The sequence below is a fragment of the Anaerovorax sp. IOR16 genome, assembly GCF_017168145.1.
Classification (GTDB): Bacteria; Bacillota; Clostridia; order Peptostreptococcales; family Anaerovoracaceae; genus IOR16.
Window position 1 is genome coordinate 461,372 of sequence record NZ_JADQTL010000010.1, and the last position, 57,671, is coordinate 519,042.

Below are 57,671 nucleotides of genomic sequence, written 5' to 3' on the forward strand. Positions count from 1 at the left end.
GATTGTATTTGTAAATACTCTTTTGCGATAAAGCAATATTCTTTTAATAGTATTATTCGCTTTGCAGTGAGTTTTTCATAAGACAATGATCCATCTTGGCGACTGGATGATTGCTTCTGATGCTCTAAAATCTTAGAGACTGCTTTCTGCATCGTTTTGAAAACTCGGATTGATGTTTTGCCAACTCCCTTCATTTTTATGAAGAAAGCATCAATCGCTGCATCCAAACGTAAGCTTTCTGATTCCGCTTTTTCTACTTTTTCCTCTAAACCTATTTTAAATATTTCTTCAATTTGTTGGTCAAGTTCGTCATAATTTTGGTGATCTTTCTCTTTAAATTCTGCACCGCCTTCATGATTTGCTTTGAATTGTTTCTCTTTAATATCTCTATCTATTTCAATGTCTGTTACTTCATTTTTTTCTAAAGTCATAGCAGCAGGAATCGTTTCCTGCTCTTCTTTCATAACGTGGTCTTTATTCTTATTTAGGTCTTCCACGAATCCTGTGTTCGTCTTCTTCTGTTTTGATTTTCTTTTTCTTTTATTGCTTGTGGAAGGATGTTTTTCTTGCTCAAAAAGCATCTTTTCTTGTTTTCTTGCTTCTTCTATTTTTTTTAATTGGTCTTCTACTTCATCCCAATAGTCATTACGATTCTCTGACATAGGTCCCTCCCTTCTACGTTTCAATGATTGCCCGATGCTTTTTTTAATTTTTCTGCAAAACAACTGCAACGTTCACCTGTGTCTAATATACCGGTATCCTTACAAAGAGAACAAGTATATTTCAGATCAATGTAATCAATCGTATAATTATGTTCTGTTAATAGAAATGCTTTCTCTCCATTTAAATGATTGACTTTATTTCTTAATGCATTCATTTGAATCTTGGCATCGTCTCTTCCGGAAAGCATAACCTTAGAAATTTCCATTCCAATCTTTCGAATCTCTTTTTCAATTTCCTTAATTCTCGGTATCGTTTTATATACCTCTTGACGATTTTTGTGAGCAATTGCCTCATTTTTTGCGCGGTCCTCATCGTAGGAACGCATTACGATATTAATTGGATTGCTTGGATTATTTGGACTAATGGCTTGTGTTTGGCTGCCTTTTGTTGTACTACTTTCTCCTGCATTCCACGATTTTAAAATGCTGTTTATGTAATTAATATTTGGATTTGAAATACCTGTGGTCTTTTTACAAGCCTCAAGAACCTTGTCAATATCAAAATGCATTTGATCAAACCAAGTATCCATAATACGCTTTTCTTCTTCCGTTGCATTTCGTAAAAAACCTAATGCCTTTAACACTCGTTTATATAGGTAATGGCGGTTATCATTTTCCGCTAAATATTTTTCAACGTGACCTATGGTTGTTAAACCTTTACCAGCCCACTCTTTTACAACCGCACCAACATATTTACACTTATTATTCTTTCTATGACTGGTACAATAAGAATAGGCATATACAGCAAGCTCAGGTGTAATATTATAATCACGAATCCAAGCCAGAATCTCGGCAGGCTCTTTCCCCTCAAAAAGTCTACCGATAATCCGTTCAATTTCACTATACATATTTCGGATGGTATCATCATCCATAAGATTCTTTAAATGATCCGGTATCTTCTCTGCTTTCTTCTGTTTGTTTTTCTTTCCATATGCCAATTCTCTTAAATTTAGAAATTCGACTTGATAATGGAACTTATCCGCAGGATCTTTATAATGTTTGCGAATGATACCCTGATTCTCCCAATAACTCCAAGCTTTTAAAACATCCTCATCTGCAATGGAAAGCTGTTTCGCAATAATACCATTTTCAAGAGGTACATTAATATCCGCATACATCAAGGCAAAAAGATATACCTTTACATAATCTCCGGGCGCTTGTGCCATATATTCATTAATAAACATATTTTCCACACGGGTATCGTGTAAATAATAATCCTTGATGATTTGTCGCTTAAAGTTCATATTTTATTTCAGTCCTATCTATCTTTTTCTGTTTTACTATCTTTAAAAAATTTCATCTCGAAGAATGGTTTGGTCTCTCTTTGGACCTACTGATATGCTTTTTACCGGTACACCAATAGTCTCCTCAATGGCTTTAATGTATTCCTTTGTTTCTTCCGGAAGCTCTTCGTAAGTCTTACATCCTGTAATGTCCTTGTTCCATCCCTTAATTTCTCGATAAACAGGTTTGCATTCTTCCAATGCATCTAATCTTGCCGGAAAATCAACAATTTGTTCACCTTTATAATCATAAGCATAGCAAAGCTTAATCGTATCAAAGCTACTTAAAACGTCTAGCAACATCAACGCAATACCCGTCAATCCATTGATGCGTGCAGAATATTTTACAACAACACCATCAAACCATCCACAACGTCTTGGTCTGCCTGTTGTTACTCCAAATTCGTGACCAATTTCTCGAATCTTATCACCAATTTCATCGTCAAGCTCAGTTACAAAAGGCCCTTTTCCTACACGAGTTGTATATGCTTTGGTAATACCAAGCACTTCAGAAATAGAACCTGCGCCAATTCCACACCCTGCGGTAAATCCACCGGATGTCGGATGAGAGCTTGTTACATACGGATACGTACCCAAATCAATGTCAAGCATGGAGCCTTGCGCCCCTTCAAACAATACATTTTTACCTTGCTTGATGGCATCATATACTAAAATACTTGTATCTTTAATGTATGGTAATAAGCGCTTTGCATAATCCACATACTCATCTATAATTGCTTGCTTATCCAAAGGTTCTTCCTCGAACAATTTTACAATCATATCATTTTTTCGATCAATTTCATAGGATAACTTTTCTATAAAACTAGCTTCATCAAACATATCACATGTACGAAGACCGCTTCGTTCAATTTTATCCATATAGCAAGGACCAATGCCTTTTTTGGTTGTTCCAATGTCAGCCTTCCCTCTTGCTCTTTCAAATAGCTCGTCCATTTTTCTATGATAAGGAAAAACGATGTGTGCACGGTCACTTACAAAAATTTTCGTTGTATCCACTCCATCTTTTTCAAGCATTTCTAATTCTTCAAAAAAACCACGTGGATCAAATACAACCCCATTACCGATTATATTTATGGCGTTTTGATTCAATACCCCAGAAGGAATTAAATGAAGCGCATATTTTTTATCTTCAATAACTACAGTATGGCCGGCGTTGTTTCCGCCTTGCCCTCTAACAACCATATCCGCCTTTTTTGCAAGATAGTCAATCATCTTGCCTTTTCCTTCATCTCCCCACTGGGATCCTACAACTGCTAAACCTGACAATGCAATCACTCCTTTTTTCTTATCCTATGTTTAGTATCTATCTAGAGTTTATCTAAATAATCATTCAAATCTGCCATAAGTGCTTCCAAATTCACACCATGACCCTCGGCTGCTTCGCAAAGCTTTTCCGTTGCAGCACCTGGGCATCCAAGACAGTTCAGACCATTCCGTAAAAAAATTTCAGTAACGTCGGGACCCATATCCATAATTTCGCTCACCAGCATTGATTCGTTGATTTTGCTCATAATAACCTCCCTAACATTAAAACATTTGTATTATCGAATTTTTTATTCGGAAATATGACTTTTATCTACAAATCTTGTATATTTACCCAACCAAGTTAGTTCTATGCTACCCGTAGGTCCACTTCTCTGCTTGGCAATGTTCACTTCACAAATATTTGGTTTTTCTGTTGTATCTGGATTATAATATTCATCTCGGTACAAAAACATTACAATATCTGCATCTTGCTCAATGGAACCGGACTCTCTTAAATCCGATAAAATTGGTCGATGGTCGGTTCTTTGCTCTGGGGCACGAGACAACTGGGAAAGTACAATAACAGGGCAATCCATTTCACGTGCAAGAAGTTTTAAGAAACGAGAAATTACGGAAACCTCTTGTTGACGACTTTCGGAACGGCCTTCATAACTCATAAGCTGTAAATAGTCAATGACAACTAAATCCAAACCTTTTTCCGCTTTTAATCTTCGGCATTTATTTTTCATTTCCATCACGGTAATACCCGGGGTATCATCAATAAAAACCTCGGTCTGTGATAATTGATCCAAAGCTAAATGAATGTTATCCCAATCTTGCGGCTCTAGATTTCCTGTTTTCAATTTTTGCATTTCGACCCTGGATTCCATACTTAATAGTCGTTGTCCCAATTGATCCTTTGACATTTCAAGACTAAAAACCAGTACCGTCGCCTTTGCTTTAATCGCTGCTTGTTGTGCAATGTTTAAAGCAAATGCAGTTTTTCCCATTGCAGGTCTTGCAGCAAGCATAATTAAATCGGAACGCTGAAGACCAGAGGTACGCTCATCCAAATCGATAAATCCTGTTGTCAACCCGGTAAGATTGCCCTCCATTTTAGACATTTCATCAATTCTTGCAATGTTCGACCAAAGAACGTCCTTTAATGGCTCAAAGTCTTTTTTCTGTCTAGTTTGTGCAATTTCAAAAATACTACGCTCTGCATAATCTAAAACTTCTTCTGGCTGCATCTTTTCTTGATATGCTTTTTCAATAATATCCGAAGCCGAAGAAATCAAACGACGCAGCACTGCTTTTTCTGCAACAATTTTTCCATACTGTGCTGCGTTAGACGTCGTAGGTACTACAGTGGAAAGTAAAGCGATATATGCTCTGCCTCCAACCATTTCCAAACTTTTTCTCTTTTTTAACTCCTCGGAAACCGTTAAGGTATCCACTGGTTCATTTTTTCGGTACAACTCAACAACGGCATTATAAATTTCTTTATGCATTGCATTATAGAAATCATCAGCCTTTAAGAACTCTAAGACTTCAAACAAAGCATCTTTATCTAAGAGTATGGACCCTAATACTGATTTTTCTGCATCATCATTATGCGGCGGAATGCGTTCCATCTGGTTCATATGTAACCCTCTACACAACCTTTACTTTACAATTTGCGGTAACATCAGTGTAAAGCTTTATTTCTACAGTAAATTCACCAATATGTTTAATTGGTGTATTTAATACAAATTTTCGTTTGTCTATTTCAATGTTTTGCTGTTCCTTTAAGGCATTTGCAATATCTTGATTTGTTATGGAACCAAATAATCTTCCGCCTTCTCCAGATTTAGTTTTTATACTTAAAGTAATGGATTCAATTTTCTTTGCAATTTTTTGTGCCGCTTCCAGCTCTTCTTTTCTTTTTGCTTCATTCAATGCAGCTTGCGCTTCCAATTCCTTTAAATTTGCAGGAGTCGCTTCCTTTGCCATTCCTTTCGGCAAAAGTAAATTTCTTGCATAACCATCGCTTACCTTAGCAACGGTCCCAGCTTTTCCAATTCCTTTTACATCCTTCAATAATATTACTTGCATGATGTACCTCCTTCATTTTCACTGTATATCTGCTTCTGATATAAGCTGTTTTAATTTCTCAATTGCTTCTTTTGGAGTCATTTCCAACTGTGCCCCAGCCGTAGTCAAATGACCACCGCCACCTATTTTTTCTAATATGGTCTGCACGTTAATTTCTCCTAAAGAGCGTCCACTGACTGCAGTGTACCCTTCATTAGTCGGTCCGGCAGCAAAGCTTGCCCGAATGCCATTAATATCTAAGAGTTGATCCGCTGCCTGTGATGCTAAAATTTGCATATTTGATGCAGGTTCCTCTGTATATGTCAAAGCAATGCCGTTCTCCAAAACCTGTGCGTCAGAAATTAATACAGATTTACGTTTAAAAAACTGCAAATCCGTTTTGAAAAATTGTCTTACACTTGCAGTATCTGCACCCGATCTTCGCAGCCAAGAAGCAGCTTCGAAGGTACGAACGCCTGTCTTAACGGAAAAGCTCTTTGTATCAACGGTAATTCCTGCCAGCAAAGCCTCTGCTTCCAATTTATCAACTTCCTTTTTATCTCCAATGTATTGCAATATTTCAGTAATCAGTTCAGAAGTAGAGGATGCATAAGATTCCATATAGGTCAACGTAGGATTTTCAATGCTTTCTTCAGCCTTCCTATGATGATCAATGACAACAATTTTATCCGTCTTATATAATAATTCAGGACACTCTACTAAACTTGGCTTGTGTGTATCCAACACGATTAATAGGGTATCTTTTTCCACTAGACCCAATACTGTTTCACTGTTTTCAAATCGGTAATTTTCCGATTCCTTTGCTCTATTATAAATATTTTCTAAAGACTCATGATAATCATTGATAACTATGATTGCCTCTTTATTTCGATTTTTAGCAATACGGAAAACGCCAAGCGCTGCTCCAAAGCAATCCATATCCGGCTTTTTATGCCCCATAATTACAACATTTGGAGATTGATCAATCAACTGTCGTAAAGCATGTGCCATAATTTTTGATTTTCCTTTATTGCGTTTTTCCACAGCTTGTAAACGACCACCATAGTATTCTACCTTGCTCATCTTTTTTACAACAGCTTGATCTCCGCCCCGTCCTAAAGCTAAATCTAAAGCTGCGGCAGCATATTCATCCAACTGATGTGGAGTTTTTGCACCAACACCGATTCCTATGCTTAAAGAAGCCGGAAAGTCTGCATCTGTTTCAATTTCTCGTACTTCGTCTAAAATAGAAAATTTATTTATTTCCAATTTTTCAAAATGCTTATATTCCAACGCAATATGATATTGTCCTGCTCGGTATCGAGTCACCGAAGCATTGATTTTTGCAGCCCATTGCCGTATCGTTTTTTCAATCTGTGCTGCAATTACTGCCTTTCTTTCATCTGGTGAACTTGCAATTAAATCGTCATAATTATCTACATTTACATACGCTGTACAAAGCTTCTCATCCTTGTAAAGATTCTTTAATGTTTCTAAATTAGTTATATCCAACCAGTAAAGCATTGTCGTATTATTTTCTTCGTGTTGTTCGCCTTCTTTGCTTCTCATACTGGATGCCATGACGCGATAGGTTTTGCCCCCATGAGAAACCAGCATATATTTGTCTTCGTCTTCATTGTTTAAAAATTCTGTATGTTTTACATTTGTAATCTGATGAATGTTGGTATGAAACATTTCCACATCTTCATAAATCTCAGAAAACTTTTTATTAATCCATAAAATTTCCCCTGCATAGTCAATCATGCAAAGCGGTAATGGATTTTTTGAAATGAAGTGGCGTGTTGTCTCTTCCATATCATCTGTAATTGCTTTGGCATATTCTACAAGCAATTCTTTCTTACTAACAGACAATCTTTGATAATACCAAAACAAAATCATTACAATAAGAAATGCAAAAATCCCTACTGTAATATTAAAATAAAACAGTACGGCTGCAAACAAAATTAATATAATGGTATTTACTTTTAAATACGGTTGAATCAAACTTTTTAAAATTTTAATACCCATTTTATTTTCCTTAACATCTTAATGTTTCAATCGTCTATCATTATACCATAAAACCATTCTCAATTCGCACTCTTTTTTTGCTTATCAAAATTGGAAACTTCATACTTTCAAGTATTTTGTAGATGAATGTTTTTTAAGTGACTGTATGCCACTAAATATAGCTATTCAAAAAAAATTATTTTATTTTTTACTTTTTTTTATACAAAAAAAAGAGGATTGAATAAAAAAACTGTAAACAAATTTACATTACATTGTCTACAGTAAAAAAGTGGCTATGCCACTCCTCTAATATTAAAAGAGGCGAAAACCGCCTCTTTTCTATTTTTATTCTGCTGTGTAAGGCAATAAAGCAACAATTCTTGCTCTCTTAATTGCCTTTGTTACTTCTCTTTGGTGTACAGCACATGTACCAGTGATTCTCTTAGGAAGAATCTTCCCTCTGTCAGTAACATATTTTCTTAGCTTGTCAACATCTTTATAGTCAATTGTTTCTGTTTTATCTGCACAGAACTGGCATACTTTCTTTCTTCTTACGCCACGTCTTTTGTCCATCATATTCTTTCTCTCTCCCTTCTTGGAAATTCTAATCTGCGAAAAGTAAAGATTTAAAATGGAATATCGTCATCGTCGTCAAGTGCCTGGAAACCTTCCGGAACACCAAACCCACCAGCCGGAGTTTCACGCTCAAAACCGTTTCCATTTGCAGAACCACTCTTGTCGCCCCATTCTAAAAATTCGACTCTATCAGCAACAACATCGGTAGTATATCTGGTTTCGCCAGACTGGGTTTTATAACTACCAGTTTGCAGTCTTCCCTGAACGCCTACCAAACGACCCTTTTTTAAATATCTTTCGCAATTTTCTGCTTGTTTTCCAAAAACCGTAATACGAGGAAAATCCGTTTTCTTTTCTCCTCCGGCTCTTACTGGTCGGTCAATTGCAATCGAAAAGGTCGCAACAGCGTTCTGACTCTCCGGGATATAACGAATCTCGGGATCTCTCGTCAATCTGCCGATTAAAACTACTGAATTCATCTTTGTCACCAACCTTTATTTTTCGTCTTTGTTGATAATGATATGTCTGATTACATTATCGGAAATCCTAAGTCTTCTATCAAGTTCTTTTGGAAGCTCAGTGCTGCCTGTGAATTCGATTACAACATAGTATCCGTCATTTTTCTTATTGATCGGATAAGCAAGCTTTCTCATTCCCCAAACATCTACTTTTCCAACTTCGCCGTCTGCCGCAATGATTCCTTTTACTGTTTCAATGCTAGCTTCTTTTTTATCATCTTCCAAGATAGAATCGATGATGAACATAATTTCATAATTACTCATTCTTTTCACCTCCCTGTGGACTAAATGGCTCCAACCCTATGCCGGAGCAGAGAGCATATTTTTGTCATCCATTGCATGTACAAAAATTAATGCCTATTAAGTATATCACAAACAATATAAATTGCAAGTTTTTTTAAAAACCTATATTATAACGCCTGCATTCCTTTTAATGCCTGAATCAATGCAAGAATGACACCTACCACACCTTCTCCCCCTAAAAGACCGGAAGCAATAATCATCCCATTTCCAGATTTTTCAAATTTTGGTGCAGCTTTTTCAACAACGAATTTTAAGGCGCCTCCTACCATTGCGGTAAAGGAGAGATAAAACGGCAAATAGATTCCAAGACCCAAGGTCATAACCGGAAAACGCAAAACATATAAAATCGTCCCAATAAATAATCCCACAACAAACGAAGTCATATGAGGTATCCCTCCAACCATAGCAGCTACAACACCGGCTTGTGGTGCAGGAAACAAATCAGGATTCCCAAATGCTTCAGGTCCATATGCCTTTACGATAACAAAGAGTACACCCACGGATACAAATGCACCAATGATTCCGCCGATTACCTCGCCAAGCCACTGTGCTTTTGGATTACTCTTAAGAATATGTCCAGCTTTAAAATCGTTCATTACATCTCCAACTAACCCGCAAGCTACTGCTACTATTGCAGCTACAAAAAACGCTTGAACATTCCCAAGATTTGCAGCAAATTTTGCAGCGAGAAGTACAATGATTCCGAATATTTCCATAGGATTAATTCCTGATTGACCAACAACTTGCGCAGACATAGATGTAGCAAGCCAAACACCCAAAATAGTGATCACACTGGCAATCATCCCTAAATCCAAAACAAACGTAAATATAAATGCAAGAATTACCATAAGAATTGGTGCCCAACGAAGATTTACAATTGCATCCCCACGAGAGCCTTTTGAAAACATCGGTCCAAAAATTTCTTTTGCTTTGGGTAGAATTCCTTTTACAATAATTCCGATACCAGTTCCAACCATGACCCCAATTCCCAAAGAAGATTTAATAGCCATTGCAGTATCTAAATTAACAATACCAAGGCTTGGCATCCCAATGACAACTCCAAAGTCACCAATAATGGCACCCAAAAACCATACACCAACTGCAAGTGGTCCAACAAGATAACCAACTGCGATTAACATCGGCGATAAATAAATATAAAAAGCTACGCCCTTTGCAGCGATGGCTTCATTTAAAACAATAATTTGTGGAATTTTTGCAAACCAATCTCGAATCAACGTAAATAAAGAGGCTAGTCCCAAAGAAGAGAATAAAACAATGGATTTTTTACCACCCTCATCTCCAATCATTAAAGTTTCTGCAGCTGCAATCCCCATCGGATACGGCAAATCCTGTGTGACTACAAAATATTTACGAATCAGCGCGGTAAAAATCAGCCCTAGCAAAACGCCGCCTAATGTGACGACCATCAACGCGACTAAATCCACCTCTGCTTTTGGTTCAAGCATCCAAATTCCGGGGATGGTAAACGCGATTCCACCTGCTACCATTGCACCTGCTGACATAACGGTATGCGTGACATTTATCTCATGGATATTTGTCCGACCGAATGCTTTTAGGGCAAACATAGATACAAGGGCTACAAAAATGATTGGCCACGGAAGTGCGCCTAGCTTTAAAGCAACATACATAGAGCTCATAGTCAAAACTACCGATCCGATGGAACCGATTACCATTCCTCGAAGGGTAAATTGCTCTTTGAATGAAGCCTGCCTTACGCCTTTTGGTGTGTTAGACATTTTTCTTTCTCCATTTCTTTTATTAAATTTTAAGATTAGTGTGTAAATGATACACATCTTAAAAAATAATAGTATAAAAAAAAGGGTTTCGCAACCCTTTTCCTTTAAATTATTCCCAAAGATCTTGAGGATATACTCCCTTATCCTTTAGCAACTGCAACGCTAAAACTACATTTTGCTTGTCTTCTTTATATGTTACACCCTGCCATTTATCGGATGATTTCAATACCTTAACTGTTGCTTTTCCTTCTTCAATAAGCTCATCCACAACAAAAGGTAAAAAATATTCTCCCTTTAATGGATTATTCTTTAATGCCGTTTCTAAAAAGGCTGGAAATCGATTCTCTAGCTCTTTCATCATACTAAGAGTGAAACCCCATAGATTCATAGACACTAAAGTTCCCTCTGCAATGTCAATCCAATCCTGATCATCTTCCGTATATTGAATGACTCCATTGTTTCTTTGGATCTTTGTACGCTCTGTAATATCTTGTAAATATCCTTGGTTATCTGCTTGACAAATACCTCTTGCCACATGGCCGTTTTCTGTTAATGTATTTTCCACCAAATAACCTACCATACAATAACGATATTTATCATCATCTTGTACATTTCTCAGAAAATCATACATGCTCTGAAATGCTTGCGCCCCATAATAATCATCGGCATTGATAACCGCAAATGGTGCATCTACTTCTTTCCTAGCTGCAAGCACTGCATGACCGGTTCCCCATGGTTTAATACGATTCTGTGGAACATTATATCCTTGTGGAAGATCTGTTAATTCCTGAAATGCAAAAGAAACGTCTAATTTTTTACCTGCTTTTGGCTCAATCATAGCACGAAACTCTTCTTCCATTTCTCTTTTAATTATAAAAATAACCTTACGAAATCCAGCTTTCCAAGCATCGTAAAGGGAAAAATCTATAATCAGCTCTCCGTTTGATCCAACCGGGTCCATTTGCTTTAGTCCACCATAACGACTTCCCATTCCGGCAGCCATTACGACTAAAATTGGTTCTTTCATCGTTAATCTCCATTTCCTAACTAATCTTAAGTGTAAAATATTATTATCTGAATGCTGTTTTATAAATTTGTTATTAGCCTCTCCTATTTTAGCTCAGTCCATTCTTGCTTTCAAGGCGTTTCCTATTTTACATTCAAACTTTATGGTGTTATGATAGTAAACAGGATAAAAAACTGAAAAAATAATTCGCGTTGCAAAGGAGTCTAAAATGACAGAACAAAAAAGCAAAGAAATAAGAAGCCGTGAAGATGTTCGAAAAAGAATCGACACCATCGATGATGCACTTATGGAGCTGCTTACAAAACGTATGTCCATCTCCTTGGAAATGGCAGAAGCAAAAAAACAAAAAGGTCTTCCTTTATTTGATGCTGCCCGGGAAAATGAAATTTTAGAAAAAATTTCTAACTTTAGTAAAGAATTTAACCCCAAAAATGCGATGCAAATTCACTCGGCTACTGAAAAAGTGTATGCACAAATTATGACACAAAGCCGAAGAATCCAATCCAATATATTATTACCGAATGTCATTTATTTAATTGGATATATGGGGAGCGGAAAAACGACTGTAGGAAAAGAATTAAGCCAAGTAACCGGATTTTCGTTTATTGATATGGATACAAAAATTCAACTTTCCGAACACAATTCTATCCGAACTATTTTTAATGAAAAAGGTGAACCGTATTTTCGAGAAAAGGAAACTGCTTTACTTGAAACACTCTCACACAAAAAAGAAATCATTGTTTCCTGCGGCGGAGGCATTGTATTAAATGAAAATAACCGAAAACTTTTAAAAGATTCCGGTGGTTGTATATTTTTAGATGGGTTTCCAAGAGATATGTTCGAACGCATTAAGGCAGATCCAAATCGACCAAATGCCTACTTTGAAACAGAAAACGAAGAGCAGCGTCTGACTCAATTTAATCGCCGATACCAAAAGAGAAAAGACTTTTATTTAGAAGCAGCAAATCGTACCATTTTTATTGACAAAGAAACACCAGAGCAAATTGCGAAAGGCATTACTTTTTTATTATCAAATGAATAAAAAAAAGCAGACTTGAAATGATATGCTCCTCCTTATAAAAAATCGTTATTTTTTAACTGTCGATGTAAGGGGAGTATATTAAATACAGACTGCTTTTTTATATTTATCCTTGTAATTCCGCTAATTTTTCTTTTATTATTTTCGCTACCCGCTCTGCAAGTTCTGATGCTTCTTTTTTATCCATGTCCTTGGTTTCTATCGCAGGATGAATATATACATTTACCTCTGCAGGAGATGCATAACCTTTTTCTTCAAATAACTTATACGTACCACTAATCGTAATCGGCACAACCGGAATGCCAGGTTTTGTCGCAAGACGCAAACTCCCCCTTTTGAATTCTCCCATCTTTGGCCCTTTGCTTCTTGTCCCTTCCGGGAAAATACCCATAGAAAAACCTTGTCCCAAATATTCAATGCCTTTTTCAATCGCACGCAAGGATGCTCTTGGATCCTCTCGTTTGATAAATACACTTCTTACGTCATAAATCCATTCACCAAAAGCCGGTAGTTTTCTGAGATTTTCTTTTGCAATAAAACCAAATTGCTTAAAATCAATCACAGAAGTAAGGACTGCAATATCAGCATAGCTCTGATGATTTGCAACAAAAACAACCGCCCCTTCAGGTATATTCTCCTGTCCTTCTGCATGTACAGTTACACCGACCTTACGAATCAAATTTTTACCCCAAGTAGATTCTCCGATAGAAATTTCTTTCCGTTCAGCTTCGAAGTTACCTTGTGCTCTATATTTATGGATGTTTACTTTATTACGATGTATATGAATTAAATCCCAATACATCCACATGCCCATCAACACATTCTTTAATAGCTTCATTCACGCTCTCCTTTTTCTGTAAGATGTTAATTTGATTACAATTGCATAACGGTTCTGCTATTTTGTTGCAAAACTATTTTTGTAGTAATAAAATTGAGGCAAATACATTGAAAATTTACGAAGGACATTGATTCATGAAACATTCAAATCGCCTCGTGGTAAGCCTATGTTTGCTTGGCTTTTCCGTGATTGCTTATTTTGTAACTTTAGATGCTTCTTTAGCATTTGATGCCTTGCTTCAAAAGGCAATATTTTCTATGCGAAACGAAACTTTAACTGTTTTCTTTTCTGCGCTCACTCATACCGGTGATTGGCAAGCAGTTTTGACCATATGCATCGTTCTTTTGGCATTGCCAAAAACAAGAATTCATTTTGGTATACCGTTATCATTTGCAGCCAGCACTTCATTGATATTTTATTCTATCATAAAATATATCTTCCAACGGCCACGACCTAACATTGCTCTGCATTTAATTGAACAGGGCGGTTTTAGTTTTCCAAGTGGTCATACAATGACAAGTCTAATTTTTTATGGTACTCTTATCCTATTATTAAGTCAATACTATGGATTTAAAAATAAGGCAGTCCGTGTTACTCATGCTATTTGTGCCGCATATATATTCTTAATTGGATTTTCACGAATTTATTTAGGAGTACACTATCCAACGGATGTACTGGCAAGTTGGTTGTTAGGCATCCTTATCCTGACATTTTTTCATACACATTTTATCTCACATTTTTCATTACCAAATGAAAAAGTGGATGAAGAGCTCCTTTAAAACAACCTTGAACTTCTATCTATCTTTTTTCTCTTTTTACCGCTTCGTTATCCGTCGTCCCCCGATCAAAAAATGGACTTTTAGAAGATACAGATAGTGGAATGCCGTAGGCAACTCTAACATCGTTCGGAAAAAGTCCAATCTCCATAGCTATTTTTCCTGCAGTATAAATCACCCGGTTATCAATGCGATGATTTGCAGCAACAGAGACAGCCGAACCAATAGCGATGCCCAAATCACCTGTATTAAAGCTGCAGATTCCATTATTTTTTATATTTTCAGCACAATTTTTGTATCCACAATAACCACAATGATCCAGTAAAATCGGATGAATCTTTGCACCCATAAGTAACAATGCATCAGAAGCTTCTACATTGTACCCATCTCGTACCATGAAATCCATCTGCCATTCTGCCCCATATTTTTTTATCGATTGCGCCAAATTATCTTTTTCTTCTCCATCTAAGATAAGAACTTCTAAGTTATCGATTCCACAACCCTTGGGAGCCGTTCTTGCAGCTGCAGCCATTAATTCTGCAACCTGTATCACAGCGTTTTTTTCTACATCCTTCCCATTGCAAATCATGATTTCCTCCTTTATTCTTTAATCATTTAAAAATGATTTTTTACTTTTACATTATCCTTTATTTTATCATAAGTGCAAACCGTTGCTCCGGTTTGCTTCACAAGAATCAATAAATACATTTGGGACAAAATTGTTTGATATTATTTGATTTTGTTACATAAATTCGTATTTATTATATCAGAAAATTTGTTTTTATGCTTTCTTTCATTTTCCAGTTTACAAATCAGTTTGCTATTTTCCAATCTCATTTTTAAATACACCATTTTCGTATAATTATTCCAAAATGTATCATACTATTAAAAAGCTTCATTAGACATGGGAGGTATTTTATGGAACATGATGAAAATTATTTAATTGAAAAAAGTGTAAATGACGTTAATAATGAATGTCCAGAAAAAGATAAGGATGGAAATTGCTTAACACCAGGTGTTTTTAGTGATTCCGACCCAATAGGTGGCGGCTGATTATACGAATTTATAATGATAAATAATTTAATACTACAGAGAACATAAAAATGTTCTCTGTTTTTTATTATTTTTTTACGTAATATAAATGATTCTATTAGATTATTAAAGAATTTACTATAAATATTTTCAAATTGTTAAATACTCCCATGAAAACTTGATAATTAAATATAAGTCTATATAATTATTATTAGTGATATTAAAAGGATGGTAAATATTATGAAAAGAATAGGTGCATTGATATTTGGAATTATAATAACTTTATTAATCGCAGTTCCGGTCTTTGGAGATACAAAAGTAAGTGTTAATCTAAATGGAGAGCTCATTGAATTTAATGACAGCACAGGTTATCCATTCGTAGATAAAAACTATCGGACATTGGTACCCTTAAGACATACTATGGAATCAGCAGGTTTCACGGTAACATGGAATGAAACCTCAAAAGTTGCTAGTGTTGCAGATGGTAAAGGAACAAAAGTTGATATAAAAATTGGTGATAATTATATTACGAAAGAAACAAACGATAATGGTATATTAGAAACATCAAGAATAAAAAATGATACTTTTGCAAGGATGGTTAATAATAGAACGTATCTTCCTATTCGAATCGTCCTTGAGTCTTTTGGCTCTTCCGTTGGCTGGGATGAAATTAATAACAGTGTCATTGTAAACACGAACGGTAATAGCATTACCATAAGTAATACCAATAGTTTAAATGCTGAGCAAATTTATGATAAGTATTCACCAGCGGTTTTTTATATTGAAATCTATGATTCTAATAGTAACGCTATAGGTAGCGGAAGTGGATTTTTTATTGATTCAAAGGGTATTGCACTTACAAACTTTCATGTTATTGAGGACGCTTACTCCGCAAAGATAAAAACTCAAGATGGAAAAACTTATACTATTGAAGGTGTATATGACTTTAATAAAACTCTAGATATTGCAAAGATAAAGATAAATGGAAGCGGTTTTCCATATTTACCAATTGGTGATTCAAGTAAGGTTATAGCAGGTAGTGAAACTTTTGCAATTGGAAGCCCTTTAGGACTTGATAATACCATTTCACAAGGAATTGTGTCAAATGCAAATCGAGTGTTAGATGGTATCTCTTATATTCAAACAACCGCTCCTATTTCTCAAGTAAGCAGCGGAGGTGCTTTATTTGATAAAAATGGGAAAGTAATAGGAATTACCTCGGGATATTTTTTAGAAGGTCAAAATTTAAACATTGCCATTCCAATTAATAATACTAAACAATTAAAAAACACAGCTTTAAAAAAATTAAAAGATTTACCAAAATCAGCAAAAGATACTACTTCATTTGATGCAAAGATAGTATCATCAGATAGTTATTTTTTAAATGCAGATAAAGAATTGACGGTACTAATCAGTTATATAAATTATAATGAATACGTTGATATTGAATACGTTATAGAGGATATCTCTATTGTTAGCGCATATTGGGGCAAATGGTATGAAAACACGATTCCATTGACATTTTTCGGTGAAAAACCAGGAACTACTGATATTAAAATAAATTTGTACGATTCTGAAACTGAAAATTTATTAGTATCAAAAACAGTACAAGTAAAATGTATTAAAGACTTTTCAGATTTATATTATCCTGAATATTATCCAGTTCCTGATTTAGGAACTATATTCCCAGCCCCTATCATTGATAAATATTATGGTGATAATGCTACAAATTACTATTATTTAACCAATGATTTAATCAAAGCGAATAGTAATTTTGCTGAATTATATAGCAATGATTTATTAAGTAGTGGATTTTATTATTCTGGTAAATTTTATGATGATGCAGGTGATTTAGTAATGACCTATAAAAATAATTTTTACGGGCTTATAGTATTTATCTCACAATATAAATTAGAAGGAGATTCCTATTATGCAGTAATGCTATATAGAGAATAGCTATATATATCTTATAATAATGGCTTTCTATGATGATTAAAGTCAACATAGAAAGCCATATAATTTTAAATTCATCTCTTCAATCATTATTTCTTAGGCTCATTAGGCTACGAAATCTCTATCCCTAGTTCTTTTGCAACATCCTTCAAATAAATCGTCTCCGTTTTATCTTTATAGTGTAATGTAATGGTTTCCTCTTTCATAAATGGTTTTAAATTTCCATCTTCATCAAGGCAGTTTATTCCGTAAGAAAATTGATTTGGGTATTTCCCTCGGTCATCTAAAATACTTTCAAAACATTCTCTCACGACCATTTCTGGTCCCGTATAATCCTCATGATTACGCCTTATGTGCCACATAGTCAGCACTTTATCGTCTGTTAGCTCAAAATCAAAAATTATCGCATCCTCTTCACAAGAATATGTAATTTCCATATTGTTGGAATTTACTTTCCAACCTATTCCAAAGAAGTAGAAATAAGACCCAACCAGTAATGCGTACACAGTTAAAGTTATAATAACAGATTGCAAAATTTTTCTATTTAGCTTTTTAAAAGGATTAATTTTTTTCTTATCATACAAAGGCTCTTCCACCGAAACCTCTTCTTTCATTTGCGCTAACGTTTCTCTACACTGAGAACAATTCTGTAAATGCTCTTCAATTTCAAGGTTGCTTTCAGGACTGGTTAAATGATCGATATAGCTTGGAAACAAATCCTTAATAATTTCACACTTCATTTTACTCTTCCTTTCATAATTTTTTGTTTTGACCGATAAAAGGTGACTCTTGCCCAGTTTTCATTTTTATTAAATACCTCTCCAATTTCTTTAAAAGAAAAAGCCCCTGTAATACGCAACAGAACCACCTCCTTTGCGGTTTCCTCAAGAACATGCACTGCTTTAATTAATTCCATTTTTTCTTCTGTTCGGCAGAATTTATCCTCTGGACTTAATTGATTGGAAACAATATTGTCGTCAAGAACAGACGTCTGTTTGCGCTTCCTTTTATCAATTTCTTGATACCATACATATTTTGCAATTTGGCAAAGCCACGTAGATACTTTGCATGTTCCGTTATATCGATTTGCTGATTTCATTGCACGATAAAAAGTTTCCTGCGTGAGCTCTTCTGCTGTGTTCACATCATTGCAAAGACTCAATAAAAACTTAAAAACAATCTCGGCATATTCATGATAAATATCCTCTGTATCAAGCAAACAACATCACCTCCTTCACAACATATATCCTAAAAAACTCATTTTCGTTACATATTAATTTTAAAAAAGACATCTGTAAAAAACAGATGCCACAAGAAATCTTATTTCCTATTTCAATAAACTAATATTTCAAATAAAATGAAACGCTTATAGCCGTTTCTTAAAAGCTATGACAACTCTTTTTCAGAGAATTCTATCGTCACTGCATATACAAATTCATACCCTTGTTCTTGGTATACTTGTGGTTCATTAAAATAAGTAACGCCATAAGAAGAAATCTCATCTTTTGATGTAAAAATTTGTATTGCTACGGGAATTTCTTTTCCACACTCTATTGTTTCCATTGAAAAATTTTCTGTTGAGGCAAAAAATGTTGAATTAGCCATTCCCTTTGTATTTATTTTCTGATTCGTGTGATGTTCTACACCAGAAATAGTATCACCATTTTGAATGGCTACATGAAATCCCTCACCAAGGTGATTAAATTCAATCGCAATCCTACCTGCTTTGTTTTCAATTACATGGTTTCCGCCGGTTTCATGAATCCATGTACCCTTATCATCAAGCTTATAGCATTTGATTGAAATACTTTTTATATTTTCACCAACCGTATAATCAAAAAACGCACTGAAATTATCATTTTGAAGTAATTTAGCTATTCCATTCTCTTGTTCTGTGAGATCAGCCACATTTAATTGCATTGAAACTTCTTGATTTTCACCACAAGCTGTCATGCAAAGTATAAAAAGCAGTAATAAAATCATTGAGATGATCTTTTTCATATTTTTCTTACCTCTCTAATACAAATAAACGATTCTTGATATTGCTATTATTTCTGCAATGTTCTGCTTATTAATATTGTAATTAACGATCCATTTACTCTAAATCTTGAATGTTCATTTTCCCTAGTTCCTTTTTTTGTTTGTATTTCTCTCTACAAGCAAAATAAATAATCAGATACACTAATGTAGGAATATTTGATAAGATAAAGGTTGATGCCATTAAGCCGAAAATATCCCAATGACTCATACCATCAAAAATTGCCAAAGAAACAATCATCAACAAAGAATAAGCAAAAAATATAAGTGGCAACACCAAGCCAAACCATTTATTCTCTCTTTTTGATAAAAAAATCTGCAGGCATATACTGCCTGCTACTAGAAACATAAAAATAATAATGTTAATACTTAAAAACACTTACACATCCTCCTTTTTCATTTTCTTATACTCATTTATTAGAATTTTTGCCGCTTCAAAATCAACTTTATCATTAACTGCAAGTCGCTTTATTAAAGCGATATATGGTTCATTTGCAGAATCCTCACTGATTTGAATTTTTTGAATCAGTTTATCCAATCTAAGTCGAACCGTGGGATAGGTTACACCATATTGATTCGCAATTTCTTTTAATGAACCGGATGCCAAAATAAATTTTTTTATAAACGAAATATCTTCATTATCAAGATTTATCATCCATTCAGGAACAATTTCTATTGCCATAAGAACCTCCATTTTAATAATATTAAGGTTATACTATAATATTATTAAAGTCAATACTTAGTATTGACTTTATCTAAATTATTGATTCTTTACTGTCATATTTGCATGTATAACTCCAATATCATCTCTTATTTTCCATCTATCATCATAATATAGAACAAATATTATTCTTCCAGAAAAGAGATACTGATTGTAATAATTTTTCAAGATTTATTAACAATGTTGATTATTTTCTATATAAATAATGAGCTGACATCATTTGAGTTATGACATCAGCTCATTATTAGAATTTAAGTATTACCTTTTTATTAATCTGCTTTCGGCTTTTCAAAAGTCCCAAATACGATTGGTTTCCCTTCTTTAACCATTACCTTTCCTTTTGCAATCACCGTATCGATGATTAAGTCCTCTGCATTTAATAGGCAAAGGTCTGCATCGTAGCCTTCTTCAATACGGCCTTTTCCCTTAAGCTTCAAGATTCGAGCTGGATTTGAAGTGATGGCTTTTATTGCAATTTCAAGAGGAATTTCTGCCTTTTTCACACATTCCCGAACTTCCTTTAAAAGGCAGCTGCCCTTTCCGATCCCGATTCCAACAAACTCTTGCTTTTCATTGAAAATCGGAAGGCTTCCCTGACCGTCGGATGAAATTGTAAACTGATCGCTGCTTACACCTTCGTCCAACATACGTTTTATACCTGTACATACCCGAACTTCATCACAGATGGTTTCCCAATAATCGATATCTTCATTTCCGGTAAAATCCACAAAGCCTCCATCTTTGGCATATGCTAAACATCGTTCAAAAAGCATTGCATTTCGATTGATGTGTGTCGGTAAAAATTGAGATTTCGGAATTTCTGTTTCCTCCACAGTACGCTCAATCAGATCAATGCATCGAGGGCTATCACCCAAATGTATATTCAAAATACCCGCTTTTCCCGACAACATGCCACCCACTCTGCTGTCTGCGGCAATTCGAATAAATTCTTCAAAGGTAGGCTGAGAAGAGCGATGATCTGAAATAGCAATCTCTCCGACTCCGATAACCTTATCAAGCATCATAATATCTTTCATCAGGCTATCGGTTAATGTATGCACCGGTACTTGATAAGATCCAGTATACACAAAAGTGCTAATACCTTCTTCTTCCAACCCTTTTGCCTTTGCTAAAAGTGCAGTCATATCTCTGCCAATACCGTCCGTACCAATGCAACCAACGACCGTTGTGATTCCAAAGGTAGTAAGGTCCGTTAACGTAGCTTCCGGCGTTCTTGTCGCAAAACCACCTTCGCCGCCTCCACCCATAATGTGTTCATGAGAATCAATGAAACCCGGTACTAAGCACTTTCCTGTACCATCAATGATTTCTACTCCTACATTTTGTCCAAGCTCTAAGTCTTTACCGATCTGACAGATTTTACCTCCAGCAATTAAAACATCCATCGTGCCTAAGCATTCTGGTGCATATACTGTTACATTTTTTATTTGCTTTATCATGGTTTACCTCTTTTTTGTGTCTATCCGTTAAAACTGATTTTAGAAACCACTCATACTTGCAATGATTATGGTTACAACTGCCATAACATAGAGTATTCCTAAGAATTTGATCATAAATTTAACCCATTTTGCCCAATCAAGTCTTGCAATCGCCAAAGCACCCATAAGACAACCAGAAGTTGGAACAATTAAATTAGTTAAAGCATCACCAAGCTGGAACGCTAAAACAGCAGTCTGACGCGTTACTCCTAAAAGATCTGCTAAAGGTGCCATAATTGGCATTGTCAATGCAGCTTGACCGGAACCAGATACAACAAAGAAATTGAAAACAGACTGGAAAATATACATAAGTACTGCTGCAGCTGTCGCAGATAATCCTACAAATGCGCCACTTAATCCATTTAAAATTGTATTCAATACGGTTCCGTCCGTAGGCTCGGCTCCACCAAGCACAAGCATAATACCCTGCGCCATACCTACAATCATTGCAGCTCCAACTAAATCAGATACACCCGTTTTAAAAGATTGCGCCATATCATTTACGGTCATATTGTTTAATTTAAATATAACACCGATAATACCAGCAACAATACCCATAATGAAAAACTGTGTTGCCAATTCCGGGATGTAGTATCCATTTTTCATAACACCCCAAACGACCCAAATCATTCCAGCTACAATCGTCAAAAGTACCAAAGCGTGCCCAATTCCAAATTTCTGCACTTCACCGGATTGTTCTTCAAATTCTTTTCTAAAGTATTCATCCGATTCATGCGCAACGGATTTCATAGGATCTTTTTTAATTTTAGCCGCATAAATCATTGTTAAAACAACGCCAACTCCGGTAAAAATAAACCACATTATAATACGGAAATTTGCACCTGAAAAAACAGGCACACCAGCGATTCCTTGTGCAATTGCAACAGAAAACGGATTCATCCAAGAAGTACCAAATCCAATTTGCGTAGCGACATAAGTAATTAAAATTCCAACAACAGAATCATAACCCATTGCAATAACAAGTGGAATTAAAATCATTGCAAATGGCAAAGCTTCCTCCCCCATGCCAAATACTGCTCCGCCAAGAGAAAAGAGTATAAAAAGCAATGGAAGCAATAGCTTTTCTCTGCCTTGCGTTTTCCCAATCATATTCAGAATTCCGGTTTCTACCGCACCAGTACGCAAGATAATTCCAAATGCACCTCCGATGACTAAAATGAACGCAATAACACCAACTGCAGATCCCCATTTGTCACCCTTTACCATACCTTCAAATACATAATTGAATAAACCAACTTCACCATATGGTTCAAATAAAGAAATACCTTCTTTTAACGGTTCTCCATTATCATCCAATACATACTGAAAGCTTCCATCTTCAATGACCGTTCTGGTTTTCTCTACCCCATTTACCATGTATGTAACTTCTTCCGTTGAATACATGCCCTGAGGAATAAGGTAGGTTAGCAATGCAGCTAAAACTACTACAAGAAAAATAATGACGTAAGTATCCGGCATTTGAAAGCCTTTGTTTAGAGTTTCTAAACCTTTTTTCTTATCCTTACTCATTTCACACCTCCAAAAATAAATATAAATAACTTCTAACCAAATAATATAAGCAAAAATGATGCCATTTCTAAATATTTTCCTCTTTTTAGATAAAAATATATAAAAAAAGCAAGGATATTTCCTGATTTTTACTTTATTATAGGAAACTCTTGCTTTATCTCTATCACTTTATTAAATTTTGTCGTTGAAACAATCGAATTAAAATGGTCTTATGGCTTTATTTGGTTACCATTAATTTTATTTGGTTGCCATTTATCCAGAACCATTTCTCCCTTTTTCGTTAAACTAGCTCCACTTCGGCCCCTTTTTTGAACTAAATAATCTTCGCTTTCCAATTGTTTAAGACGCGTTCTAACTTGGCCTTCCGTACAATATTTTCCGCAATTAGTTAAATATTGTGCTATATTTACTCTTCCGGCAATACGATTTTGTTTATGCAAATTTGATACAGCTTGCAATATATCATAAAGTTCTACACTCATTGATTCAAAAAAATTAGGAAATGATTGTGCTCTTTGAATATGATTTTCCGTATCATCCGTTGCAAACTCAAAAAAATGTGTATCCGGCAAATCACATATTGAAAGATGATTTCCTTTTTGCCTAACGGCTAACATATATTTAATCGTATTGTATAATTCTCTCACATTCCCATTCCATCTAAGTTTTTGAAATACATCAAAAACCTCATCTTCAACCTCTATGGAATGACCAAGTTCTTTTTTTATAAAATACTCTACTAAAGGTTTTATTTCTTCCGGCATTTCTCGCAAAGTCGGCAAATGTATGCACCCCATTTTCAAACGAAAATAAAGATCGGCACGAAATTGCCCATTATGAACCATTTCTTTTAAATTTTTATTCGTAGCGGCAATCACCCGAATATCTACTTTTTTTATATTATTTCCTCCAAGAGGCATAATTTCTTTTTCTTGTAAAACACGTAGCAGTTTTGTTTGCATTCTTGCAGAAATGTCACCGATTTCATCCAAAAATATACTTCCGCCGTCTGCTTGCTCAAAAAGTCCTCGTTTTCCTCCTTTTCGGGCACCTGTAAATGCACCTTCTTCATATCCGAACAATTCGCTTTCCATCAATTCCTCTGGAAAAGCGCTGAAATTTGCAGCCACATATGGACCATTTTTTCGATTGGATGCATTATGAATGGAGGACGCAAACAATTCTTTCCCTGTTCCACTTTCCCCCTCAATCAATACAGTCAAATCAGTTTTTGCTAGTTTTTTGGCTTTTTCCTTTTCTTCTAAAAGTCTAGGTGATCTCCCTAATAGATTTGAAAAAGAATAAACCGCAACATAACCTTTACTCTGCAGCTTTTCTTTTAAGAGATTTCTCATTACTTCCGTTTCGGCATTCATTAAAATCATTTTTTTTGAAATCTCAATAATTTTAGTAGTATATGGACGAACGACAGAATTTCCATCCCAATTAGATACACCGATTAATTCCGCAATTCCGACTAAAGAAGCAAGGTCTAAACCACGCGGCTTTAAGTCTATAATTTTTTTAATGCTCTTTGGTACCATGTGAACTTCGCCCGGAGTAATCGCAATCGAAAAAGCAGACAGATCAAGAGGTTCTTTCCCTTCTTTTTGATAATCTGCATCCATGGCGGGATACCATGCAACGTATTCAATATGATTGACACCGATCTCAAGCAAATTTTGAATACAAGTCTCTGCGGTTTCTTTTGCATCATTTACAAATAGAACTTTTTGACCTTTTGGGATTGTTATGACTTGCTCAATTTCATCCAACTGCAAAAAACGCCGGCACACAAAATAAGAGATTCCTTCTGTTAAAAGATCTGCTTCCTCCATCTCTCTTTTTAACTCATCACTGGAGAGCAAAACAATATCTGCGGTTCCTTCCACTTCACGAATCTGCCCTAAACCCGTATCAAGCGCATAAGAAATAATCTGGATTCCTTCTCCCAGAACATCTTTTAATTGTTGCTCCAGACATTTTTTTGTTTCTTCTGAACCGGCAATGAGTACAACCGTTTTTTTTGCATTTGTCATAGGCTCTATCCTTAATATCCTAAACCAAACCGTTCCTTTACACGTTTCATTGTTGCTTCGGAAATGGCATTGGCACGTTCTGCACCATCCTTTAAGATTTCCAATAATTCCTGAGATTCTCTGATTTCCTGAAAACGTTCTTGAATTGGTGCGATGGCACCTACTGCAATTTCAACCAAATCCTTTTTAAAATCACCGTATCCATGTCCTTCATACGCTTTTTCAATTTCAGAAACTTCTTTTCCAGAAAACGCGCTGTAAATATTAAGTAAATTACTGATTCCCGGCTTGTTTTCCAAGTCAAAACGAACAACGCCATCCGAATCTGTAGTTGCTTTCATAATAGATTTTTTTATTTTTTGTGGGGTATCTAATAGAGAAATGCGACTGTGTACATTTTCTGCACTTTTACTCATTTTGCTCGTAGGATCATCCAACGCCATGATACGTGCACCACTTTTTAAAAATCTTCCATCTGGTACAACAAAAGTTTCGCCATATTTATTATTTACACGAATCGCAAGGTCTCTTGTCAGCTCAATATGTTGCTTCTGGTCATTTCCAACCGGAACAATGTCAGTATCATAAAGTAAAATATCCGCTGCCATTAAAACCGGATAGTTAAATAACCCTGCAGGAGCAGACTCTCTGCCTTTGCTTTTCTGCTTAAATTGCGTCATACGAGAAAGTTCCCCGGTATACGCTGCACAAGTCAATACCCAAGAAAGTTCTGCATGTCCGCTGACATCCGATTGAACAAAAACAATGGATTTTTTAGGATCCAATCCAACTGCGAGATAAAGTGCTGCAACATCTAAAATATTTTTACGTAAGGTCGCAGGATCTTGTTGAACGGTGATAGAATGCATATCTACAATGCAATACAAACAATCGTTTTCGTTCTGTAATTCTACAAACTGTTTCAAAGCACCTAAATAATTCCCAATATGTATATTTCCTGTAGGCTGAACGCCTGAAAACACCCTTTTCATAATCAAACCCTCCATGCTTCCTTAAACTTATCCTTTAATTTCTTTTCAATTCTTGATATCGTCATCTGTGAAACACCAAATTCCTCTGCAATTTGTTGTTGTGTTTTACTTTGTACGAAACGTTTTTGAAACAACTGTTGTTCCTGTTCATCCAACTGTGCCAATACACCCTTTATTAATTCTGCATCTTCAAAACTGGAAAATCCGCTATCTTCAACACCCATATATTTTTCAAATACAGAACCATCTCCCTCATCCTGATTATCATCAAAGGTCTGCTGTAAGGAATATGCTCCGTAAGATTGTCCGCTTTCCATTGCTTCCAAGATCTGCTCTTGTGTATGGCCAAGATATTCTGCCAACTCTTTTACCGTTGGAACACGGTGTAGCTTAGAGGAAAGTGCTTCTTTTGCCTTTGGAAGCTGAGCGGATATTTCTTTAAGCCGCCTCGGCACCTTAACCATCCATCCTTTATCTCTAAAATACCGTTTGATTTCACCAATGATAGTCGGCGTAGCAAAGCTTGTAAATTCAAAACCTTTGGAAGCATCAAACCGTTCCACGGCAAAAACCAAAGCCATAGAACCTACCTGATACAAATCTTCGTATTCCACGCCTTTGTTTAAATATTTCCGTATTAAAATATCAATCATATATAAATAATGTTCGACAATTTGATTTCTCAGCTCAATGTTTTTGGTCTGGCTGTATTTTTCAAATAAGTCCTTTATATTGGTTTGGTTCATTGAGGACATAGAAAACTCCTAAACTCATTTGCAATTGCAATACTTCACCATTTTAATTTTTGTTCCTGCCCCGATTTCAGAAAAAATATCAACTTCATCCATAAGGGCACGTATGATAAAAATACCCAAACCACCTTCTTTTGGTTCATCGGGATTTGGCATTTGATATTTGCTCATATCATAGCCTCCTGCTCGGTCCGTAATAAGAATCGTGATTTGCTCTTTGCAAACCTCACAGGTCACTTCATAAGATTGTACCCCTGGGCATCCATGACGTACGACATTCGTACACGCTTCTGAAACCGCTACTTTAATGTCATCAATGGCTTCTACATCAAAACCGATACTGTTTGCCAAAGAAGAAACCGCCATGCGGACCATACTTACGTATTCCGGTTTTCCAGGGATTGAAAATTTCAATAAGTCTGTCATTCAAATCTCCTCGTTTCCTTATAGAAAAATTTTGTCAAGACTGGTTATACACAATAACTTTTCAATGTTTTCTCTGGGATTCAAAAGGGTAATTTTCTTACCCTTTTCTTGCATTCTTGCGTATGCACCAATCATTACTCCAAGCCCGGTACTATCAATGTAGTTTAAATGATCCAAATGCAACAACATATCTTCTGCATTTTCCAAAAAATTATTGTCCAATGCAGCTCGAAGTTCTGGAGCTGTTAGAATATCTACCTCTCCACATAAAACAATTTCCCATTTTTTTATTTTCTCATTGAAATGACTGTCAATCTGCAATGCCATCTTTTTATGTCCTCCTAAAAACTATACCCCTGCAAGTTGTATTTTAAACGTTTAGAATCCTTTTTATTTGTTTACTGTTTTAAAGTTTTATTTGGGAGTTTTTTCATTTCTTTCTTTCGGCTCATCCTCATCTTCATCTTCACGAACTACCTTGGCCATCGCGATGATATTCGCATCGTCTTTTACCTTCATAATCTTGACTCCTTGCGTAGCTCTGCCAAGTCTCGATACTTCCGATGCTTTGATTCGAATAATAATTCCATCCGAATTAATCAGTAAGATTTCATCATTTTCATTGACAACCATAGCACCGATTAACTCTCCGGTTTTACCAAACTTTCCTTTATCATAAGTCAAAAGACCCTTACCGCCTCTTGCTTGCACTTTATAATCTTTGACTGCCGTTCTCTTTCCATAACCTGCCTGTGTAACAACCAATAGCTCTTCTTCTTTTTCTGCAAGCTCCATTGCAACCACTTCATCTCCTTTTTCTAAGGAAATCGCTCGCACGCCACCTGCCAAACGACCCATTGGTCTCACATCTTCTTCACTAAAGCAAATACACTTGCCATGCTTTGTCACAATAATAACATTGCTCGTTCCGGAAGTCTCTTTGATTCCGATAAGTTGGTCGCCTTCTTTTAGATTAATCGCAATCAATCCGGTTTTACGGTTAGTATTAAATTGTGACATATCCATTTTCTTAATAGTACCCTGTTTTGTAACTGCAATCAAATACTTATTTGCATCAAATGATTGAATCGGAATCACTGCCGTAATTCTTTCACGCTGCATTAAATTCAAGAAGTTAACTGCTGGTGTACCCTTTGCCGTTCTCTGCGCTTCCGGAATTTCATAAGCTTTGATACGGTGCGCTTTTCCGGTATTTGTAAAGAACATCAAATAATCATGCGTTGATGTAATCAGCATATTCTTTACAAAATCATTTTCTCTCGTAGTCAGTCCGGTAATTCCTTTTCCTCCACGTTTCTGTGTTTTATAGGTATCGGCGGATACACGCTTAATGTAACCCAAATGTGTTAAGGTAATTGCAACGTTTTCTTCTGCAATTAAATCTTCCTCATCAATTTCTTGTGCATCGGCTACAATTTGTGTTCTACGTTTATCACTGTACTTTTTCTTAATTTCAAGAAGTTCGTCTTTGATAACACCCATCAGTTTTTTTTCATCTGCAAGCAAGCTCTTATAGTAAGCAATTTTTTCCATAAGATCTTGGTATTCTGCTTCGATTTTTTCTCGTTCTAATCCTTGCAGTCTGGCAAGACGCATATCTAAAATTGCTTGTGCCTGCAATTCGGAAAGCCCAAAGCGTTCCATCAAACGTGGCTTCGCATTATTATAACTAGAACGAATGATTTTGATAATTTCATCAATGTTATCAAGAGCAATGCGTAAACCTTCTAAGATATGTGCTCTTGCTTCTGCTTTTTTTAAATCAAAAATGGTTCTTCTTGTAACAACATCCTTCTGATGCTTTAGATATTCTACTAAAATTTCTTTTAAATTCAATAACTTTGGCTGCCCATTGACAAGAGCAATCATAATCATACTGTAGCTATCTTGCATTTGGGTATGTTTGTACAAACGATTTAAAGTAATCTGCGGATTTGCATCTCTTTTCAACTCGATAACAATACGCATACCATGACGGTTGGATTCATCTCGAATGTCGGAAATACCTTCAATCCTCTTTTCTTTTACCAAATCTGCAATTTTTTCAATCAATCTTGATTTATTTACCTGATAAGGGATTTCTGTGACAATAATCTGTTGTCTTCCTTTTGCTGTTTCTTCAAATTCTACCTTGGCCCGAACAACAACCTTACCCTGTCCGGTACGATAAGCTTCTTTTGCATTATTTTTACCCATAATGATAGCGCCCGTAGGAAAATCTGGAGCTTTTACAATTTTTATTAAATCCTCTATGGTTGCATCTTCATCATCAATCAATTTTATCGCACCATCAATTACCTCACCAAGATTGTGAGGTGGAATGGAGGTCGCCATACCAACGGCAATCCCGTTGGAACCATTTACTAAAAGGTTTGGAAAACGAGCCGGTAATACGGTCGGTTCTTTTTCTTCTTCATCAAAGTTCGGCATAAAATCAACCGTTTCTTTGTCAATGTCTCGAAGCATTTCCAAAGCAAACGGAGTCATTCTTGCTTCGGTGTAACGCATTGCCGCAGCACCGTCTCCATCGACAGATCCAAAGTTTCCATGACCGTCAACCATCATATAGCGAATCGAAAAGTCCTGTGCCATACGAACCATTGCATCATAAATCGAGCTATCTCCATGAGGGTGATATTTACCCATAACTTCACCGACGATACGAGCCGATTTTTTATGTGGCTTATCCGGTGTGACGCCAAGTTCGCTCATTCCATATAAAATTCTTCGGTGAACTGGCTTAAGTCCATCTCTTACATCAGGCAATGCTCTTCCTACAATAACGCTCATCGCGTAATCAATATAGGAGTTTTTCATTTCATCATGAATTTCATGCTGAATCACTTTTGTATCTTCTAATAAATTCATTTTGCTTTCTTTCCTCCTATATATCTAAATTCTTTACATACTTTGCATTCTCTTCAATGAATTTCTTTCTTGGTGGAACCTTATCACCCATTAATGTGGTAAACATTTCATCAGCAGCTGCCGCATCTTCAAGTGTAAATTGAACTAAAGTTCTCTGTTTGTAATCCATTGTTGTTTCCCATAGCTGATTGTAATCCATTTCTCCAAGACCCTTATAACGTTGGATCACTGCTTTTCCTGGTTTATCTGCAATCTGCGCCATTAAGCGTTCCTGCTCTCTTTCCGAATATGTGTAATAGACATCTTTGTTTTTCTTTACTTGGAAAAGCGGTGGCTGTGCAGCATAAACATAGCCCCCTTCAATCAATGGTGTCATATAGCGATAGAAGAATGTCAGAAGCAATGTACGAATGTGTGCTCCATCGACATCAGCATCTGTCATAATAACAATTTTATGATATCTTAGCTTCTCAATATTAAAATCCGTACCAATGTTACATCCAAATGCCGTAATCATATTTTTGATTTCTTCGGAATTTAAAATCTTATCTAGTCTTGCTTTTTCTACATTTAGAATTTTTCCACGAAGCGGTAAGATCGCTTGTCTCATTCTATCACGTCCCTGCTTTGCAGAGCCGCCTGCAGAATCTCCTTCGACAAGGAAAATTTCTGAAAGCGCCGGATCTTTTTCGGAGCAATCTGCTAATTTACCTGGTAAAGAAATTCCATCCAATACACCTTTTCTTCTCGTTAATTCTCTTGCCTTTCTTGCAGCTTCTCGTGCTCTTGCTGCGCGTAGACATTTATCCAAAATAACACGAGCCTGCTGTGGGTTTTCTTCTAAAAATCCAGATAAGTTTTCATTTGTCGTTGTCTCAACAAAGCCTCTCATTTCACTATTTCCGAGCTTTGTCTTTGTCTGCCCTTCAAATTGAGGCTGTGTTAATTTTACCGAAATAATCGCAGTTAACCCTTCTCGAATGTCTTCGCCGGAAAGACTGCCCTCATTTTCTTTTATAAATTTATTTCTTTTTGCATAATCATTAAATACTCTTGTCAAAGCGGACTTGAATCCAGCCATATGAGAACCGCCTTCAGTTGTGTTAATGTTATTTGCATAAGATAAAATCGTTTCATTATAACGATCGGTATATTGCATTGCAATTTCTACTTCATGATCATCTTTTTGATATTCAAAATAGATGATATCTGGGTGAATGACTTCTTTATTTTTATTCTGATGCTTTACAAATTCTTTAATTCCACCTTCATAATGGAAGACTTCTTTTCTTTTTTGTCCTTCTCTTTCATCGGCAAGTGTAATTTTAATGCCACGATTTAGAAAAGCCATTTCACGAAGTCGGTGTTCTAACGTTGCAAAAACAAACTCTGTTTCTTCAAAAATTTCTGAATCTGGTTTAAAAATAGTTCTGGATCCGGTTTTCTTCCCGCATTCTCCAATTACCGTCAATTCACTGGCTATCTTTCCTCTTGAATACGTCTGACGATAAATTTTCCCATTTCTTTTTATTTCTACTTCCATTTCTTCCGACAGTGCATTTACTACAGATGCACCTACGCCGTGTAACCCACCGGATACTTTATAACCTCCGCCTCCAAACTTACCTCCTGCATGAAGTACAGTATGAATGACCTCAACCGCAGGTTTTTTTAACTTCGGATGAAGATCAACCGGCATACCTCTCCCATCATCTTCTACCATAATGGAATCATCTTGTTGTATAACTATAGAAATTGTTTTACAAAAACCAGCAAGTGCTTCGTCGATGCTGTTATCCACAATTTCATAAACCAAATGATGCAATCCGCGAGGACCTGTTGTACCAATGTACATTCCAGGTCTTTTACGAACCGCTTCCAATCCTTCTAATACCTGAATTTGCTCTGCGTTATATGCTTGTTGCTGCTTTACGTCTTCTAACGCCATTTTATCCTCCATTTCATATAAAAAAATATAGTAATTTCATATTGTTTTATCAAATCTTATCGTATTTTGTTTAAAACCTCTAATTCAAACCATGCACAAAAAGGCTTTTCGAGAAAACTCATTAAAAACCTTTCTTCTTATATTTTATTCATAAACTTCATTATAACTTAATTCTTGCCAATATACAACTTTTTTACCAAAACAGCTTAAAATATTAAAAAGTTTATTTTCGCGCTTCTAATCGGCGTTTTTCGGTTTTGCCACTACATTTTATTCTTTTATATATATTACCATTTTCAATCTATATCTTATCCTTAATTTTTTCTAGTATTTTTTAATTTTTCTCCATTTATTTCTCTATAAAATTTTTTATTTGGCACCTTCTTTTTTTGATTTTACACAATATCTGCACATTGTGAACAGATTTACTTGTTTTACCCACAAATTGTGTATAACTTCTGTTAATCTGATTTTTTCATTATTTTCTTTTAGGTATTGCCTGTGGATAACTTTTTTTGTTATGATATCTGTACGTAATTATCTTATAAAAAATAATTAAAATATCTATTTTTAGAATGGAGTACCAATGAATAATTTAAAAACACTCTGGGAAAAAACTCTAGAGCTTCTTCAACCTGAATTAACACCTGTAAGCTTTGACACCTGGATTTCTCCTTTATCCCCAATCAATGTGGACGAAAAAGAAGGAATCCTATATTTATCTCTTTACAGCGATTTTTCAAAATCGATTTTAGAAGGCCGCTATAAACCAGTCATTGAAAATGCAGTAAAGCAAGCGTTTGGGAAAGCCTTGAAAGTTTCATTTATTTCACCAGAGGAAGCGCAGGTAAGTCAAAATAACAGCGGCGCTTTAGGACACGGTTTTACAGACGAGCTCTATTTAAACCCAAAATACATATTTAACACCTTCGTCATTGGAAACAACAATCGTTTTGCACATGCCGCTTCCTTAGCCGTTGCTGAACAACCGGCAAAAGCGTACAACCCTCTATTCATTTATGGTGGGGCTGGACTCGGAAAAACGCACTTAATGCATGCAATTGGACATTATATTTTACAACTAAATTCAAAAACAAGGGTTCTGTACGTTTCTTCAGAAATGTTTACAAATGAACTGATTAAGGCAATCCGTACAGATAAAAACGTAGAATTTCGAAACAAATATCGCAGCATTGATGTATTGATGATTGACGACATCCAATTTATTGAGAAGAAAGAAAGAACGCAGGAAGAAATTTTCCATACCTTTAATACTCTTTACGAAGCAAACAAACAGATTATTATTTCCAGCGATCGTCCACCAAAAGAAATTGCAACGCTAGAAGAACGTTTACGTTCCCGTTTTGAATGGGGTCTGATTGCAGATATTCAAGCTCCCGATTATGAAACAAGAGTTGCAATTTTAATGAAAAAAGCAGAATTAGAAGAAGTAGCCATTACGGATGCTCTTCTGGATGTCATCGAAATCATTGCAGAAAAAATTCAATCCAATATTCGAGAATTAGAAGGTGCTTTTATCCGAGTTATTGCCTATGCAAATCTTACTAATCAGAAAATTACAAGAGAATTGGCAAAAGAAGTACTTAAGGATGTGTTTTCTTCAAAGAATACAGAAATTACTCCAACATTGATCAAACAAATGGTTTGTAAACATTTTGAAGTAAAAGAATCGGATATGGTATCTTCAAAAAGATCTCGATACATTGCTTTTCCGAGACAAATTGCAATGTATTTATGTCGAACGCTTACTGATTTATCCTTACCTAAAATCGGTGAAGAATTTGGAAACCGTGATCATACTACGGTATTGCATGCTTATGAAAAAATTTCTACTTCTTTTGCCGAAAGCGAAGATTTAAAAAATGTTATATCTACATTAGAATCACAGATAAAAGAAATTTAATCCACAGGGTAAGGAAATTTAAAGGAAATTTGATAAGAGTTATACACAAGTTCCTCACAAGCAGCATTGTGTATTTTACTTATCCACAGAAGTTATCCACAAATCCACAGCCCCTATTACTACTGTTACTAACTTTTATTTATAAGAAGGAGGCATTCTCATGCGCTTTACTTGTTCCCAACAAATATTATCGAAGGCACTTAATACTGTTTCAAAAGCCGTTACCACACGTACAACTCTTCCAATTTTAAAAGGTATTCTTTTAGAAACAACCAGTAATAACCAATTAAAACTTTCCGCTTCAGATTTAGACTTAAGTATAGAAAAAACAATATCCGTTGATGTATCTGAACCAGGCGCCTTAGTCGTTTCAGCTCGTCTATTCAGTGATATTATTCGAAAATTACCAAATGAAACAATAGAAGTGGAACAATTAGAAAATAATCAAATTCGTATTCATTGCATGGCATCCGAATTTACAATTGTTGGATTGCCAGCTGAAGAATTCCCCAATATCGGAACCGTAATGGAAGATCAAGCTTTGCTTATTGAAAAAGACCTTTTAAAAGATATGATAAAAAAGACTTCCTTTGCCGCTAGCATTGATGAATCAAAAGGGATTATTGTTGGTGTTTTAATTGATTTATCTGTGGATAAAATGACAATGGTCGCTTTGGATGGCTTCCGAATGGCTGTGACGAGAGAAAAAATGGAAAATGAACAAGAAAGGAAATTGGTTATAGCAGCTCGAATCCTAAATGAAATTAATAAAATTATTATAGATTCAGAAAAATCAGAAAAAGAAGAATCGATTTCTCTGATACTAGATGATAAAAAAGCAGTTATTACGATGGAAGATACGCGTATTATTCTTCGATTATTAGAAGGAGAATTTATTAAATATAATGACATTCTCCCTAAAAATTATAATTGTCGTGTTCTTTTAAATAAAAATGAATTTTTAGAAAGTATAGAAAGAGCTTCTTTATTAGCAAAAGAAGGTAAAAATAATTTAGTTAAATTCTCAATCGAAGGTGAAAGTATGGAAATAACATCTCGCTCCGAAGAAGGAACTGTAAGAGAAACCGTTATGATTGAAAAATTAGGAGATAATCTAGAGATTGGATTTAATTCAAAATATGTTTTGGATGTTTTAAAGGTAGTCACTGACGAACGGATTATTTTACAATTCAATAGTAGTATAAGTCCTTGTTTGATTAAACCGGTAGAGGGAGATGCTTTTGAATATTTGGTTCTACCTGTAAGAATTGCAAATAATTAAGGGAAGGATTCATAATGTATCTCAATGAAATACAATTACAGAATTTTCGAAATTATGAGACTCAAAATGTTAAATTTCATCCTAAAGTGAATATCATTACCGGAAATAATGCGCAAGGAAAAACTAATTTATTGGAAGCTATTTACATTATGAGTCTTGGTAAATCTTTTCGAACCAATAGGGATTCGGAAATGATTGGTTTTGATAAAGATTATTGTTCTGCGAAAAGTATTACTGTAAAAAATAACGATCAGATTGAAATAGAGATTCGGTATTCTGCGAAGCAAAAACAAATAAAAATTGATGGGGTTCCCATTCAGAAGAATATTGATTTGCTTGAGCATTTTTATACCGTTATCTTTTCCCCTGAAGATTTAAAAATTGTAAAAGGAGAGCCAGAAAAAAGAAGAAAATTTATAGATCGCGAGCTCTGTCAGTTAAAACCCATTTATTATAAGAATTTAGGGCGATATAAGAAAATTATTCAGCATCGTAATATTTTATTAAAAAATAAAGAATTAGATAAGCAAGTATTAGATGTTTGGAATGAAGAACTTGTAGAATATGGTTCAAGAATTATCTTAGAGAGAAATCATTTTATTCAAAAACTAAATCGTATCAGTAATGATTTGCATCATAAAATAACAAATGGAAAAGAAAACCTTGAAATTTTTTATGAATCAAATTTATCAGTTGGTTTTGATTTAAAGGAACAAAAAGAAGTATTTTTGGATACTCTTCAAAAAAACATAAAAAATGATTTATTTCATGGTAGTACAGGGATTGGCCCACATAAAGATGATTTAAAAATCAGTATTGATGGAATTGATATTCGAAGATTTGGATCGCAAGGTCAACAAAGAACTGCAGCACTTTCTTTAAAGCTTGCAGAGATTTCTTTAATCAAAGAAGAAACAAAGGAAGATGCTATTTTACTATTAGATGATGTTTTATCTGAATTGGATGGAGAAAGGCAAAGTTTTTTATTAAATCGTTTAAAGGAAATACAAATTTTTATAACAACAACTGAAATAGGGCAAACATTATTAAAAAATATGCCGGACGGATTTGTTTTTGCAGTAAAAAATGGAACCGTACAACGAATAGAAAATAGTACAAAAACATTGACATAGCAAGGGTTTAAATGTATAATGACTAGGCAATTGTGTTATTATATGATGAATGAAAACTACATATGGTAGTTTATAAAACTGTATTGCACAAATTACAGATATAAGGAGGTGTAGAGAATGAAACAGACTTTCCAGCCTAAGGTTAGACAGAGAAAAAGGGAGCATGGCTTCAGAAAAAGAATGAGTACAAAGAACGGTAGAAATGTATTAAAAAGAAGAAGAGCAAGAGGCAGAAAATCTTTAACAGCATAGAGACCGCAAACGTGGTCTTTTTGTTTCATTTTTTGCAAAAGGATTGGAAAAAAAAATGTTAAAACCTAATGTTTTAAGAAATAAAAAGGATTTTTCTGCCCTTTATAACAAAGGTAGATCTGTTGGTGATAAATATGTTGTTCTATTTTTAAAAAAAAATGGAAGAAATTATAACAGAACTGCCTTTTTAGCTAGCAAAAAAGTAGGAAAAAGTGTCATTAGAAATAGAGCAAGAAGGTTAATGAAGGAGAGTTACCGGTCTCTTGGAAAAGATTTACCTATAGGCTATGATTTTATTTTCATAGCAAGAAAAACGATTTTAAATTTGAAATGTGCGGATGTGAAAAAATCTATGGAAGCCGCTATTAGAAGGTCCGGTATTAAAAAAGAAAAGAAATGATTGTAAGGTGAATAACTTGAAAAAAATAATAATATTTTTAATTCGAGGTTATCAGAAATTTATTTCACCGTTATTTCCGGCAACGTGTCGGTTTTATCCTACATGCTCCACGTATTTTATACAAGCTGTTCAAAAATATGGAGCATTGAAAGGTAGTTATCTTGGTATAAAACGTATTTTAAAGTGTCATCCTTTCCATGATGGTGGGTATGATCCTTTGGAATAAGCAAAAATAGGAAAAAGATTTATGCATTTTGTATAAATTTAGGAGGTAATGAATACAGTGACAAAATTTATCGCAATACCTTTGGGATCGTTATTGTATTTTTTGTATAGTTTCATTGATAATTATGGTATTACACTAATTGTATTCACTGTAATTGTACGGCTATGTCTGTTCCCTTTGTATGCAAATCAAATAAAGCATACATCTAAAATGCAGGATCTTCAGCCCAAAATGGTTGCAATACAAAAAAAATATGCAAATGATAAAGAAACCATGAATCAAAAAATGCAGGAACTGTACCAGGAAGAAAAGTTCAATCCTATGCTAGGTTGTCTTCCTATGTTGATTCAGTTTCCGATTATTATTGGTTTGTTTGCACTTTTGAGAAATCCAACTCTTTATATTGATAATTCCAGTATGCTTATGGCTGTTCATGAATCCTTTTTATGGATTCCGGATTTAAGTCAACCGGATAGTTGGATTTTACCTATTGCTGCAGGTATCACTACTTATTTTTCATTTTCTATGACGCAATCTCAATCAACATCAGAAAATGCAGCAAATCCAATGATGAAAATGATGAAATATTTCTTCCCTGTTATGATTGTATGGATGGGTCGTTCTTTCCCTGCTGGTTTGACAATTTATTGGTTTATCGGTAATTTGATTCAAGTATTCCAGACAATAGCTTTAAACAAATTAAAAAAGAAAGCAAAGGAAGAAAAAGAAGATTCAAAGAAAAAGGGAAAGAAATAAATGGAGGAATAAACGATGGATTATTCAGAGAAATGGGGAACCACGATAGAAGAAGCTGTTAAATTGGCTTTGATTGATTTAAAGCTTACGAAAGAAGAGGTAAAGGTTACCGTATTAGAGGAACCTACTAAAGGATTTTTTGGAATCGGATCTAAACTTGCAAAGGTTCGTGTAGAAAAAATTGTTGAAGAAAAACCATCAAATAAAATAATAGAAGAAAAGCCACCTGTAAAGGCTGCAATAAAAAAACAAGAGACAATTCGAAAAGATGAAAAAATTACAATACCTAAAGTTCAGAAAAAAGAAGAAACTCTTGTCATTCGACAAAGACCTTCTGATCTTATGGAAGTGCAAGATCATGTAGCACTTTCGTTCTTGAAAGAAGTAACTGAAAAGATGGGATTAAAGCTTTCTATTAAGGCATTTAAAAATGAAGCAAATGTCTATATTGATATAGAGGGAAAAGATTCCGGAACCATTATTGGTAAAAGAGGTCAAACATTAGATTCCATTCAGTATCTAACCAGTTTAATTGTAAATAAAGATAAAGAGAAATACGTTCGTGTTGTAGTTGATGCGGAAAATTATAGGCAGAAAAGAGAAAAGACATTAGAACAATTAGCAAATCGTTTGGGTGATAAAGTCATTCGAACAAAAAAAAGTGTTCGTCTTGAACCTATGAACCCTTATGAAAGAAAAGTGATTCATGCAACTTTACAAAGCAAATCGGGTATCATAACTAGAAGTGAGGGAGAAGAGCCTTATAGAAGGGTAATCATTGAATTAAAATAATTTTTAAAAAAAGGCTGTTTCTTCGGAAGCAGCCTTCTATGTAATAAGGAGTAGTAAGATGGAAGATACCATTGCTGCCATTGCCACAGCCTTTGGAGAAGGTGGCATTGGAATCATTCGAATGAGTGGAGAAAAATCTAAAGATATTTTGGATCAGATTTTTACACCAATTAATAAAAAAAATTTACAGAATCAACCTATCGTTAATCGACGATTGACGTATGGTAATGTTATTGATCCAAATACAAATCAAATTATTGATGAAGTCATGGCTGTTTTTATGAAGGCACCTTATACTTATACGATGGAGGATGTTGCAGAAATTCATTGTCATGGCAGTAGTGTATCACTTCAAAAAACCCTTGCACTGGTTTTGCGCTGTGGAGCAAGATTAGCGGAGAAGGGTGAATTTACAAAGCGTGCATTTTTAAATGGAAGATTGGATCTTTCACAAGCAGAAGCAGTGATTGATTTAATTAAGGCAAAGACAGAAAAAAGCTTTCAATTGGCTCTTTCTCAAATGGAAGGTAATTTATCTAAAAAAATTAAAGAAATTCGTGCAGAGCTTATGGATTTATTGGTTCAAATTGCAGTTAATTTGGACTATCCGGATGAAGATATTGAGGAGCTGACTTATGAAAAACAAAAAGAAAGTTTATTGTTAATTGGCGATAAAATAGATAAATTAATTGCTTCAGCCAATACTGGTCGAATGTTGCGTGATGGAATTTCTGTTACAATTATTGGAAAACCCAATGTCGGTAAATCATCTTTAATGAATGCTTTTTTAAAGGAATCTCGTGCTATTGTTACTGAAATACCTGGAACAACTCGTGATATTATAGAGGAGTCAATGAGCATTCGAGGAATTCCAATTAAGCTTACCGATACCGCTGGCATTCATGAAACAAATGATGTTATTGAGCAGATCGGAATTGAGAAAAGTAAGCAGTCATTTAATCAAGCAGATCTTATTATTTTTATGTTAGATGCAAATCGTCCGCTTTCGAAAGAGGACATGGAAATTGCTGAGTATATAGGTGAGAAAAATACAATTGTATTGTTGAATAAAACAGATTTAGATGTTTGCATCAGTATTGATGAGATAAAAAAATTCTTACCAAACGCGATTGTTTTATTTACTTCAATGGTAAATGAAACTGGTTTGGATAAGTTGGAATCAGAGATTGAAAAAATGGTCTATGGTGGAAATTTAGTACAGAAAGAGAGTATGATGATTACGAATGTTCGTCATAAAGAATTACTTATGCAGGCTAGATTGTCTATTAACGATGCATTAGAAATGACGAATCGAATGGAAGCTATGGACTTTATTGAAGTGGATATAAAAAGAGCGTGGGAATTATTAGGAGAAATGATTGGCGAAACTGTATCTGAGGACATTGTAAGTGAAGTGTTTTCTCGGTTTTGTCTTGGAAAATAGAGGGCAAGCTATGAATTATTATATTATGAATGAATACGATGTGATTGTCGTTGGAGCCGGACATGCAGGATGTGAGGCTGGTTTGGCATGCGCTCGTATGGGACAAAAAACTTTAATGTTATCTATAAATTTGGAGGCGGTTGCAATGATGGCTTGCAATCCTTCCATCGGAGGAAGCGGAAAAGGACATTTGGTACGAGAAATTGATGCACTTGGTGGTCAAATGGGTATTAACATTGATAAAACTTTTATCCAAAGTAAAATGTTAAATACAGCGAAAGGTCCAGCTGTTCATTCTCTTCGTGTACAAGCCGATAAAGCCCGTTATCATGAAGAAATGAAGAAAACAATTGAAGGTCAGGAAAATCTTCATTTAAAACAGGGTGAGGCTGTTGATTTAATTGTTGAAGAGAATCAGGTAAAAGGTGTCGTTTTAAAAACTGGTTCTGCATATAAAGCAAAAGCAGTTATTTTAGCAACCGGAACATTTTTAAAGGGAAAAATATTTATTGGAGAATGGATTTATGAAAGTGGTCCAAATGGACTTGCTCCATCAACTGAACTTGGTGATAACTTAAGAAAATATGGACTTGCGATGAGACGGTTCAAAACTGGAACGCCGGCAAGAGCATTAGGAAAGAGTATGCATTTTGAGAAGATGCAGGAGCAAAAAGGGGATGATGAAATTGTCCCATTTTCTTTTATGAATGATGAACTGGACAAAGAGCAAGTTTCTTGCTGGCTTACTTATACGAATGAAGAGACACACAAAGTCATTCGTGAGAATTTTTTAAGGTCAGCTCTTTTTGGAGGAAAAATAGAAGGTGTTGGCCCACGTTATTGTCCTTCCATTGAAGACAAAATTAATCGTTTTGCGGACAAAGAAAGGCATCAATTATTTATTGAACCGGAAGGTTTATATACCGATGAGATGTATATTCAGGGTATGTCTTCAAGCTTGCCGGAAGATGTACAAGAGGCTTTTTATAAAACAATACCAGGTTTAGAAAATTTAGAAATTGTAAGACCTGCTTATGCCATTGAATATGATTGCATTGATCCTTTGGATCTCCAAATTAATTTAGAACACCGGCGTATTAAGAATTTATTTTGCGCTGGACAATTTAATGGTAGTTCAGGCTATGAGGAAGCAGCAGCACAAGGATTGATTGCAGGTATAAACGCAGTTTTGAAAATTATGGAAAAAGAACCATTTATATTAAATCGATCCGAGGCTTATATTGGCGTTCTAATCGACGATCTCATAACAAAAGGTACTAATGAACCTTATCGAATAATGACGTCTAGAGCGGAATATAGGCTCCTTCTGCGACAAGACAATGCAGATTTACGTTTAACACAGCGTGCTTATGACATTGGATTGGTTTCTGAAGAGAGGTATCAAAGATTTATAAAAACAAAAATGGATGCTGAAAATGAAAAACAACGATTGGCTAGCATTGAAGTTTTACCAAGTGTAATAAATTGCTTCTTAGAAAAACACAATAGTGCTCCATTACAAAATCGTATTTCTTTAGCTGAATTATTAAAGAGACCGGAAATAACTTATGAAATACTTGCAGAAATTGATCCGGATCGGCCAAAACTATCTCGTCATTCTATTACGCAATTGGAAGTTCAAATAAAATATGACGGTTATATCGTAAAACAACGTCAGCAAGTGGAACGCTTTAAAAAGTTAGAAACAAAGAAATTAGCGCAGGATTTTGACTATTCAAAGCTAGATGGCTTACGCATTGAAGCACAACAAAAATTAAATCAAATAAAACCGCTTTCTGTGGGGCAGGCTTCGAGAATTTCAGGTGTATCACCCGCAGATATTAATGTATTATTAGTCCATCTTGAAAAGATGCGAAGAAAGAAATAGTGTATGGAAAAATTAGAAAAAGCTTTGCTGGAATTAAAGATTCCATATAGTAAAGATTCATTAATGTGTTTTGCTCAGTATATGGATAAAATATTAGAATGGAATGAGCATGTAAATCTTACTGCAATACGTGACAAAAATGAATTTATTCTTAAACATTACATTGATTCCATTATGATTTGTGGATATGAGCCATGGCAATGCGCAGATCGAATTATTGATGTTGGGACAGGAGCTGGTTTTCCAGGTATTCCCCTGGCAATTCTTTATCCGAATAAACAATTTATATTAATGGATTCTTTAGGAAAGAGAATTAAAATTTTAAAGCAGATAACAGAAGAGCTTGGAATTTTGAATGTTGAAGTAATTCATGCAAGAGCAGAGGAGTTGGCTCAAAAAAAAGAATATCGTGAAACCTTTGATTTGTGCGTATCAAGAGCGGTTGCAAACTTATCGGTACTTGCAGAGTACTGTATTCCTTTTGTAAAGATAGGAGGTTATTTTGCACCTTATAAAACCTTTGGCGCTACAGAAGAAATAGAACAAAGTAAAAAAGCAGTTAAGGTTCTTGGTGGTACTTTTGAGGAAAAAACTTTTGTGAAAATTAAAGATATGGATTTGGAACATCAGATTCTATGGATAAAAAAACAAGCTAAAACAGCGGCAAAATATCCAAGAAAAGCGGGAACACCCGCTAAAGAACCCTTGAAATGACGATTTCAAGGGTTTTTTGTTGACCGAAAGGTGATTCCCTTTGGACAAGCTAATTGTTATTATAATGATAGCGTTAAATTTCGTTTTAGAAACAGGGGGGAAGGAAATGTTTACTTTAAAGAAAGGAACACAGATTGATTTACCTGTGGATTGGATTTGCACGAATCCTGATCAACCAAGAAAGGTGTTTGAGGATAAAGAACTGGAAGAGCTTCGAGATTCTATTTCAGAATTTGGTGTATTACAGCCAATTCTTGTTAAAAAGGACAGAGAAGGTAAATATTTTTTGATAGCTGGTGAAAGAAGACTGCGAGCTTCTATTATGGCTGGATTGAAAAAAATACCTGCTGTAGTTAAAGATGCCGATGAGAAGGATGTGGCATTGATTGCACTGATTGAAAATGTTCAGAGAGAAAATCTAAGTTATATTGAAGAAGCAGCAGCTTATAAAAGTTTAATGGAGGATCATGGACTAACGCAAAGTGAAATTGCAAAAAAGGTTGGAAAACAACAATCTACGATATCAAATAAAATTAGATTGTTAGTATTACCTTTAGAGATTCAACTCTTATTGGCTAAAAATCATCTTACAGAACGCCATGCGAGAGCTTTATTAAAGGTGGATGACAATCAAAGAAGAATGCAATTACTTCAAAAAATAGTTGATCATAATTTAAATGTAAAACAAAGTGAAAAACTGATAGAGGATTTTTTACAGAAAACGGAAGAAGAAAGTCGAAAATCAGATAAATTAAAGTATATTAATTATAAAATATATATTAATACCATAAAGAAAGCCTTTTTTTCAATTAGCGACGTAGAAAAAGATGCAAAATACTATCAGGAAGATAGAGGAGACCATTTTGAAGTAAGAATTATCATTCCAAAAAATGAATACCATCGTAAACATGCCTGATAATAATCAAATAATTATTATGATATAAGTGTATCAAAAGTGGGTTTTAGATAATAACCAGATAAGGTGATTATTGATTTTTTATTAGATTTATCACCTTATTTGGGTTACTTTTAATTGTGATTATTATAATATTCATATAACTTAGAGATTTGATTACTGCATATAATAGGCAAGGCTTCATTTATTTTGTCAATCTCCCAATTCCACCATTGTATCTCTAATAATTGTTCGATTTCTTTATCAGAAAAACGTTTTTTTATTATTTTACTAGGATTACCACCTACAATCGTATATGGTTCAACATCTTTTGTAACAATACTTCTAGCAGCAATTATTGCTCCATCTCCAATTTTAATGCCTGGCATAATCATAGCTTCTGTACCAATCCAAACATCATTACCGATTATTGTATTTCCCTTTCGTTCAAAACCATCTCTAGCATTTGAAAATATAGCTGTTTGGAAAGGATAGGTGGATATCCATTCATGTCTATGACCTTGATTACCAGCTAGAAGAAAGGTTGATCCGGAACCAATAGAACAATATTTACCGATTATTAGCTTATCAAAAATAAAATCTTCACCAAATAATTCTTTATAACTTCGCGTTGAGCTATCTCCCAGGAGATAGCTAACACATATATCCTCGAAATCTTCTTTATGATAATAACCTGAATAGTAAGTAAAATCGCCTACTTCAATATTAGGATTTTTAATATTTTCTTTTAAAAATTTGTTATTAAGCCAACTTTCAAATTTATTATTCATAATTTTCCTTTCATATATTCAATCTTATTTCGAATTAAAATTAATTTGTTCATATATTTAATTATACATGTAAAAAATATTTTTTCTATTGATATTAAAATTTATCTTAAAAGTCTCATACTGAATTAAATTGTTTCACGTGAAACAATTTAAGTTGATTAAATATAAAATCATGTTTCACGTGAAACATGATTTTGTTTTCATAAATAATTATAAAATACGTAATAAATAATGAATTATAATGGAAATCTAATAAATTTATAAAGAAAAAAAGAAAATTGGATGATAATTTAGTGAATTTATAAAAACCTATGGTTAATTTTTTTTTGCTAGTATATAATGAATAAGTAAAATAGAACTAGATTGAGTAGCGGGGTGAAAATTTTGGGAAAGGCAATCGCAATTTTTAATCAAAAGGGCGGAGTAGGTAAAACAACTACAAATATTAACTTGGCAGCATGTCTTGCATTAAAAGGAAAAAAAGTTCTTGTATTAGACATCGATCCCCAAGGAAACACGACCAGTGGTATGGGTATTACAAAAAAAGGCTTGGAGAAAACAAGTTATGAAGTAATGATTAATGATAAATTAGAACCATCGGATGCTATTTTAAATACAGGTATTGAGAATTTAGATATTATTCCTGCAAGTGTGGCTCTGGCAGGAGCCGAAATTGAGTTGGTACAATTAGAAGGAAGAGAGAAGAGGTTAAAAAAGGCACTTGATAAGATAAAATCAAAGTATGATTATATTTTTATTGATTGTCCTCCATCTTTGGGACTTTTAACGATTAACTCACTTACAGCGGTTGATAGTGTGTTAATTCCAATTCAATGTGAATTCTATGCGTTAGAAGGTGTAAGCCAGTTGATGAGCACCATTGAACTAGTGAAAAAGAGCCTAAATAAAAACCTAGAAATTCAAGGTGTAATTTTAAGTATGTTTGATGGTAGAACAAATTTATCCATACAAGTCGTAGAAGAAGTAAAAAAATACTTTAAAGAAAAGGTTTATACGACTGTTATTCCAAGAAATGTGCGTCTGGCAGAAGCTCCAAGTTTTGGATTGCCTATTACGGTTTATGATCCAAAATCAAAAGGGGCAGAAGCTTATTTGGACTTTGCTGATGAATTTTTGGAATTGGAGGATGAATAGTAATGGCAACACCGAAAAAATCAGGATTGGGAAGAGGGTTAGAATCGTTATTTAGCGGTGTGGAGATAAATACTGAGGATTTAAAAAAAGGAGAAGCTTTTGATAAAGGTGATGGCATTGTATATATTGATGTCAATGATATGAAGCCGAATGTAAATCAGCCTCGAAAGAGCTTTAATGATGAAAAAATTGAAGAATTGGCTAAATCCATAGAGATACATGGAATTATTCAGCCTATTATGGTAAGAGATTCTAGAAACGGTTATGAAATTGTTGCAGGAGAAAGAAGATGGCGAGCAGCTCGTAAAGCAGGATTAAAAAAAGTCCCATGTTTGATCAGAGAATTGGATGAACAGCAGAATATGCTGGTTGCCATTGTAGAAAATATGCAACGTGAGGATCTTAATCCAATAGAAGAAGCCTTAGCCTTAGAAGAAATGATAAAAACTCATGGTTTAACGCAGGAAGAGGTTTCAAAAAGCGTAGGGAAGAGCAGACCATACATAACAAATGCACTTCGATTATTAAAACTTCCTGAAAAAGTCAGATCGTATGTAGTAGAAGGTGCATTAAGCAGCGGACATGCTAGAGCTATTGCCGGGATGAAAGAAGAAAGTTTACAAATACAAGCGGCAGATAAGGCTGTATCAGAAGGATGGTCTGTCAGAGAAATGGAGCGTTTTACGGGTGAAGATGCAGTTAAAACCGGAAAGCGCGCAAAACCAAGACCAAGAGAAAAAAAACGTGAGATTAAAGATATTGAAAATCAGCTCAAAGATATATTAGGAACTAAAGTTACGATTGACTATGGTATTAAGAAAGGAAAAATTGAAATTGAATATTATAGTAGAGATGAGCTAGAGCGTTTATATGAGTTGTTATTAAGTTTAAAATAAATAAAAAAAAAGGATGTTTCACGTGAAACATCCTTTTTTTATTGTATATTTTATGAAGGTTAAAATATAAAAAACAAGGTTTGAAAAATAAGGTCTGCATTTTACTCGTACAAGCCATTCTAAGAACAATTGGACAATAAAGTTCATAAACTGATAAATCAATAAAAGTTAGAAGGTGAGTGATTCTATGATATATTTAGATAATGCAGCAACCACATTTCCAAAACCTACGGTGTCGCTTCGAGCAATTAATCAATGCATGACATCATATTGTGGTAATCCAGGAAGATCCGGGCATGATATGTCAATGAAAACTGGGGAAGAAGTCTATAAGACAAGAAAAGAAATACAGGAACTTTTTCAAGTTGAAGATGCTTCACACATTTTGTTTACAAGTAATGCAACTGACTCTTTAAATTTAGCAATTAAAGGAACTTTAAAATCAGGTGATCATGTTATAACAACTTCAATGGAACATAACTCCGTATTACGTCCATTAAAATCATTAGAAAAAGAGGGCGTACAAATTAGCATTATATATGGAAATAAAGAAGGTAAAATAAATCCTGAATTAATAAGATCCGAAATAAGGGAAAATACAAAAATGATTGCTTGTACTCATGCGTCAAATGTTACTGGAACTATTTTACCGATTAAAGCAATTGGCCAAATAGCAAAGGAAAATAAGTTGATATTCCTTGTAGATGCATCACAAAGTGCTGGATGCATTCCAATTAATGTAAATGAAATGAACATTGACTTGTTAGCTATGCCAGGACATAAAGGATTACTAGGTCCTTTAGGAACTGGGGTTCTTTATGTAAATCCGAAGTTAAAATTAAAACATCTAAAAGAAGGAGGAACTGGTACAAATTCAAGAGATGTAAGGCAGCCATATGATTACCCGGAAGGTTATGAATCGGGAACTGTTAATGCACCTGGGATTATAGGGTTGGGTCGTTCTGTTGCTTTTGTGAAAAAAATTGGTGTTAATAAAATTAGAGAATATGAAGAAAATTTAATTAGTATTCTCCATAAAGAATTAAGTAATCAAAAAAACATCATCGTCTATGGACCTAAAAATATACAAGATAAAGTAGGTATCTTTACGTTTAATATAAAAGGAATGGAATGTGAGCAGGTTGCACAAGAATTAAACGATAAATATCATATTGCTGTAAGAGCAGGATTTCATTGCGCTGGATTAGCACACAAAACAATTGATACACTTGATATCGGTGCAGTAAGAATGAGTGTCGGTCCATTCAATCAACCCAAAGAAATAAAATACGTTGCACAGGCAATTAAAGAAATTAACAAAAACAATCTTAGATAGTTCTTGTAAGGTGAATCAGATTTTCATATAATAAAATAAAGCGAAAAAATGGAGAAGGTAAATGAAGATACAAGTGATAAACGGGCCAAACTTGAATATGCTTGGCAAAAGAGAACCAGAGATATATGGAACTTTAACTTTAGATGAAATAAATCGCATATTGGAAGAAGAGGGAATTAAAAAAAATGTTATATTTTCTTTTTTTCAGTCCAATCATGAAGGTGCAATTGTAGATTGCATCCAACAATGTAATGAAAATATGGATGGGATTATTATAAATCCTGCTGCTTATACACATTACAGTATAGCAATCCGTGATGCACTTGCTTCAATTAATGTACCGGCTGTTGAAGTTCATTTAACAAAGATAGATGAGAGAGAGGCTTTTCGCAGTATATCTGTTACAAAAGATGTTTGCATATCACAGTTTTTTGGAAAAGGAATTGATTCCTATTTGGAAGCACTATCTTATTTAATAGAGAAATGGAAAGTATCCAAAAAAGAGGGAGATAACGAATGATAAAAGATAATGGCAGTTTAATGTACGATGTGATTGAAAAGATGGATTCTATGGTAAGGCTCCTAGATCACAACAATAATATTATATATATGAATCAAAAAATGAGAAAGGTTTTTGGTGAAGGTGTTGGAAAAAAATGCTATGAGTTGTTATGTAAAGATGGCATCTGTGAGCAATGTATTTCGGCAGGATGTTTAAAATCAGGAAGATCTAAAATTAAAAATGAAGTCGTAGGAACAAAAAAATATAGGGTGATTGCTTCGCCGGTACAAATGAATGCAAAAGAAAATTATTCTTTGGAGATTTTTCAGGATATTACAGAACAAAGTCGGATGGAGGCGGAAAACCTAAAGCATTATAATAAGCTTCGAGAAGATTTGAAATTTGCAAGACAAGTTCAATCTCGGGCATTACCGATGGATGACATCTATTGGGATTCGTTGTCTGTAGCTTCATACTATTATCCGAGTGAAGACTTAGGCGGTGACATTTTTGATGTAGTCAGAATTAATGAAACGAGCAGCTTGTTTTACATAGCCGATGTTTCGGGACATGGAATAAGATCCTCTCTATTGACTATCTTTCTTCGTCAAATCATTCGTGGATTGAAATCAGAAGCAGGGAATTTACACGTTTTGCTGGATGAGTTACTAGAAAATTATGATGAATTGAATGTAAAAAATGAACAATATATTTCAATTTTAGCTGGGGTTTATGATAAAGAGAAAAAGGAGATTACTTTCGTAAACGCAGGACATAATTGTTTGCCAATTTTACTAAAGAAGGATGGTAAAATTGATAAGATTACGATAACAGGTATGCCAATTTGTGGTTTATTGAAGCAATCAAATCATGAAACAGTGAAAATATCAGTAGAAGAAGGGGATCGCGTTTTACTGTATACAGATGGGATCACAGAAGCTTATAATAATCAAACAAAGAAATCCTTCAATTATGAAGGATTAGAGAGTATTTTAAATCAAAATAAAAATGAGGATGGTCCGGTTTTAGTAAGAAAAATCATTGATAAAGTAATTGATTTTGTAGGTAGTCAACCACAAGATGATATTGCGGTATTGATTGCAGAAATATTATAGACGAAATGGTTCCATACCTAAATTAGCTAATGCATCGGCTCGATTATTTTTTTCAGTAACATATAAAAAATCTTCATATGTAAAAGAATTTCCATTCCATTCTTTAAATTTATTATAAAGGGCATCAAATTTTGTGGATTTACTATCCAAATTTACATGCCCTTTTACGCGATAAAATTGAATGTTATGTTTTTCCACCAACGCCAATAGAGCTTCCCAAAGATCTCTATTTTCTACATCTGTTTTTTTTGAGGTCTTCCAATTATTTTTTTTCCAATTAATATACCATTTTTCTCGAAAACAATTCATTAAATAAGAACTATCTGAAAAGACGGAAATTATTTGTCCATCTTTTTTTAAAGCTGATAATGCATTAAGCAGAGCCATCATTTCCATACGATTATTGGTGGTGTTTGCTTCTCCTCCATATAATTCTTTTATGTGTTCACCGTATTCTAAAATAGCACCCCAACCACCTATGTTGGATTCGTTTTGATTTCCAGAACAAGCACCATCAGTATAGATTTTTATTTCTTTCATATTTATTCTCCCTTTGAAATTTTCTTTTGTAAAGCGATTTTAAACACGACGTAACACGTTTGTAATATAGGTATTATATACTATTTATTGTATCATAGCAAAACCGTATCTTCTTATCTATATTACTTATAATAAGTAATGAAGATTTTATTTAAATAAAAATTTATAAAGAAATGGAAAGGAGAAGACAAAATGAAAAAAATAATGATGATTTTTATTATTGTTTTCGTATTGTTTAGCACTACAATTTTAGCGAGTGCTGCATCCGATCCTGCAGTTGTTATTGTTAGTCCTGTTCACAAAAGTGAAATTTATACCAATAGTCTTCTTATTTCTGTCAAAATAACACAGCCAAAAACTATACGAGTTAAAGTTTTTGAAGAAAAACAAAAAGTGAACGATGAATTAAAACCAATTTTAGCTGCAGATTGGAAAAAAGCAAATGGAACGATTAAACCTCAAACCGTAGAATTTGTTCCGGAAGAAGATTTTACCAGCATTAATACTTTAAGTTTCTATACAAAACAACTAAATGAAGTAAAACCTGGAACCTATCGAATTCAAGTAGATACAATAGGTAGTGAAGGAAAGGCAACGAATACATCTTATAGTTTGGTCATTGTATCAGATAAAGATGAGCAAGAATCGACAAAGATATTTGAAACATCACAATCAGGTACATTACAATTCCTTCAAAATCTACTTAAGAGTATTTTTGGAGAAGAATAAGGGCGAAAATTATGAAGAAGCCATACCTAAATATTGAAAAAGTAAAAGATGTAATATTATTAGTATTATTTTTAATGACAATACTAATATATTTTTTTTGGAGAAATGATTCTTTTGATATTATTTTTCAACTACCGGATGAACGAATAGCATCGGAAATGGAATATAAAACACCAGCACCTTCCCTTTCGCAAATCATACAACCGGAAGAAATTTCAGTTTGTTTTGGAAATACAGGTACTTATACAAAAATTTCATTAGATAATAACGTAAAACTTTGGCAATCAGCGATTAATCAATTAAGACAATTTGGAAAATCAGAAACTATTTTTGTAGAAGAGATTACGAAAGAAATATACGAAGAAATATTAAATAATCGTTCCATTGAATATCGATTTGCTTATGATATTCCATTTATTCAGTTTTTGGAATATGAGAAAGTAAAAAAATATCAAAGTTTAGAAGCAATTTCAGGTATGGGATCATTGGCGTATTTTGATGGTAGTAAAGAGAGTATTGTCATTCATCAATATAAAGATGACAAGTATTATCGATTGGCATCTAATAATAAAGAATTTAGTGCATTCTCAAATATAATTGATGAAATTGAAGCTTCTAATTATATCCCATATTATCCAAGTAAAAGCTATTTTGGTCAGAGTACAAATAACAGCACATTAATTCCTTTAAGCTTCCAATCGAATTTACAACCGTTTCCATATCAATTAGAAAATAAACATAATAGTAATCATAACGAAAAGTTAAAAGAATTGTCTGAGTCATTTTTCGGAGAGAGTTTTGATTTTGTTCGCAGAATGGTAGATAGTAAGGGTGCTGTTATTTATATGTATGGTTATGGTCAAAAAGTATTTACTATGAATATAGATGGCAGTTTTGAATATAAAGAAGAAGAAAATAATAGCAGTGAAATGAATTTGGGATTTTATGAGGCTTTAGATACAGCTGTTCAATTTGTTGCAAATCGTGGAAGCTGGCAATCTCTAAATGGAGCAAAGTTAACACCTTATTTAAAGAACATAAAAATAATAGAAAAAGAAAAAAAGAAAATATATCAATTTTCATTTGATATGCTCTTAAATAACCATAGAATTTATTATCAAAAAGGTGAGGCAATATTTGTTGAAATTCATGGAAGTCAAGTGGTTCATTACAAGCGAAATATAATTGATTTTGATAATAGTATGCTTAATAATTTGGAAAATGCTGTTTATCAAGAGACCTTTCCTGCTGTAAATGTTCCAGCAGTCAATTATATACACTTAAAGAATTTATTAGAAAAACAAAATGTAAATGAGCAAAAAAATGCAGAAAGAAATTATTATTTACAGAAAATGACTTTTGAGCAAGTGGCTGCACAGATTAAAGGAATGGAAGTTGGGTATATAAGATTAATGAATGAAAAAGATGATTTTATATTAAAACCTGCTTGGATTATTAGGATGGAACAAATGGATGTATATTTTGATTTGTATAATCAAGCAGAACCAATTGGTTATAGTATTAGATAGGGGGTAATGATTTTATGGATTGGACAAAAGCAAAGACCATATTAATTATTGCTCTTTTAATTACAAATCTAATATTTATTTCAAGTTATTTTTTTTCATCAAGACAACCTGATTTTATGGATAATGATGTAACAAAAAACACGGTGGAATTACTTTCTACAAAAAATATATTTATAGAAACAGAGATTCCTACGAAAAAACGAACGATGGCAGTGCTTTCTGTGAAATGCAATGAACTGGAAAAGGAAATAAAACAAAAAGCATTAAAAGAACAAAAACCTTTATCTAAAAACCAAACGGAAGATGAAGATTATATCTCGTTAAGCAAAGATTTTATAGAAGCTTGTGGAATTTATGATGAGGCTGTAGAATTTCAATTATTGGAAAAAAAAGAAAACAAAGTTTATGTAAGATTTAAAAATGTTTACGAAGGAATTCCAATTGAAGAAAGCTATATGCTTTGCATTATTGAAGATGGAAAAGTGGTAGAGTTTGAAAGAAAATGGTTTGATGCAATGGGATTTGGTGAAACAAAGAAAAAAGTCATATCCGCATCCACCGCTTTGATTAAATTCATGATAAATAAAGAAGAGAAGGAACAATTTTCTGATGTGGAACCGGAAGCCATTTATATTAAGGATATTTCTTTGGTATATTGGCTCTATTCTTATACATTGGATCATACCGTATCCACTTCAGAGGATACGGCATTTCCTGCTTGGAAAATTACTTATAATAACGGAGAAATAGAATATATTTTAGCATATCAGCAATAAAAAAACGAAAATGCTACAAATAAACTTCATATTTTTAACATAATTAAGAGACATAATATAGGGGAGTAGAAAAATGACATTACGTTTTTGTTCCTTTTCTAGCGGCAGCAGTGGAAATTGTTATCTAGTTAAAACAGATAAAACAGCACTCTTAGTCGATGCAGGAATCAGTGGAAAAAAGATATGGAATGGGCTTGAAAAAACCGAAACACCAATTGAGAATTTAGAAGGTATCCTCATTACACATGAGCACAGTGACCATACGAAAAGCATTCGAGTGTTAGCAAAAAAGGAAAAAAAGTTAAGGGTTTACGCAAATGAAAATACGTGGAATCATTTAAAAGAAGCAGGGTCACCAGAACAGCGCCAAATATTTAAAACAGGGGATTCTTTTTTGATTGGTGACATCCAAATAAAAACATTTTCGGTTTCACATGATGCAGTAGATCCAGTGGGTTTTTCTTTTTCAAAAGGGGAAAGACAGTTATGCATTGTTACCGATACCGGTTACATTTGTGAAGAGCTGCTTGATGAAATGCGTACAGCAAATCTATTGGTTTTGGAGGCAAACCATGATGTGGATATGCTGAAAATTGGGAAGTATCCTTGGTTTTTAAAGCAAAGAGTCCTTGGAAACCAAGGTCATTTATCCAATGAAAGTGCGGCAAAGACTTTAGTTCGTTTACTAAAAGATGAGAAACAAAAACGTCAAGTACTTTTGGCTCATTTGAGCCGAGAAAATAATTTTCCTCAAATGGCTTATCAGACTGTTAAAAACATATTAGAAGAGGAAGACTATTACATAGGAAAAGACATTGAGCTAAATCTTCTGTTACGGGATCAATTAAGCCAGGTATATGATGTTTAGGAAAAATGTTTAGAAATGGGGTGTCATATATGGATGAAGAATTAAGAACGAATGAAAACAAAATCAACGGAGAAAATTTTGAAATGAGAGATGCAGGCGGACCAATTATGGAGTCTGGCTACATCTATCGTGAGAGTAGCAAAAAAAGAAAAGGCAGAGGACAGTTAGTTGCCATTATATTGATTGTAGTACTAGCTTTTGGTTCTGGTTTTGGCGGTGGAGTTGCGGCAATGTACTTTGGTCAAAATTGGTTTAATGGTACAGTAGGCAGTCCGGTTAGTGATATTACAATTAATCCAAACCGACAATTGGATACGGCAGAGGCGATTGCAAAGAAAGTAATTCCATCGGTTGTTGGTATTAGTACAAAGACGGAAGTAATTTATGAGAGCTGGTTTGGAAGACAAAGTGGTTTTAGCGAAGGTGTTGGAACCGGTATTATCGTAGATGAAAATGGGTATATCCTGACAAATTCACATGTAGTTAATGACGGAAAAGCACAGACGATTATAGTGCAGCTATCCGATGGAAGAGAGGAAAAAGGTTCCGTTTTATGGAGTGACAGCATTTTGGATCTTGCGATTGTAAAAATTGAAGCAAGTGGATTAAAAGCTGCAGTCCTTGGTGATTCAGAACAAGTAAATATTGGAGCTTATGCTGTTGCGATAGGAAATCCTTTAGGAATGGCGTTTCAAAGAAGCGTAACACAGGGAATTATTAGCGGACTCGACCGATCCATTACGGTTGGTGACGGACAAAATCCTGTAACGATGGATGGATTGATGCAAACTGATGCTTCCATTAATTCAGGAAACAGTGGAGGTCCGTTGTTAAATAGCAAAGGCGAGATTATCGGTATTAATAGTGCGAAGGTACAATCTGCGGAAGGACTTGGCTTTGCGATTCCGATCAATACGGCAAAACCAATTGTAGAGGAAGTAAAAGATAAAGGTGAATTTACCAGAGCTTACATTGGAATTAGTGGTGTAAGTATGGATACTTTCCGTGAATATTATTCAACTGTGGATAAAGGTGTGGATAAAGGGGTATTTGTATCCGAGTTAACCCCAGGTTTTGGTGCAGAAGCAGCTGGAGTGCAAAAAGAAGATGTAATTGTAGCAATCAATGGTGAAAAAGTAGATACTATGAGTCGGTTAAATACAAAACTGATTCAGTATCGTCCGGGAGATCGTGTTAATCTAACTATCGTTCGTGATAAGAAAGAAATGGAAATAGAAGTTACTTTAAAAGCAGCAAAATAAAATTAGAAAGAGGAATGATGAACGTATCAATTGTTTGTATTGGAAAGTTAAAAGAATCTTATTGGTCAGATGCTGTAAAAGAATATAGTAAGAGACTAAACAAATATTGTACATTGTTAATAAACGAATTAAAAGAGGAACGTTTACCGGATAATGCTTCGACAGCGCAAGAAATCGCAGTAAAACAAGCGGAAGGGAGAAATATCTTAAAGCAGATAAAGCCGAATACCTTTGTCATTGCTTTGGAAGTTCAAGGAAAACCACTTTCTTCGGAAGATTTGGCACAAAAAATGGAACTGCTAGCTTTAGAAGGAAAAAGTGATATTGCTTTTATTATTGGAGGTTCCTTAGGGCTTTCTGAGGAAGTATTACAACGGGCAGATTTTGGTTTATCCTTTTCCAAGATGACCTTTCCGCATCAGATGATGCGTGTCATTCTTTTAGAACAAATTTATCGCAGCTTTAAAATTAATAAAAATGAAACGTATCATAAATAATGTAAACAATTTTTAAAATTATTTATGATAAAGATGCATCTAGTTTAAAATAAATATAAAATAAAAATCATCCTTCAAATTAGGATGATTTTTATTTATAAATTTATCTTAATATTAAAATTAGAATAAGTTGATTAATAAACTAAAAGATATAGAAAATCGAATGGTATAATTATATACTATAATTATGTAATTAAAAATAATCCTCAATAGACAGGTGATTTTATGAAAACGATACTATGTTTTGGAGACTCCAACACTTGGGGATATAATCCAAAAACAAAGACAAGATATGAAAAAGATATTATATGGACTTCAATTTTAAAAGAAAGATTAGGGGGTGATTATGAAGTTATATGTGAAGGACTTAATGGGAGAACTACAGTTTGGGATGATCCAATTGAAGGAGAATATAGAAATGGGAAAAGATATCTGTTACCATGTATTCATACCCATAAGCCCATTGATTTGGTAATCTTATTTTTAGGAAGTAATGACTTAAAGCAACGCTTTTCTCTTAAGGCAGTTGATGTAGCAAAAGGGGTTGAGACATTAGTTAAGATTATAAAAGGAAGTGATACAGGTCCAGATATGCAGTCTCCAGAAGTATTAGTTATCATTCCACCACCAATGATAGAAGGAGTAGAAGATATTTCTATTATGTGTGGTGGTATAGAAAAGAGTTTGAACTTTTCAAAGGAATTTCAAACGGTTCTTCAAGAGCAGTGTTATTTGATGGATTCTTCAAAGATCATAAGAAGTAGTAAGATTGATGGATTGCATTTAGATCCTGAATCACATAAGAAATTAGGATTATGTGTTTCAGATTATATAAGAGATATATTTAAAACAATGTAGAAAATTATGGACATTGAAGAAAAATAATTCATTAAAAAAAGTAGTTTTATAAAACTCCGAATACTTTTATTGAAAGATTTCATACTAAAGTTTAGGAGGTACGGTAAAATGAAAAAGAAACAGAAATCAACAGAAAGGGATTATTTTGAGTTCCAAGATAATATAACAAAAGATACGACAAAATCAACAGATTTTGTTCCCAAGGGAGTTTGGGAAGCTAGCATTGAAAAAAAAGAAACAATGACGCTTAAAGAAGCTTTAGATGAGGGGAAAATTCCAGGTCAGTATAATGAAATTTATGTAGAAAATATAAAGTCTGATCCTAAAAAAAGAAGAGATTAAAAATAAAATAAAGATGATGTCCCACAAGTCATTTCAGACAAAAAAAATTTGATTTTATTAGGTCAGAACGACTTTTAGGACATCCTCCTTCTTTATGACATATGATTTTATAATAGTTTTTGATTTTATATATTTTCTGTACCAAGTATTTGTGGTAACCAACCGAAACATTGCTATTATTGGAAAGATGTAATTATCGATTACATAGAAGATTAAGCTCATAGAAAGACCATCATCTAATCATGTTCTGTAAAGACCAAACTCTTTAATAAGATCTCTGTTAGTAATTTTATCGTTTCGTATTAATTTCTAATTACAGTACCATTACAAATAGTATATAGATATATATAAATTCATATAAAAAAGTGAAGTATCAAATGAAAAATATATGTTAGATATTATTTTTTAGGTACTTAGAATTTGAAATGATTGGTTTAATTTAAGGAGGTAAAAGGTATGAAAAAAATAATATCAATCACGTTAGTTTTAGTGTTAGTACTTTCAAGTGTAACTTTTGCATTTGCTGATTCATGGAAAAATGGAAATGGGAATGGAAAATTTATACCACCTGGACTTGCAAAAAAAGAAGGATTACCTCCAGGTATTGCAAAAAAATTCAAAGATATTAATGGATATGATTGGGCTAAAGAAGCAATAGAAAAAATGGCAGATAAAGGAGTAATCTTTGGAGATGGAAATGGAAAGTTTGGACCACAAAGGTCAGTAACAAAACTTGAAGCGATAGCCATGGCTTTAAGAGTAATGG

60 protein-coding genes (2 of these 60 running past the window's edge) are annotated in these 57,671 nt (G+C 34.2%); 30 read left to right on the forward strand and 30 right to left on the reverse strand.

Going from position 1 to position 57,671, the window contains the following annotated elements:
* The 12 genes from I2490_RS12635 to I2490_RS12690 all read right to left on the reverse strand — a co-directional run.
* Nucleotides 1–662, reverse strand: the start of a protein-coding gene (locus tag I2490_RS12635) for a peptidoglycan DD-metalloendopeptidase family protein (protein ID WP_206460115.1). The gene continues 1,504 nt to the left of window position 1, outside the view; 662 of the gene's 2,166 nt are visible here — the first part of the coding sequence; its start codon is at nucleotides 660–662; its stop codon lies off the left edge, out of view.
* 20 nt (nucleotides 663–682) lie between these two features.
* Nucleotides 683–1,966, reverse strand: a complete 1,284-nt coding sequence (locus I2490_RS12640; RefSeq protein ID WP_206460116.1) for a DnaD domain protein — start codon at nucleotides 1,964–1,966, stop codon at nucleotides 683–685.
* Nucleotides 1,967–2,008: 42 nt separating this feature from the next.
* A complete protein-coding gene (locus I2490_RS12645) occupies nucleotides 2,009–3,301 on the reverse strand; it encodes an adenylosuccinate synthase (RefSeq protein WP_334300411.1) in 1,293 nt (430 codons plus the stop codon).
* 32 nt (nucleotides 3,302–3,333) lie between these two features.
* Nucleotides 3,334–3,537, reverse strand: coding sequence for a DUF1858 domain-containing protein (locus I2490_RS12650; RefSeq protein ID WP_206460118.1), 204 nt, complete (start codon nucleotides 3,535–3,537; stop codon nucleotides 3,334–3,336).
* Nucleotides 3,538–3,579: 42 nt separating this feature from the next.
* Entirely contained in the window at nucleotides 3,580–4,914 is a 1,335-nt protein-coding gene (dnaB, locus tag I2490_RS12655) for a replicative DNA helicase (protein ID WP_206460119.1), read from the reverse strand.
* A gap of 10 nt (nucleotides 4,915–4,924) precedes the next feature.
* Nucleotides 4,925–5,365, reverse strand: a complete 441-nt coding sequence (gene rplI, locus I2490_RS12660; protein ID WP_206460120.1) for a 50S ribosomal protein L9 — start codon at nucleotides 5,363–5,365, stop codon at nucleotides 4,925–4,927.
* A gap of 18 nt (nucleotides 5,366–5,383) precedes the next feature.
* On the reverse strand, nucleotides 5,384–7,372 hold the full coding sequence (locus tag I2490_RS12665; RefSeq protein ID WP_206460121.1) for a DHH family phosphoesterase: 1,989 nt from the start codon (nucleotides 7,370–7,372) through the stop codon (nucleotides 5,384–5,386).
* Nucleotides 7,373–7,696: 324 nt separating this feature from the next.
* Complete coding sequence (rpsR, locus tag I2490_RS12670) at nucleotides 7,697–7,927, reverse strand: 30S ribosomal protein S18 (protein WP_206460122.1); 231 nt, start codon at nucleotides 7,925–7,927, stop codon at nucleotides 7,697–7,699.
* A 50-nt stretch (nucleotides 7,928–7,977) separates the two neighbouring features.
* Nucleotides 7,978–8,406, reverse strand: coding sequence for a single-stranded DNA-binding protein (locus tag I2490_RS12675; RefSeq protein WP_206460123.1), 429 nt, complete (start codon nucleotides 8,404–8,406; stop codon nucleotides 7,978–7,980).
* 15 nt (nucleotides 8,407–8,421) lie between these two features.
* Nucleotides 8,422–8,709 (reverse strand): 30S ribosomal protein S6, encoded by a 288-nt coding sequence (gene rpsF, locus I2490_RS12680; protein ID WP_206460124.1) that lies wholly within the window; start codon nucleotides 8,707–8,709, stop codon nucleotides 8,422–8,424.
* A gap of 146 nt (nucleotides 8,710–8,855) precedes the next feature.
* Nucleotides 8,856–10,505, reverse strand: a complete 1,650-nt coding sequence (locus tag I2490_RS12685) for an OPT/YSL family transporter (RefSeq protein ID WP_206460125.1) — start codon at nucleotides 10,503–10,505, stop codon at nucleotides 8,856–8,858.
* Between the two features lie 109 nt (nucleotides 10,506–10,614).
* Nucleotides 10,615–11,532 carry a nucleotidyltransferase family protein gene (locus I2490_RS12690; RefSeq protein ID WP_206460126.1) on the reverse strand — a complete coding sequence of 306 codons (918 nt, stop codon included), beginning with the start codon at nucleotides 11,530–11,532 and terminating at the stop codon, nucleotides 10,615–10,617.
* Nucleotides 11,533–11,740: 208 nt separating this feature from the next.
* Between I2490_RS12690 and I2490_RS12695 the strand changes: the two genes are divergently transcribed.
* Complete coding sequence (locus tag I2490_RS12695) at nucleotides 11,741–12,574, forward strand: shikimate kinase (protein WP_206460127.1); 834 nt, start codon at nucleotides 11,741–11,743, stop codon at nucleotides 12,572–12,574.
* A 103-nt stretch (nucleotides 12,575–12,677) separates the two neighbouring features.
* Here I2490_RS12695 and I2490_RS12700 read toward each other — a convergent pair whose 3' ends face one another.
* Nucleotides 12,678–13,409 carry a lysophospholipid acyltransferase family protein gene (locus I2490_RS12700; RefSeq protein WP_206460128.1) on the reverse strand — a complete coding sequence of 244 codons (732 nt, stop codon included), beginning with the start codon at nucleotides 13,407–13,409 and terminating at the stop codon, nucleotides 12,678–12,680.
* 134 nt (nucleotides 13,410–13,543) lie between these two features.
* Here I2490_RS12700 and I2490_RS12705 point away from each other — a divergent pair, with 134 nt between their 5' ends.
* Nucleotides 13,544–14,188 (forward strand): phosphatase PAP2 family protein, encoded by a 645-nt coding sequence (locus tag I2490_RS12705; protein ID WP_206460129.1) that lies wholly within the window; start codon nucleotides 13,544–13,546, stop codon nucleotides 14,186–14,188.
* Nucleotides 14,189–14,207: 19 nt separating this feature from the next.
* Here the strand turns inward: I2490_RS12705 and I2490_RS12710 are convergent, their stop codons facing one another.
* Entirely contained in the window at nucleotides 14,208–14,774 is a 567-nt protein-coding gene (locus I2490_RS12710) for a ferredoxin domain-containing protein (RefSeq protein WP_206460130.1), read from the reverse strand.
* A gap of 329 nt (nucleotides 14,775–15,103) precedes the next feature.
* Between I2490_RS12710 and I2490_RS16905 the strand changes: the two genes are divergently transcribed.
* Both I2490_RS16905 and I2490_RS12715 read left to right on the forward strand, forming a co-directional pair.
* Complete coding sequence (locus tag I2490_RS16905; RefSeq protein WP_280634210.1) at nucleotides 15,104–15,238, forward strand: hypothetical protein; 135 nt, start codon at nucleotides 15,104–15,106, stop codon at nucleotides 15,236–15,238.
* 219 nt (nucleotides 15,239–15,457) lie between these two features.
* The gene (locus I2490_RS12715) at nucleotides 15,458–17,173 is read left to right on the forward strand and encodes a trypsin-like peptidase domain-containing protein (RefSeq protein WP_206460131.1); all 1,716 of its coding nucleotides are present in this window, start codon (nucleotides 15,458–15,460) and stop codon (nucleotides 17,171–17,173) included.
* 107 nt (nucleotides 17,174–17,280) lie between these two features.
* Here I2490_RS12715 and I2490_RS12720 read toward each other — a convergent pair whose 3' ends face one another.
* From I2490_RS12720 to gyrB, 14 genes are all read right to left on the reverse strand, one after another.
* The gene (locus tag I2490_RS12720) at nucleotides 17,281–17,910 is read right to left on the reverse strand and encodes a zf-HC2 domain-containing protein (protein ID WP_206460132.1); all 630 of its coding nucleotides are present in this window, start codon (nucleotides 17,908–17,910) and stop codon (nucleotides 17,281–17,283) included.
* Complete coding sequence (locus I2490_RS12725) at nucleotides 17,907–18,389, reverse strand: RNA polymerase sigma factor (RefSeq protein ID WP_206460133.1); 483 nt, start codon at nucleotides 18,387–18,389, stop codon at nucleotides 17,907–17,909. The genes I2490_RS12720 and I2490_RS12725 overlap by 4 nt, the downstream gene beginning before the upstream one ends.
* Before the next feature lie 167 nt (nucleotides 18,390–18,556).
* Entirely contained in the window at nucleotides 18,557–19,171 is a 615-nt protein-coding gene (locus I2490_RS12730) for a hypothetical protein (RefSeq protein ID WP_206460134.1), read from the reverse strand.
* A gap of 94 nt (nucleotides 19,172–19,265) precedes the next feature.
* On the reverse strand, nucleotides 19,266–19,586 hold the full coding sequence (locus I2490_RS12735) for a hypothetical protein (RefSeq protein WP_330634645.1): 321 nt from the start codon (nucleotides 19,584–19,586) through the stop codon (nucleotides 19,266–19,268).
* Complete coding sequence (locus I2490_RS12740) at nucleotides 19,587–19,889, reverse strand: DUF2089 family protein (protein WP_206460135.1); 303 nt, start codon at nucleotides 19,887–19,889, stop codon at nucleotides 19,587–19,589.
* A gap of 308 nt (nucleotides 19,890–20,197) precedes the next feature.
* The gene (gene iadA / locus I2490_RS12745) at nucleotides 20,198–21,388 is read right to left on the reverse strand and encodes a beta-aspartyl-peptidase (RefSeq protein WP_209010615.1); all 1,191 of its coding nucleotides are present in this window, start codon (nucleotides 21,386–21,388) and stop codon (nucleotides 20,198–20,200) included.
* A 39-nt stretch (nucleotides 21,389–21,427) separates the two neighbouring features.
* Nucleotides 21,428–22,957, reverse strand: coding sequence for a putative basic amino acid antiporter YfcC (gene yfcC / locus I2490_RS12750; RefSeq protein WP_206460136.1), 1,530 nt, complete (start codon nucleotides 22,955–22,957; stop codon nucleotides 21,428–21,430).
* Nucleotides 22,958–23,166: 209 nt separating this feature from the next.
* Nucleotides 23,167–24,996 (reverse strand): sigma 54-interacting transcriptional regulator, encoded by a 1,830-nt coding sequence (locus tag I2490_RS12755; protein ID WP_206460137.1) that lies wholly within the window; start codon nucleotides 24,994–24,996, stop codon nucleotides 23,167–23,169.
* An 11-nt stretch (nucleotides 24,997–25,007) separates the two neighbouring features.
* A complete protein-coding gene (gene trpS, locus I2490_RS12760; protein WP_206460138.1) occupies nucleotides 25,008–25,988 on the reverse strand; it encodes a tryptophan--tRNA ligase in 981 nt (326 codons plus the stop codon).
* A gap of 2 nt (nucleotides 25,989–25,990) precedes the next feature.
* A complete protein-coding gene (locus tag I2490_RS12765; RefSeq protein WP_206460139.1) occupies nucleotides 25,991–26,734 on the reverse strand; it encodes a SigB/SigF/SigG family RNA polymerase sigma factor in 744 nt (247 codons plus the stop codon).
* A gap of 24 nt (nucleotides 26,735–26,758) precedes the next feature.
* Entirely contained in the window at nucleotides 26,759–27,166 is a 408-nt protein-coding gene (locus I2490_RS12770; RefSeq protein ID WP_206460140.1) for an ATP-binding protein, read from the reverse strand.
* Between the two features lie 18 nt (nucleotides 27,167–27,184).
* Entirely contained in the window at nucleotides 27,185–27,493 is a 309-nt protein-coding gene (locus I2490_RS12775; protein ID WP_206460141.1) for an STAS domain-containing protein, read from the reverse strand.
* Nucleotides 27,494–27,580: 87 nt separating this feature from the next.
* Nucleotides 27,581–30,055 carry a DNA gyrase subunit A gene (gene gyrA, locus I2490_RS12780; protein ID WP_206460142.1) on the reverse strand — a complete coding sequence of 825 codons (2,475 nt, stop codon included), beginning with the start codon at nucleotides 30,053–30,055 and terminating at the stop codon, nucleotides 27,581–27,583.
* Nucleotides 30,056–30,071: 16 nt separating this feature from the next.
* Nucleotides 30,072–32,003, reverse strand: a complete 1,932-nt coding sequence (gyrB, locus tag I2490_RS12785; RefSeq protein ID WP_206460143.1) for a DNA topoisomerase (ATP-hydrolyzing) subunit B — start codon at nucleotides 32,001–32,003, stop codon at nucleotides 30,072–30,074.
* 586 nt (nucleotides 32,004–32,589) lie between these two features.
* On the opposite strand from gyrB, the gene dnaA reads away from it, so the two are divergent.
* The 12 genes from dnaA (at nucleotide 32,590) to I2490_RS12845 (ending at nucleotide 43,730) form a co-directional block, all read left to right on the forward strand.
* Entirely contained in the window at nucleotides 32,590–33,927 is a 1,338-nt protein-coding gene (dnaA, locus tag I2490_RS12790) for a chromosomal replication initiator protein DnaA (protein ID WP_206460144.1), read from the forward strand.
* Between the two features lie 160 nt (nucleotides 33,928–34,087).
* Nucleotides 34,088–35,209, forward strand: coding sequence for a DNA polymerase III subunit beta (gene dnaN / locus I2490_RS12795; protein WP_206460145.1), 1,122 nt, complete (start codon nucleotides 34,088–34,090; stop codon nucleotides 35,207–35,209).
* Nucleotides 35,210–35,223: 14 nt separating this feature from the next.
* Complete coding sequence (recF, locus tag I2490_RS12800) at nucleotides 35,224–36,342, forward strand: DNA replication/repair protein RecF (RefSeq protein WP_206460146.1); 1,119 nt, start codon at nucleotides 35,224–35,226, stop codon at nucleotides 36,340–36,342.
* Between the two features lie 117 nt (nucleotides 36,343–36,459).
* Nucleotides 36,460–36,594, forward strand: coding sequence for a 50S ribosomal protein L34 (gene rpmH / locus I2490_RS12805; RefSeq protein ID WP_206460147.1), 135 nt, complete (start codon nucleotides 36,460–36,462; stop codon nucleotides 36,592–36,594).
* 55 nt (nucleotides 36,595–36,649) lie between these two features.
* Entirely contained in the window at nucleotides 36,650–36,994 is a 345-nt protein-coding gene (gene rnpA, locus I2490_RS12810) for a ribonuclease P protein component (RefSeq protein WP_206460148.1), read from the forward strand.
* 16 nt (nucleotides 36,995–37,010) lie between these two features.
* Nucleotides 37,011–37,220: a membrane protein insertion efficiency factor YidD gene (gene yidD, locus I2490_RS12815; protein ID WP_206460149.1), complete on the forward strand. Its 210-nt coding sequence runs from the start codon at nucleotides 37,011–37,013 to the stop codon at nucleotides 37,218–37,220.
* A gap of 48 nt (nucleotides 37,221–37,268) precedes the next feature.
* On the forward strand, nucleotides 37,269–37,976 hold the full coding sequence (locus I2490_RS12820) for a YidC/Oxa1 family membrane protein insertase (RefSeq protein WP_206460150.1): 708 nt from the start codon (nucleotides 37,269–37,271) through the stop codon (nucleotides 37,974–37,976).
* A gap of 15 nt (nucleotides 37,977–37,991) precedes the next feature.
* Nucleotides 37,992–38,768 carry an RNA-binding cell elongation regulator Jag/EloR gene (gene jag, locus I2490_RS12825; protein ID WP_206460151.1) on the forward strand — a complete coding sequence of 259 codons (777 nt, stop codon included), beginning with the start codon at nucleotides 37,992–37,994 and terminating at the stop codon, nucleotides 38,766–38,768.
* 58 nt (nucleotides 38,769–38,826) lie between these two features.
* Nucleotides 38,827–40,212, forward strand: a complete 1,386-nt coding sequence (gene mnmE / locus I2490_RS12830; protein WP_206460152.1) for a tRNA uridine-5-carboxymethylaminomethyl(34) synthesis GTPase MnmE — start codon at nucleotides 38,827–38,829, stop codon at nucleotides 40,210–40,212.
* A 10-nt stretch (nucleotides 40,213–40,222) separates the two neighbouring features.
* Entirely contained in the window at nucleotides 40,223–42,100 is a 1,878-nt protein-coding gene (mnmG, locus tag I2490_RS12835; protein ID WP_206460153.1) for a tRNA uridine-5-carboxymethylaminomethyl(34) synthesis enzyme MnmG, read from the forward strand.
* Between the two features lie 3 nt (nucleotides 42,101–42,103).
* On the forward strand, nucleotides 42,104–42,814 hold the full coding sequence (gene rsmG / locus I2490_RS12840) for a 16S rRNA (guanine(527)-N(7))-methyltransferase RsmG (RefSeq protein WP_206460154.1): 711 nt from the start codon (nucleotides 42,104–42,106) through the stop codon (nucleotides 42,812–42,814).
* Between the two features lie 106 nt (nucleotides 42,815–42,920).
* A complete protein-coding gene (locus tag I2490_RS12845; RefSeq protein ID WP_245157182.1) occupies nucleotides 42,921–43,730 on the forward strand; it encodes a ParB/RepB/Spo0J family partition protein in 810 nt (269 codons plus the stop codon).
* 113 nt (nucleotides 43,731–43,843) lie between these two features.
* Here the strand turns inward: I2490_RS12845 and I2490_RS12850 are convergent, their stop codons facing one another.
* Nucleotides 43,844–44,500 carry a CatB-related O-acetyltransferase gene (locus I2490_RS12850; RefSeq protein ID WP_206460155.1) on the reverse strand — a complete coding sequence of 219 codons (657 nt, stop codon included), beginning with the start codon at nucleotides 44,498–44,500 and terminating at the stop codon, nucleotides 43,844–43,846.
* A gap of 384 nt (nucleotides 44,501–44,884) precedes the next feature.
* Between I2490_RS12850 and I2490_RS12855 the strand changes: the two genes are divergently transcribed.
* From I2490_RS12855 to I2490_RS12875, 5 genes are all read left to right on the forward strand, one after another.
* Nucleotides 44,885–45,655 (forward strand): ParA family protein, encoded by a 771-nt coding sequence (locus I2490_RS12855; protein WP_206460156.1) that lies wholly within the window; start codon nucleotides 44,885–44,887, stop codon nucleotides 45,653–45,655.
* A gap of 2 nt (nucleotides 45,656–45,657) precedes the next feature.
* Nucleotides 45,658–46,551, forward strand: a complete 894-nt coding sequence (locus tag I2490_RS12860; protein ID WP_206460157.1) for a ParB/RepB/Spo0J family partition protein — start codon at nucleotides 45,658–45,660, stop codon at nucleotides 46,549–46,551.
* A 187-nt stretch (nucleotides 46,552–46,738) separates the two neighbouring features.
* On the forward strand, nucleotides 46,739–47,887 hold the full coding sequence (locus I2490_RS12865) for an aminotransferase class V-fold PLP-dependent enzyme (RefSeq protein ID WP_206460158.1): 1,149 nt from the start codon (nucleotides 46,739–46,741) through the stop codon (nucleotides 47,885–47,887).
* A 61-nt stretch (nucleotides 47,888–47,948) separates the two neighbouring features.
* Nucleotides 47,949–48,407, forward strand: a complete 459-nt coding sequence (gene aroQ / locus I2490_RS12870) for a type II 3-dehydroquinate dehydratase (RefSeq protein WP_206460159.1) — start codon at nucleotides 47,949–47,951, stop codon at nucleotides 48,405–48,407.
* Nucleotides 48,404–49,504, forward strand: a complete 1,101-nt coding sequence (locus I2490_RS12875) for a SpoIIE family protein phosphatase (protein ID WP_206460160.1) — start codon at nucleotides 48,404–48,406, stop codon at nucleotides 49,502–49,504. Before aroQ ends, I2490_RS12875 begins: the two co-directional genes overlap by 4 nt.
* On the opposite strand, the gene I2490_RS12880 is transcribed toward I2490_RS12875, so the two are convergent.
* Nucleotides 49,499–50,044, reverse strand: a complete 546-nt coding sequence (locus I2490_RS12880) for a ribonuclease H family protein (RefSeq protein WP_206460161.1) — start codon at nucleotides 50,042–50,044, stop codon at nucleotides 49,499–49,501. The genes I2490_RS12875 and I2490_RS12880 overlap by 6 nt on opposite strands.
* 192 nt (nucleotides 50,045–50,236) lie before the next feature.
* Between I2490_RS12880 and I2490_RS12885 the strand changes: the two genes are divergently transcribed.
* The 9 genes from I2490_RS12885 to I2490_RS12925 form a co-directional block, all read left to right on the forward strand.
* Nucleotides 50,237–50,773 (forward strand): hypothetical protein, encoded by a 537-nt coding sequence (locus tag I2490_RS12885; RefSeq protein ID WP_206460162.1) that lies wholly within the window; start codon nucleotides 50,237–50,239, stop codon nucleotides 50,771–50,773.
* A gap of 11 nt (nucleotides 50,774–50,784) precedes the next feature.
* On the forward strand, nucleotides 50,785–52,302 hold the full coding sequence (locus tag I2490_RS12890; RefSeq protein WP_206460163.1) for a hypothetical protein: 1,518 nt from the start codon (nucleotides 50,785–50,787) through the stop codon (nucleotides 52,300–52,302).
* A 14-nt stretch (nucleotides 52,303–52,316) separates the two neighbouring features.
* A complete protein-coding gene (gene yycI, locus I2490_RS12895) occupies nucleotides 52,317–53,078 on the forward strand; it encodes a two-component system regulatory protein YycI (RefSeq protein ID WP_206460164.1) in 762 nt (253 codons plus the stop codon).
* Nucleotides 53,079–53,151: 73 nt separating this feature from the next.
* Nucleotides 53,152–53,946 (forward strand): MBL fold metallo-hydrolase, encoded by a 795-nt coding sequence (locus tag I2490_RS12900; protein WP_206460165.1) that lies wholly within the window; start codon nucleotides 53,152–53,154, stop codon nucleotides 53,944–53,946.
* 29 nt (nucleotides 53,947–53,975) lie between these two features.
* A complete protein-coding gene (locus I2490_RS12905) occupies nucleotides 53,976–55,208 on the forward strand; it encodes a S1C family serine protease (protein ID WP_206460166.1) in 1,233 nt (410 codons plus the stop codon).
* Nucleotides 55,209–55,225: 17 nt separating this feature from the next.
* A complete protein-coding gene (rlmH, locus tag I2490_RS12910) occupies nucleotides 55,226–55,705 on the forward strand; it encodes a 23S rRNA (pseudouridine(1915)-N(3))-methyltransferase RlmH (RefSeq protein WP_206460345.1) in 480 nt (159 codons plus the stop codon).
* A 225-nt stretch (nucleotides 55,706–55,930) separates the two neighbouring features.
* Nucleotides 55,931–56,563 carry an SGNH/GDSL hydrolase family protein gene (locus tag I2490_RS12915; protein WP_206460167.1) on the forward strand — a complete coding sequence of 211 codons (633 nt, stop codon included), beginning with the start codon at nucleotides 55,931–55,933 and terminating at the stop codon, nucleotides 56,561–56,563.
* 108 nt (nucleotides 56,564–56,671) lie between these two features.
* On the forward strand, nucleotides 56,672–56,905 hold the full coding sequence (locus tag I2490_RS12920; protein ID WP_206460168.1) for a hypothetical protein: 234 nt from the start codon (nucleotides 56,672–56,674) through the stop codon (nucleotides 56,903–56,905).
* A 456-nt stretch (nucleotides 56,906–57,361) separates the two neighbouring features.
* Nucleotides 57,362–57,671, forward strand: the 5' portion of a protein-coding gene (locus tag I2490_RS12925; protein WP_206460169.1) for an S-layer homology domain-containing protein. 1,313 nt of this gene lie beyond the right edge of the window; 310 of the gene's 1,623 nt are visible here — the first part of the coding sequence; it begins with the start codon at nucleotides 57,362–57,364; its stop codon lies off the right edge, out of view.

Coding starts and splice junctions, on each gene's coding strand:
- jag (WP_206460151.1), top strand. CDS start 37,992: ATGGATTATTCAGAGAAATGGGGAACCACGATAGAAGAAGCTGTTAAA.
- I2490_RS12865 (WP_206460158.1), top strand. CDS start 46,739: ATGATATATTTAGATAATGCAGCAACCACATTTCCAAAACCTACGGTG.
- rplI (WP_206460120.1), bottom strand. CDS start 5,365: ATGCAAGTAATATTATTGAAGGATGTAAAAGGAATTGGAAAAGCTGGG.
- I2490_RS12885 (WP_206460162.1), top strand. CDS start 50,237: ATGAAAAAAATAATGATGATTTTTATTATTGTTTTCGTATTGTTTAGC.
- I2490_RS12845 (WP_245157182.1), top strand. CDS start 42,921: ATGTTTACTTTAAAGAAAGGAACACAGATTGATTTACCTGTGGATTGG.
- yfcC (WP_206460136.1), bottom strand. CDS start 22,957: ATGAGTAAGGATAAGAAAAAAGGTTTAGAAACTCTAAACAAAGGCTTT.
- mnmE (WP_206460152.1), top strand. CDS start 38,827: ATGGAAGATACCATTGCTGCCATTGCCACAGCCTTTGGAGAAGGTGGC.
- I2490_RS12710 (WP_206460130.1), bottom strand. CDS start 14,774: ATGATTTGCAATGGGAAGGATGTAGAAAAAAACGCTGTGATACAGGTT.
- I2490_RS12740 (WP_206460135.1), bottom strand. CDS start 19,889: ATGGCAATAGAAATTGTTCCTGAATGGATGATAAATCTTGATAATGAA.
- dnaN (WP_206460145.1), top strand. CDS start 34,088: ATGCGCTTTACTTGTTCCCAACAAATATTATCGAAGGCACTTAATACT.
- yycI (WP_206460164.1), top strand. CDS start 52,317: ATGGATTGGACAAAAGCAAAGACCATATTAATTATTGCTCTTTTAATT.
- I2490_RS12875 (WP_206460160.1), top strand. CDS start 48,404: ATGATAAAAGATAATGGCAGTTTAATGTACGATGTGATTGAAAAGATG.
- rsmG (WP_206460154.1), top strand. CDS start 42,104: ATGGAAAAATTAGAAAAAGCTTTGCTGGAATTAAAGATTCCATATAGT.
- rpmH (WP_206460147.1), top strand. CDS start 36,460: ATGAAACAGACTTTCCAGCCTAAGGTTAGACAGAGAAAAAGGGAGCAT.
- I2490_RS12665 (WP_206460121.1), bottom strand. CDS start 7,372: ATGGGTATTAAAATTTTAAAAAGTTTGATTCAACCGTATTTAAAAGTA.
- I2490_RS12900 (WP_206460165.1), top strand. CDS start 53,152: ATGACATTACGTTTTTGTTCCTTTTCTAGCGGCAGCAGTGGAAATTGT.
- rlmH (WP_206460345.1), top strand. CDS start 55,226: ATGAACGTATCAATTGTTTGTATTGGAAAGTTAAAAGAATCTTATTGG.
- mnmG (WP_206460153.1), top strand. CDS start 40,223: ATGAATTATTATATTATGAATGAATACGATGTGATTGTCGTTGGAGCC.
- I2490_RS12770 (WP_206460140.1), bottom strand. CDS start 27,166: ATGACAGACTTATTGAAATTTTCAATCCCTGGAAAACCGGAATACGTA.
- I2490_RS12915 (WP_206460167.1), top strand. CDS start 55,931: ATGAAAACGATACTATGTTTTGGAGACTCCAACACTTGGGGATATAAT.
- iadA (WP_209010615.1), bottom strand. CDS start 21,388: ATGATAAAGCAAATAAAAAATGTAACAGTATATGCACCAGAATGCTTA.
- I2490_RS12690 (WP_206460126.1), bottom strand. CDS start 11,532: ATGAAAGAACCAATTTTAGTCGTAATGGCTGCCGGAATGGGAAGTCGT.
- I2490_RS12775 (WP_206460141.1), bottom strand. CDS start 27,493: ATGGCATTGCAGATTGACAGTCATTTCAATGAGAAAATAAAAAAATGG.
- I2490_RS12905 (WP_206460166.1), top strand. CDS start 53,976: ATGGATGAAGAATTAAGAACGAATGAAAACAAAATCAACGGAGAAAAT.
- rpsR (WP_206460122.1), bottom strand. CDS start 7,927: ATGATGGACAAAAGACGTGGCGTAAGAAGAAAGAAAGTATGCCAGTTC.
- I2490_RS12755 (WP_206460137.1), bottom strand. CDS start 24,996: ATGACAAATGCAAAAAAAACGGTTGTACTCATTGCCGGTTCAGAAGAA.
- I2490_RS12700 (WP_206460128.1), bottom strand. CDS start 13,409: ATGAAGCTATTAAAGAATGTGTTGATGGGCATGTGGATGTATTGGGAT.
- dnaA (WP_206460144.1), top strand. CDS start 32,590: ATGAATAATTTAAAAACACTCTGGGAAAAAACTCTAGAGCTTCTTCAA.
- I2490_RS12720 (WP_206460132.1), bottom strand. CDS start 17,910: ATGAAGTGTGAAATTATTAAGGATTTGTTTCCAAGCTATATCGATCAT.
- I2490_RS12715 (WP_206460131.1), top strand. CDS start 15,458: ATGAAAAGAATAGGTGCATTGATATTTGGAATTATAATAACTTTATTA.
- I2490_RS16905 (WP_280634210.1), top strand. CDS start 15,104: ATGGAACATGATGAAAATTATTTAATTGAAAAAAGTGTAAATGACGTT.
- I2490_RS12650 (WP_206460118.1), bottom strand. CDS start 3,537: ATGAGCAAAATCAACGAATCAATGCTGGTGAGCGAAATTATGGATATG.
- I2490_RS12705 (WP_206460129.1), top strand. CDS start 13,544: ATGAAACATTCAAATCGCCTCGTGGTAAGCCTATGTTTGCTTGGCTTT.
- rnpA (WP_206460148.1), top strand. CDS start 36,650: ATGTTAAAACCTAATGTTTTAAGAAATAAAAAGGATTTTTCTGCCCTT.
- aroQ (WP_206460159.1), top strand. CDS start 47,949: ATGAAGATACAAGTGATAAACGGGCCAAACTTGAATATGCTTGGCAAA.
- trpS (WP_206460138.1), bottom strand. CDS start 25,988: ATGAAAAGGGTGTTTTCAGGCGTTCAGCCTACAGGAAATATACATATT.
- I2490_RS12820 (WP_206460150.1), top strand. CDS start 37,269: ATGAATACAGTGACAAAATTTATCGCAATACCTTTGGGATCGTTATTG.
- I2490_RS12890 (WP_206460163.1), top strand. CDS start 50,785: ATGAAGAAGCCATACCTAAATATTGAAAAAGTAAAAGATGTAATATTA.
- I2490_RS12850 (WP_206460155.1), bottom strand. CDS start 44,500: ATGAATAATAAATTTGAAAGTTGGCTTAATAACAAATTTTTAAAAGAA.
- dnaB (WP_206460119.1), bottom strand. CDS start 4,914: ATGAACCAGATGGAACGCATTCCGCCGCATAATGATGATGCAGAAAAA.
- I2490_RS12730 (WP_206460134.1), bottom strand. CDS start 19,171: ATGAAAAAGATCATCTCAATGATTTTATTACTGCTTTTTATACTTTGC.
- rpsF (WP_206460124.1), bottom strand. CDS start 8,709: ATGAGTAATTATGAAATTATGTTCATCATCGATTCTATCTTGGAAGAT.
- gyrA (WP_206460142.1), bottom strand. CDS start 30,055: ATGAATTTATTAGAAGATACAAAAGTGATTCAGCATGAAATTCATGAT.
- I2490_RS12695 (WP_206460127.1), top strand. CDS start 11,741: ATGACAGAACAAAAAAGCAAAGAAATAAGAAGCCGTGAAGATGTTCGA.
- recF (WP_206460146.1), top strand. CDS start 35,224: ATGTATCTCAATGAAATACAATTACAGAATTTTCGAAATTATGAGACT.
- I2490_RS12920 (WP_206460168.1), top strand. CDS start 56,672: ATGAAAAAGAAACAGAAATCAACAGAAAGGGATTATTTTGAGTTCCAA.
- I2490_RS12640 (WP_206460116.1), bottom strand. CDS start 1,966: ATGAACTTTAAGCGACAAATCATCAAGGATTATTATTTACACGATACC.
- I2490_RS12880 (WP_206460161.1), bottom strand. CDS start 50,044: ATGAAAGAAATAAAAATCTATACTGATGGTGCTTGTTCTGGAAATCAA.
- gyrB (WP_206460143.1), bottom strand. CDS start 32,003: ATGGCGTTAGAAGACGTAAAGCAGCAACAAGCATATAACGCAGAGCAA.
- I2490_RS12765 (WP_206460139.1), bottom strand. CDS start 26,734: ATGAACCAAACCAATATAAAGGACTTATTTGAAAAATACAGCCAGACC.
- I2490_RS12675 (WP_206460123.1), bottom strand. CDS start 8,406: ATGAATTCAGTAGTTTTAATCGGCAGATTGACGAGAGATCCCGAGATT.
- I2490_RS12860 (WP_206460157.1), top strand. CDS start 45,658: ATGGCAACACCGAAAAAATCAGGATTGGGAAGAGGGTTAGAATCGTTA.
- I2490_RS12685 (WP_206460125.1), bottom strand. CDS start 10,505: ATGTCTAACACACCAAAAGGCGTAAGGCAGGCTTCATTCAAAGAGCAA.